Raw genomic sequence first — 57,671 nt, 5'->3', positions numbered from 1 at the left:
GAAAATAAAACGCTTCCCATATTCAAGAGAACAAGGGAAGCGTTTTGAAGTTTAGCATTTTGTAATCGTAGGCACATATTTCTGATTAGTGATTTATTTGATGATGGTCTGACCCATCATGACGCCCATGGCACTTGCCATCATCAGCCCCCTAGTCCAGCCACTTGAGTCACCAAGCGCATGTAAGCCTTTGATACTGGTTTCGAAGTTCTCGTCGATGGTCACGAGGTTTGAGTAGAACTTGATCTCTGGTCCATAAAGGAGTGTCTCACTTGATGCAAACCCTGGGACAACTTTATCTAGTGCTGCGATAAAGTTGAGGATGTTGGTCATGGTGCGATAAGGGAGCGCAGAGGTTAAATCGCCGGCAACCGCATCCTTAAGTGTTGGAACGACGTTCGAACGGTTGAGTTCATGTTCCCATGTACGCTTGCCATCTAAGATATCGCCGTAACGCTGTACGAGGATAGAACCATTACCGAGCATGTTTACAAGTTGAGCAGTCATCTTGCCATAGCGCGTCGGTTCGTTAAAAGGTTCGGAAAAATGATGTGAACTAAGGATCGCAAGGTTGGTGTTATCTGATTTTTTGTCTTTGTATGAGTGTCCGTTTACGATGGCGATGTTTTCATCGTAATTCTCTTGAGACACAAAACCACCTGGATTTTGACAAAATGTTCGGACTTTGTTGCCAAACGGCGCTGGATATCCGATAAGTTTTGACTCATAGAGGACGTTGTTAACGGACTCCATGACTTCGTTGCGCACTTCCACACGCACACCGATGTCGATGGTGCCTGACTTTTGTGCGATACCGTGTTTTTGGCACATGTTGAAGAGCCAGTCAGAGCCTTTTCTGCCTGCTGCGACGACGACGAGGTCACTGTACAAAGTTTCAAGTTGGTCCTTTGTTTTTGAATTTGCGATGGTGACGCCTTTGATATGACCCTCTTCTATGATAAAGTCCTCTGCAACGGTAGAAAATCTTACCTCTATACCGTTTGCCATGAGGTGTTCTTGCAGCTTAAGATAGATTTCTTGTGCCTTCTCAGTGCCGAGATGGCGAATCGGACAGTCTACCAGTTTGAGATTTGCAGAGATGGCTTTTCTTCTGATCTCTTTGATCTGCTCGTTGTTTTCCACACCCTCGATCTTAGAGTCTGCGCCAAACTTAAGGTAGATTTTGTCAGTGTAGTCGATAAACGATTGCACTTTTTTAGCGCCTGAGAGTTCAGGTAGATCACCACCGACATCCGTACAAAGTGACAGCTTGCCATCTGAAAAGGCGCCAGCACCAGAGAAGCCTGTGGTGATATGGCAGTAGGGCTTACAGTTTACACAGACATCAGTCTTGTCTTTTGGACAGTGTCTTTTGTCGATAGAGACCCCTTTTTCAAGTAACACTACGCGTCCCTCATACCCTTTTTCAAGGAGCTCATATGCCGTGAAGATCCCAGCAGGACCTGCACCGATGATGATTAAATCGTAAGTATTTTTTTTCATTTATAGCCTCCGCATAAATTTAGTCATGTTAAATGTTCACTTTCCAAATGAAGCGCTTCATCATTACCTAGAAAATGACAATAAAAAAGTTGCACCTATTGTGCAACATCTATAGTCTAACATTTACGGCGTTAGGTAGAAACTTTTGACCCATATCGTCAAATTATATAAATGAAAATCGTGTTAAATATGTTTTCGAATTTTTAGCAGTGCAAGTTGACAATTGAACAAAATATGAACGATTAAATATCAAAAACAAATATCGTTCGTTATTTCGTTTTTATTTTACCGTACTTTGTGGTGAGAATCAAGTAAAAAATATATATTTTACCGAAGCTGTGGTAAACTATTTATATTGAGATATATTACATATAAGAGGAACTTCAAATTAAAGAGAATTTGTTTAATGGAGGTTAGCATGAACCAAGCGAGATTGATTAGAGTGAGAGGCATTTTTCCGTACATATTGTTCATTTTACTTGCGATGTTGGTGACAACACTAACCGGATTAACAAGCGACGTATCCTTTGCCAACTCAGCAGAGCCCCCCGCGCTGATCATCGTAGTGCCCGGTGCAACTGATGACCTAACGGTATATATCGAAGGAACCTCAGGACTTTTAGAGGGGAGAAAAGTTCATTACTTTACAGAAACACAGTTTATGTTCTATAAAAATGAAATTCCAAGTACTGACACTCATAAAATCACATTTAAATCAAAGGATCAACAATTTGAACTCTCTATCGAAGAAGGTATGAACCGATACAGATCCGTCTATACCATAGATACTTATAGGCAAACCATTATCAAGGGCACAACTACAGGTCGTGAAGCGATACTTGTAGGCGCAAGAGTAGGACTTACTTTGATCATCGAGGGTGCAATCTTTTGGCTATTTTGGTTTAGAAAAAGGCGTTCTTGGCTGATGTTTTTACTGATCAACCTTTTCACGCAAGGTATCCTCAACTTATGGCTTGGTCTTCAACCCATGGCACAAACTTACTTGATACTAGGACTGGTGTTTGCAGAAGTATTCGTCTTGATCAGTGAACTTATCCTTTTCAACCTATTGATAAAAGAGCATACAGTTGCAAGGCGGAATATATATGTCGCCTTGGCCAATTTTGCAAGCCTTGTACTTGGGGGGTATCTGATTGCTTGGTTGCCAATCTAGTAAAATACTTATAATTATATCGTGGTTTTAAAAGGGTTTTAAGACTAAGGTGTCGAATGAAGCATAAGCGAAGTAAGTCTAAATCGTAATCTATATAATAATTAAAATACAGCAAAAAGAGGTGTACGATGATCAATTCAAAGGAGATAATCATCATTATCTATGTCGAGGATCAAAAGCGTTCTAGGGAATTTTATACAGCACTTTTAGATAACGCACCATCGCTTGATGTAGACGGCATGACAGAGATTCCATTTAACGAAACCACTAGGCTTGGTCTATTACCAGGAGACGGCATCGTCAAAATATTAGATGGCAATGTGGATAACCCAAACCAAAACACAGCTTATCCACGATGTGAACTTTATTTATATGTAGATTCACCAGAGCTTTATTATGAGCGTGCCTTATCACTTGGTGCGAGAGGGATCAGTGAAGTGAAACCAAGAAACTGGGGCGATAACACAGCTTATTGTTCTGATTTTGATGGCAATATCATCGCATTTGCAAAGCGAAAAAGTGAAAAATAAAAGAACTGAGCATTCATTTTAAGTTTAAAAATGGATGCCAGTTCTTTTTTACTTTCATAAGTTAATCAAAATCCCGTACAAATACGGGGTAAATGCCACTATTAAAAATGGTAAAATATACTGATATGTGCCTAGATTTAGTTACATAGGTTTTGAAAAGAGAAATCCCTGAACAAAATCAACCGGTAGAGACTTAATATAGTCATAATCGGCTTGATGTTCAACCCCTTCGGCAATTATTTGGACACCAGTTTTGGCTTTTAAGTCAAGTAGATAATCGAGATAGAGTTGTTTATCTTTGGAAGCATGTATATCACTAACCATGGTCATATCAAGCTTGATATAGTTGGTTCTTAATCTATCATATTGTGTCAAAGTAGAGTAGCCAGAACCGATATCATCTAGTGCTGTTTGATACCCTTTTTCCCTGTAGTGATCAAGTATGGTGACAAGGTGCTTATAATCAGCGACGAAATCACTTTCAACTACTTCGAAAACGATATTTTCAGGTTTGAGTTTGGTATCTTTAACGATCTGATGCGTCGTCTGTAGGCAGACGTTTGGATCATAGATCGCAGTAGGGAGAAAGTTTATAAAGAGCATCCCGCTGAGGTTACGATCACTTGCAGTTTGTATCGCAGAGTGACGGCAGAGTTTATCAAGGTTAAAAAGTAAGTCTAGACGGTTAGCAACATCGAAGAGTTTACCTGCTGAGATGAGTTTTCCCTCTTCGTCAACTGCCCTAGAGAGTGCTTCGTGTCCGTAGACTTCAAGTGTTTGTGTATGATAGATAGGATGAAACAACGTCTTGATGCGTTTACCAGCGATAGCTTTAACCACATCAGCGTGTTCTCTTAAAGTGATCCAGTAAGAAAGCGGCCTCGTTTCTTTAAAGTTTTGAAACCCAACGCGTTTGTCACTTGGCATAGGTAAAAGAAAAAGTTCGTGTTTTTCCATGTCAGTGAAAACAGCAGAAGCTTCCAGCTGATCGATCACGGTTTCAAAATCGCAATTTTCAAGGATGTAATAAAAAACATCAGTATCCTGATGATGCACTTTATAACTGTAACCCAGATTCATTAACAAGGTGGAAAGTTTCCCCTTTAAATGGTCCGCGTATGTATCTACATAGAGTGTGATTTTTCCATAATGCGTATTTGGCGTAGCAGTACATTTATTGCAGTTCATAGACAGGCCCCCTAAAAAATCGTATTTTGCGTATCTTTACCCTCTTTAAAGTAATATTATCATATTATTTTGATAGTGTCAGATGTTTTTCTAAATGAGAGAGGCTCACAATCCGCCTATAGACTTATTTAGTTGTAATTTAAACATTAATATATATATTAATTTACCCCTTACCTTATGGAGGCTATATGCGTATAGAACACATCGCACTTTGGACCGCACAGCTCGAAGTCATGAAAGACTTTTACGAAACATACTTTGGCGCAACCTCAAATGCCAAATACACCAACGACAAAAAACAGTTTGCCTCATACTTTCTAACCTTTGAAAGCGGCGCAAGACTTGAACTCATGGAGAGCGCCACTACCACACCAAAATCAGATGATGCCAATATCAAACGCATAGGCTTTATCCATATCGCCATTTCCACTGGGAGTGAAGAAGCCGTCACAGCGCTAACCGCAACCCTAAGAGCGCATGGCTTCACCATCCACAGTGAGCCCCGACGAACAGGAGACGGCTACTACGAGAGCAGCGTCCTCGACCCCGATGGCAATATCGTGGAGATAACGGTTTAGAGGATAGGGGCAGTGAAGGGCGAAGAGTCAAAGGACGTGAAGCAAAAGGCGATAAATTGAGACTGGAAATATAAAGTAAGAAAAAGTAAGAAAAGTATATGAGTGAAAGAAGAGGTAAATGTAAGCTTATGGCGAATAGTGAAGTATTAACACTTGAAACTACTGATCGTGAAGAAGATATAGAGTTCATAGAGAAATCACTAAGACAACAAAATAGACTTGAAGCACCAAGTAAACAGTCCAAAGAACCTGTGAAGTATAACCTTGTACTTAAGGATAGCAGTGGTGATGTAGTTGGAGGCGTGATTACTACCATCTACCGCTACTCAATGTATGTGGAAACCCTCTGGATTGATGAAAAGTATCGCAAAGGTGGCTATGGCACTCAGCTTATGAAGCAAGCTGAAAAAACTGCGAGAGCGCATGGATGCACTATGATGCAACTCGATACTTTTAACTATCAAGCACCAGAGTTTTATAAGAAACTTGGGTTTGTGCAGTTCGGGGAGCTTGGGTATAAGGAAGGATTTGTTAGGTATTATTTTAGTAAGGTGTTGTGAGGATAAAGCGAAATACGTCGTGGATAAGAGTGTTAGGTGAAATTATTAAAATAAAAGAAATAAGAAAGGTACAAATTTATGACATTAACTTCTGAGATAGTAGGACTTATTGCAATAGTGGGATCATTTATCATTATGATAATAAGCATAATGTATAATTATCAGATACTAAATAGAGATAAAAAATTATCCTCAAGAGTAATTCTTGATTATGAAATGATTTATTCTTGTGGTTTGAGATTAGAGTCGATGAAGTTTAAAGAAGGAATTAGAATCCTTGAAACAGAAAACTATTTTAATGTTAAAAAAGCCAATGATAAAATAATTAACAATGCAAAAAACTGTTTTGAGAAATATAGAAAAGTTGAAGATTATATTAATTCAGGACAGTTTATAAAAATTATGAACAAGGGTCCATGCATAGTTCATAATTTAAGTTTGAATATTACTATTGATACATCGTTTGGCGATATTCAACATAATGGTAATGAAGAAATAACTGCAACAATTCCTGTTTTAGGTGTAGATGAAAATGCTTATGTTTTAATTAACAAATTACCAAGCAAATTACCAAGCTTATTATCAAACGTTAAAACTTTTTCAAGTATTCCAGTAATGTATAGCCAAAATTTATCGAGAATTAATATAACTTATCTAACTCAATATAATGAAAAAATAATGATTGAGGGAAAGTATTCCGACAATATCTTAAATTATGAAGTTAATGTGATTAAAAATTATACTAATGAAAGAAAAATTAGTAAAATTAAAGTTAAAGAAAATCTAATGAAATATAAAATGAGCAGCACTGGAACCTGGTTATATCCTTACACTCGAATAAAGAATGAAGAAGTATATAAAAATAACTTCACCTAACACCGTAGTTGCGCCACTTGAGGCGGCGCAACTACGAAGAACGTTATAAGAAATTCAAAATACGTGCACAATAACTTAAGGAGGACGACAATGTTTAATAAGGCATTATACTATCCTTGGATTGAAATAAATGATAAGGGATGGTTGAAAACATCAGCACTATATTGGAATGAGATATCTACAATTGTACCTAAATCATATGGAAACTTATATTATGATTATGAGTCTTCTCTACTTAAAGATGAAGGTCTACTTAAAGCTTGCGTTGTTGATAGTAGAACAACTTCTAGTCCATTCTTTAGGGATAAAATTATAGAATATTTTGATAAGTACGAGAATCATTATCAAAGTTTACTTAAGAATCAGTCCAAAGAAAGATATCAAAATAGAATATACTGGGAAAAAGTTGATCCCAAAATGCACTCTTTTATACAAGCAAGGTTAAGAAATTACAATGATGAGTATTTCATGGCAGACAATCATTTTGCTGACTTTTATATGACGTTGTTAGCAAGTGATATAGCTAAACGTAGAGGATTGAATCTAATAACTGACACACCGATTTTGAATCAAATTGGTTCTGAAATTCATTTTGATTCTAATGTAAATAGGACTCGTCATAACTATTATCCCCGTAGGACAGCATATTTGAGCGATGATATTAGTCGCCTTAGCGAATCTTTATTAGCAAAAATTTCATTTCAGCATGTTGGTATTACGCCAGATACAGACATGAAAAAAATCATTAAGTTTAGAAGAAAGTATAGTGATTATCTAAGTAAATACAGAATGGAAATGAAATCATTGGTTCAAATGTTGAATGTTGAAGATTTCGAAACCATTGAAGCTCTTAATTCAGCAATTGAAATGATAGTAAAAGATCGAATCAAAGTGTCGTTATCAGATATAGAAAAATCTTTGAAAAGCGAAAATATCAAATTGCTGATAGCACCAATTTCGATCTCTGGCATAATTGGTGCGTCGACTGCTTTTAGTCTTAATCCTTTTGGTGCAGCTGGTGCTGCAGGAGTAGCGATTGCAGCTCAAGCCTATGTTAGAAGGACTAAGCGAAATGAGATATTGAGAGATAATAGTTATGCATATCTTCAATTAATAGAAGAGAAGTTATAATATGAGAGTTGTTCTTTGATTAAGAAGGTACGTAATAGTAAATTCAGGAATAAAGGAGTAGATACATGGCATCTAAATATGAAATTTTGACACATTATTCATTAGAACTAAAAAAAATAATAGATGAAATCTCAAATATTGAAAAAAGCACCGAGTATATTTATAAAAATATACTAGAAAAATATGCGCATAGATATAATGCCATTTTAAAAAAATATCATAAAAGTACTGGAATTCCATTGGAATTGTTCGAAATTTTTGATTATGAATTATCATCAACTCAAAAAACCGTCAAAAATATTGCTGTAGATAGATTTAAACTTAATGCTGAAAACACTAAACTATTGGTTGATAAAAATTGTGAAATTGAACGAAGCAATCAAGCAACAAAAGATATACCACTTCATCAAATGAGACGTTGCTTAAAAATTGGAGTGAACAGGTGTCCTAAAAATCCACCTTTAGATAGTAATAAAGTGTTTATAGGTATGCCCTTTGATGATAAATATCTAGACAGTTATAAATATGGAATAGAAGTTGCTTTAACTGCGACAGGAAAAGAATGGTATAGAGCGGATGAAAACATCTCTAATATTGACCTAATGTGCAAAATCTGTGAACAAATGCAAATAAGTAAGTATCTAATTTTTAATATTTCTGGCCATAATCCGAATGTTATGTTAGAACTCGGTTTGTCATACGGACTTGGAAAAGAAACTTTAATTATTAAAGATAAAGAAACTAAAAACATTTCAGATATAGCAAATGCAGAATACATCGAGTATTCGCATGCTGGAGAGCTACAAACAAAAATTATAAAATATTTTGAAGATAATTAGAGTAGAACTTCTTATAACACACAGTCCTCGCAACTAAGGCTGCGAGGACTGTAAGAACGTTAATGTGAAATTACGCTTCGCTTCATTTCACATTAGCGGCGGGCACCTACGGCGTTGTAAAGCAATGTGACTAAGCGCCACATCACTTAACATGCCGTTCCCATCACTGAGGTGACGGGAACGGCTGAACGCGATATAAAAAATAAATTGGGGTGAATAGAATGTACAGTATAAAAGAAAAATTCGTCAATGAATGCACAGCACAAGGATATATAAAAAGCAGAAAAGGTAGTAGCACGATGTATAAGCGTTGGATTGGTTCATATATTTTATTTGTTTTCATCCAGTTATTTATATTAGTCAAATATAATCTTTTAAGTAAATACGGTGTACTTTTAGCTTATGCAGACATCGCACTTTTCTTACCAACATACGTTTTTGCTATAAATAGCATTTTTGATAATTTAAAAATAAAGGGATTTAAAAAATACAACTTAAAAAATACTTGTGTAAGAGAATATTTTAAAAAGCAGAAAGAGGATTTTCTTAACAATATATTTATAAAAAAGGATAAGAGTTTAAATTTTGATAAGTTAAGTTTTTATATAAGCTGGTGTGAAGAAATGGAGAGTAGTAGGAGGTTTGAAGGCTTATTTGAAAAAGCAATAATTGCCGGGCTCACTCTTCCCATTTGGAATAAATTTGTTGAAATGTATTTAGAAGAAACTAGTTCATATTCTTCTAGTGAGTTTTTAAAGTTTGTTCTAATACTATTTATTATTACCGGTTTTGTCTTTATAGTTTCTTTGTTCTTGAAAAATACAATTGCGTTGATGTATTTAGATTATCATAACACTGAAAGTGAAGAATTTAAGGGATTAAAAAGATCTTTGAAAGAATATTTTGGAAAACATAAATTTGAGTAATTTCTCATAATACACAGTCCTTGTAACTAAGGCTGCGAGTATTGTAAGAACGATAGAAGAAAGTAAAGCAAAAATACGAAAGAATCAAATTTAATAATTTAGGAGATATTAATGAATAAAGATATTAGAGATGCAATAATTTTTATATGGATTTCTGCAATAGTTTTTTTTATTATACTTTTCATAAGTTTTTACAGCTTATTTTCAAATAATATTCTTAATAGTACTGTTGAATTTAATAAAACAATGGATTTTATTCAATGGACTGGTTTGATAATATTTTTTGTTCCTGCATTTGATTTATTATCAGATATGCTTAAAATTGCACATCATAAAAAAAACAATAATAATCTTAAGAAGAATAGTCTGGTTATGAAAACTGTAAAAGTTGCATTTAATTATCTGTTTCTAATTTTTCTCTTTACATCAATAACATTTTTACTGGAACTATCACATGATTTTAATGACAAATCAAATGAGTTAGCACATTATTTTGATGAATATAGAATGAAACAAAACAATAATGATTATCAAGTGAAATTATATGATAACAAATTCTATTTTAATGACACATATTACAAAATGTGGTTTAATGACACAATGTATGTAAATAGTAAATTTACAGATACATTCATTGAACTTCTTAATCATCCAAAAGATGTTCAGGCTTTGAATAAAGTATTAGCGTTGGATACTCAAAACATATTTAACAAACTAATAGAAGACTTATATTTTATTGTTCAAACAGCTTCTACACTAGGATATGGAAATATAGTACCACAATATCCAGTAGGTATGTTTTCGGTTATTTTGATATCAATAGGTAGCCAGTTCATCACAATAATTGGTGTTACATTAATTATTCGAGAATAACTAGTGCTAAAATATCTGTCAACTTGATATTTATTTTTTCTTTACACTGTCAGTAATCTTGTGATTCAAGAAGTACGTTACTATTACTTCGAAGTTATTAAAAGAATGGAATATCATAATATGAGAAACAAAAGACGTATAATATAACTTTTTGGATTTGAATACCGATTTATGTCTGACTATCAACTATTGATCATAAATTGAAGTTATAATCAATAGTTGATTACAGTAAAAAGAAAATTATAGATCGAGAGTGTGATCAAGAAAATTAGATAATTTGAAATAAGATAATTTCTTCTAACACGCAGGACTTACAGTTAAGTCGGAAAGTACAGTAAGAATGTTGTGGAAAAAAATGGAAAGGAGAAAATAATGTCAGATAGAAATGCATCTGCTTCACTACTAGGATATGATTATCAACTTATCCATACTTTTATTGATATCTTAAATGCGAATAAAGATGATGCAATAATAACAATTGAAGGAATAGAAGATTTAGATATTGAAGATGAAGATTCATCATATCTCATTCAGTACAAATATCATGAATTAGAAAATTATCAAGATAGTAAAGTTGCCAAACCTATTGGATTGATGTTTAATCATTATATTAATAATGTTGAAAATTATATCAAATATAATTTGTACATTTATTTAAATGATGATTTACCTTCACTTGATAAAGATAGAATAAGCAAAATCCTTAAGTTGAAATCAGCAACTGATTTTTACACAATTGAAGATAGTAAAAAAAATCAATTGGAACTTTTAATTGAGGGCTTTTTTAATAATTTCTCATGGAAAAAAACAGAAAAATATGAAGTGCTGCTTAAAAGCTTAGAACAAAAAGTTTGCGATCTCTTTAATATTGATATAGAAGAGGCAGAATTTGTTGTAATTCCAAACGGATTAAGAATTTTAATGGCTAAAGCTATTTCCAAAACTATTGGAGCAAGAAAGATAACAAAAACAAACTTTACTTCGCAGTTAAAAAATTCAAGGAATATAGTTAGTTCATCTTATCTAGCTCAACATTTAGGCAAAGATAAATATGTAAAATTCTTAAAGGCAAAACTGCGAAATCAATCAGTTACTAAGAATGGTTCAGACTTTATTGTTTATTTCAATAATGTCAAAAGACATGAAATAGAACATCTTATAGTATCATTATCTAAGCAATTCTTTTTTAAAGGAAATAAGATAGACTATAGACCAATTACATTTATACTAAACTGTACAACCTCAGAATTAGAGTTATTAAAAAGAAAAATAATAGAATTAAGCATTTCAGAAGGAAGTAATATAAAATTTAATGACGGCTACGAACGATATTTCTTCAGTATTCAGATCTTTAATGAAAAAGCTGTCACCACAACGATACCAAATCGAACAAAAGTAAATGAAGTTAATTATAATTTTAGGATTATTAGTTTCGATACATTTTGTCAACATAAAAAAAACGTAAGATTTATAAATCCAACGTGTTTTATTATAGATAATCATATAATGACTATACCTTTAGAGTTTTCTAGAATAATCCCTTTAGATAGAGTTGATAACGAAGAAATTATTATACTAATAGGAGGATGTTAAAATGAGTGAAATTATGCAATGTGATTTGGACAAAGATGAACAATTGAGAGTTGTAACTTTTGAGCCATCTGGAATTCAAATAGAAATTATTGACTTTGAAAAATGGAAATCTGAAAACTCGGATTCTCAAATCAAAATCGGTTCATTTTTAAAAGTACTTGATGGAAGTGGAAATTGCATTGTAACTGTTGTGAGAAGTTTTAAGATGATTGAACGTAAAGTGCCAGAAGCTATGGAGCAGAATGGATACTTCGGTAGTTTTATCATTGATACTCAACCAATTGGCCAATTAGTACTTGGAGCTGAAAAAAAATTCCTTAAAGGTATTAAAAACATAAGCATTCCACCAAATGGAGTTTCAATCGCTACAAAAGATGATTTGAATGTAATATTTTCCAACGAAGGGAATACTAATATTGTATTTTCGGATTTACTTTTAAATGAAGAAATTACAATTGGTGTTAATGGCAACAAGTTTTTTTCAAAACATATTGCAGTTGTTGGGTCAACAGGTTCTGGAAAATCATGTACAGTAGCTAAAATTATTCAAGAAGCAAAACTAAGTACAGATGCAACTATTAATAATACTCATATAATATTATTTGATATTCATGGTGAGTATCCTAAAGCATTCCCAAATGAAAATATGCTTTCAATAATAGATGGAAGTTTAAGATTACCATATTGGTTAATGAATTCGGAAGAACTTGAGGATATGTTTATAGAAAATAGTGAAAGTAACGTTCGCAATCAAATTTCTCAGTTTAAGTATGCTGTAATTGAAAATAAAAAGAAACATAATCCACAAATTAATATAACCTATGACTCTCCTGTTTATTTTAGTTTACAAGAAGTGAAGAACTATATTATCAATAAAAATAATGAGACTCAATATACAAAAGACGGAACTACTTATTATGCAATTTCTGATGAAAAAATCGAATCAAATAAAATACCAAATCTATGGGAAATAAAAAAATTTGAAATCTCTACTGGAAACTCAAAACATGATAAATTGAACGAGAAAGTATCCAAAAGCGGTGGATTTACTGGAGAATTCAATAGATTTATTTCACGCCTTGAAACAAAAATGAATGATGATAGACTTTCTTTTATACTTTCAGAAACAAATTCAAGAGGAACATCTTTTTCTACGGATGATCTAATAGAGGTAATGAGAAGCATTACAGGATATAATACAAAATCAAATATATCTATAATTGATTTGAGTTCCTTACCTTTTGAAGTTGTATCAATTGTTGTATCAATTGTTTCAAGATTAATATTTGATTATTCCTATCATAAGACTAAGATTAGAGAAAGTAATCCAACACCATTTATGCTTGTTTATGAAGAAGCTCATAAATATATACCAAAAAATTCAGAATCAAAATATAAGAATACCAGAATCGCTGTAGAACGTATTTCAAAAGAAGGGAGAAAATATGGAATTTCTTCAATGGTTGTTAGTCAGAGACCATCAGAATTATCGGCAACTGTATTTTCACAATGTAACAATTTCGTAGTCATGAGACTAAATAATCCTGAAGACCAACAATATGTTAAACGATTACTTCCTGAAGCGGTTATCAGCTATGGAGATGCATTGTCCTCTTTGGAGCAAAGGGAAGCATTGCTTGTTGGAGATTCACTTAATACACCATGCATCGTAAGAATTAGAGATGCAAATCCAACACCTCATTCTGATGATGTACAATTTTATACTGAATGGCAGAAACATTGGCATAAAGTTAGTTTCGAAGATATTATTAACAGAATTAATTTAAAAAAATGTTGCGAAGAATAACATAGAACTCACACAAACGACTTGGTTGATATATTTTTCCAGTGGACTTACATTGTTCAGTAGCATGAAGGTTAATGTTATGAATTCTCCACTAGTTATGCATGTAAGGGATAATCATGAGTTTATTAATTATTAGTATGCAAACTATATATTTGAAATATAATTATTATTTTTTAAATACACTATTCAGGGGGAATAGATGGAACATTTAACTAAAATGAAAGTTTTCAAAGACAATGAAAGTAGTAAAGTTTTAAAAGTCACTATTACAAATGGTGAAAAAATATTTGTATTAAATGAAATTGAGAATATTACTTCTCTATTATAGAAACTAAGTTTGGTAAATTAAATAATAAGTTAATAATAAAATAACCACAGGAGAGTAAATGAATAAGTTTGTTGAAACTATTAGACTTCATAGAAATGATGAAATAGAGGCATATAAAGATAGAGGTTATTTATTCGGAAAAAATAGAAATAGATATGAGTTTGTAAGAAAAATTAGAATTGATAATGAAGAGGAATATTTTAATTTTCAAGTAAGGGTTGATTTTAAAGAAGTTAGATTCTACTTATTAGGAAATGAGGATAGTACTGTTGAGATAATGGGGTACTTGTATTTTTCTATTTATGAAATCTATAGAATGTTAAAGATAATCTCCTTAGTTGAAGGTGTAGATTTTGTCGTAGATATATTGAATTCGTATTTAAAATCAACAACTTATTTAGAGTTTCAATATGATGATGAGAGATATAAATTTAAAATGCCTAATATTACTGATGTAAATGGTGAGATTGAACTAAGTGATGCTACATTAAGTATCACATATAAAGAGTTATATTTATTAATCTCTTTGATTCAAGAGAAAAGCAATTACTTATTTTCAAAAAGTGAAGATGGGGAGTTGTATCAAGATGGCATCGTGAGATTAATGATTGCACTTTTAAAACAAAACGAGGATAATGATATACTTAAAAATATTGGTTGGAATTATAATTTGTCAGAAGACAAATTTATATTAAATAAAGAATATGTTAGTTCAAAAAATGAACGGGAAAGCAAAAGGTATTATTTGACAAAATTAGAACTTAGTAATATACTACAAATAGAATCCTAGCTTTCGTCTATGACGGAATATATTTGAAATGGTTTTTTGAGCAAGAAGAAATCTCTCCAAGAGAACTTCTTACTCATTCCGCGAGCCTTCGCTCCATGAGCGCAAAGTTCTCTTGAAAACCTTTCTTCCTGCTGTAGGATTCTTTTTTTTTGGAGGAATTAAATTGAAATTTTCATTGAATGATAAAATAATTGTTGATAGGGTTGTTATCTTCTTATGCGGACCATATTTTAGTGGAAAATCAGATGATCGACGAAAGATTATACAAATGCATCTCCATAAAGAGTATCAAGAAAATGTATTGCCATTGATCATTGATGATTTCCTTTCTGAGGAAAACCTAAGTTTATCTACAAATGTACAGCTGTTAGAAGAAATTTTTGCTGCGTTTTCACATCGAACGTATATTTTCTTAGATACTATATCATCTTCATCTGAACTTGGCTTATTTGGGAATAATTCGTTTAACCATGGGATCAAAGTTTTTTTGCCAAAAGTATCAGATATTCATGATAAAGAAAATGTAGGCTATTTTGTTCGTAATGTAATTTTAGGGCATGATAGAGAACGAATACAAAAAATATATTATCGACCTAAAATCACTAGGCATCCAATTTCAAGTGATTTTGTTAAAGAAAGATACGGATTTATTAATAATAAAGTTCCTGAGGTTATTATCCAATCAATAAAAGAAGACAATATTCTAGAAGCTATTAAAGAAAGCGACTTAGTAATTTATAATTCCAATGAAATTCCAGATGATATATATAAAATTAACTATCAAATAATTGATAATAAGCTTAACATTCAAGTATCTGTAAAGTTGTTATTTTATATAACTGTTGCTTTGGTATATTCTGAATTTAAAACTGAACTAGCAAATAAATCGAAGAGCATGTTTACAGAGAAAGATACAATTGATTTTTTAGAGACAATAAAGTTTACCCTTTCTACTTATATTAAAGACAAAGTTCATCAAAATTTTGGAAAAATTAATTCTTACAATATTCAAACAAAAATAAATCGCCCAATTAATCAAATTATTCATCATATTCTTGAATTTATATATGTATATCATACAAAATCAAGTAGATATCATGGATATAATTTAATTAAGAGTGAGAAATCTATTCTTAAGAACATAGATAGTCTCAATATGCTTCCAAGCTTCATAGAAATGTTTGACATAAATGAGCATGACTACCAACTAGTTGAATCGGTCTATAATAATCCGGATAAATATTGCGTAACATCAACAATCAGAAAAGAAAATAAGAAAAGAGAAATTGTGAAATATGTTGAATCAGAAGATGGTGAAGAACTGAGAACATTACACAAAAAAATGGTAAATAAACTTATAGAAAATTATGAATTTTCAAGTGCTTCATTTGCATATAAAAAGGGAACTTCAACTTTTGACTGTGTAAAAAAACATAAAGATAATATATCGTTTGTAAAATTGGATATAACAAAATATTTTAATTCTATAAGACTTGATAATTTGATAAACAGATTGAAAAAAGAGTTTAATATTCTTGGTGAGGTAAAAGATTCTGATAGAATGCTTTTTGAAACTTTTTTCTACAAAGGTAAACTTCCTTTAGGTTTAGTTTCGTCTCCAATTTTATCTGATATATATTTACGTGATTTTGATGACACAATTATAAAAAAACTAGACGATTTAGATTCAGGTCTTGTATTTACTAGATATGCGGATGATATGTTAATTTCTAAAAAAGATATAATATCCGAGGAGCTTAGACAACAAATCGTTGAATTAATTATTAATGAGTTAATTCAATATCAACTTGAATTAAACAAAAGTAAGACAAAGTCATTCACACTTAGTAAACAAGGAGATCATTTCAGATTTCTTGGTATTAACATAGTGAAAACTACAGATTTAAACAAGCTCACGGTTGGAAAGAAATTCATCTATGAGACTGCTAAATTATTCCTTGATTATTTAAGTAAAAAAGATGCAGGTGTTAATCAAGAATCCAAGTATTATACTGAGAAAATTATATCGGGAAGAATTAGTTACATTATTCAGATTGAAGGAACGAGCGGTTTTAATTTGTTAATTAACAGAATAAGAAAATCTACTGATATGAAATTTAAGTATTTAGACAATAAAATTATTTTTGATTAGGCTAGAAATGTGGGTAATTTAGAATATGTAAATGTAAACTGTCAACATTAAGCCAGACAATTTTTTTAAGGGTATTTTCTTTAAATTTAACTGGTGTCAAATAGTCTAATGATGAGTGAATTCTACAATTATTAACCAATTCACATAATCTTCTAATTTGAGATTTAATTCTTCAATACTATCAAATAGATCTTTTTCATTAGGTACACTCCCAGGCAACTTTTCGGAAGTACAGATTGTTTTTTTATTAAACACCAGTCATAAGAAAACTTCTGTACTTCATATTCCTTGAACTTCCAAATTGTTGCCTGTAACTATTAAATGAAGTTGGAAGTTCGTTATCTTTTTAAATGGTATTGTCAATCGAAAATTGATACAATCAATCCGTTGAAAAACGGACCAAATATTCCGGTATTTTTAACCACGCAATAGTGTCTTTGTAATGTGAGATTTTCTCTAATGATACATCAAGAATGTGTGCTTGATGGGCCAATCGTTCAACCAGTGCGCCAGTCAGCATGGTATCATTGAAGACTTCATTTTAACGATCAAATGTTAGGGTGGATATTATGAAAATAAAAGGATTTATAAAGTATAGTACTCCTACAACGAAGGTTGATTTTATAATCATTATTACAAGTTTCGTTCTAAGTGTGATGATTTTTACTAAGTTCGATGTGAATAATGGACCTGCTTATTCTACAGGAATAGGATTTTTCATGATGTTATTAATCAAGTACATAAAATTTAATAAGGAATAATAGTTAGTAAAATCATTAAGGAAAAGTTCAGTATTATATAAGATAAAACAAACTTTGTCATTAGACTAACACATACTCATAGCATCTATTTATCAATTTGAGGTATGAACAATGAATAAATCAAATAGAATTATCTCTATTTTATTACTAATAATAGTGACAATATTATATATAATGGCAGATACACTTAATTCAAGTTGGCCAAGAGTAATTATTTCAGTCATGGCATATACGATGTTTGTTTGGATTCGAATTACAAGATGGTGGAATATTGTTTTTGATGTACTGATTGTTGGATTGATTCTCGTATATATTTTATTATTTGATAGTATTTCTAACGATATGAGATTTACTCTTTTTATTCTGTTTGCGATAGTTAGTGGGTTATATTTATTAGTTATTGCAATTGCAAAAAGTAAGGGCTATCCATTAACTAAAGAAGACAATCAAAATGGCTATAAAAGAGATTATACTCAGAAGAGCACAATTGATGAAAAAGATCGAACAAAACGCGTTGAAAACTTGAAAAATAAAAATTACATAATTAGCGCAAGTGATCCCGAATATCAAGATATGAAAAATAATAGAGAAAAATCGGACAGATAAAAAGAAATGATCAAACAAGATGAATATTATTTTTTTCTCGGATAGCAATTCTAATTGGAACACGTATAATCTCAATTTCTCAAATATAAATTTGCTTCAACATGTTTGTTTTTTTGTTTGAAAGGAGAGCAGTTTATGGCAAGGATTACAGGTTTAGGTGGAGTATTTTTAAAATCAACCGGAGAGCATAAAAAATTGTTGGATTGGTATAGAGATACGCTTGGTCTTGATGTGTCTGAATATGGTATAAATTTCTTGTATCCAAACCAATTTACCCTCATCACGTATGATGACAGAGAAAATGCAAAAACAACACTCAATTTTACAGTAGACAATCTTGAAGAATTTATGGAAACTTTGGTAAATAAAAGTGTCAAAGTAATCCAGGAAATTAAGACTTATGAGTATGGTAGATTTGCTCAAATTGAAGATGTATTAGGTAATGTAGTTGAGCTATGGGAACCTTATGAGGAAGCATATAAAGAAATGGTAAATAAGGAATTAGAAGCATCCAGTACTGAAATCCCGTGATTGATGCGTTTTCAGCAGATATACTATTTTTGCTACTGAATTTTGTCTGACAGTTTTCTCTTGTAATAAATTGAATTTGTGGGGTAATAAGATATGAATGGTGGAATTGCTATTTTCGGTTTGAATGGAGGTGGGAAGTCGACTCTAAGTCATGCGTTAGCTAAACAAATAGATTATTTTGTGATGGATGTGGAAGATTATTATTTTCCTGATCAAAGAGAATCAAGGATCTGGGCTCTAGAAAATACTAGGCTAAATGATACAGAGCATATAGCCAAACTACCTTTTTCTAATCCCAGAACAAAGAGTGAAGTAGAATATGCAATTATGGAAGATATAAGGATTCATCCTAAGTTTGTTGTTTCAGGGGTTACGATGAATTGGAGTGATGAAATTCTCTCTCATATTGATATTGCATTTTGGGTTCAGACGCCACTTGAAGAAAGATTGAAAAGAATTCAAGCTAGGGAAGAAAAAAGGTTTGGAGCAAGAGTTCTTGATGGTGGCGATATGTTTGAACAGCAAATGGAATTCCGCAAAGTAGTAAAAGCTCGCGATTTAAAAGTAGTTGAAGAAAGTGTAATGAAACTTGTTTGTCCGGTTATAGTTATAGATGGAACATTACCAGTGAAACACAATCTGGAGAAAATTATAGAAGCTATAAAAATGCGTAGATAACGAAGCAGATAGTTAGATATTCTGAAGCCAATTAATTTTTTAGTTGGGATAATATGAATTCATTAAAAAAATAATTCTAGGAGGCTCCATGGAAAAAGTAAATGCAAGAGCACTTTCACTACAAAGCTACATGAGATTATTTCCATACCTTGGTATTTTCGGTTGCATCTTCAACTGGATATTACTACTATTTTCATTTACCCCATTTTTTAACTTAAATCTTTTCCTAGGCAGAGGATATTTACCAAGAGGCTGGATCATACTATTTTATGGTTTGATTATGCCTGTGTTTACGATCATTAGCTCACAAGTATCTTCATTTATCAGCTATTGGCCTTATCGACTAATCTCTAAGATTTTCAAACATAGCACTATAACTTACATACCACTTGAAGCAAATGAAGGTTATAATAGCTTTAGTGTAGCCAATCAAAATGAAGTTAAGAGAGAAAACCAACAGAAGAACGCTTTTGAAGAACGAGAAAGAACGAAACAAATTGACAATTTGAAGAGCAAGAATTATCTAATCAGCGCAAATGACCCTAAATATCAAGAAATGAAAAATAATAGAGATTAGCTAGAGTTATTAAATAGAGTAATTAACCATGAGAGGAGTATCAATATGGATCAACTATCAATCACGGATAAAAAAATCATCAGAAAAGCCACTTTATCCCTCAGTGTTGATGAAGTTTGGAAACTTTGGTCAACAAACGAAGGCACTCAGAAATTGTTTGGAACAGAAACACTTATTGAGATGACGCCATTTGGTAAATATGAAATCTATTTTGATTCCACTGCACCAGAGGGACTGAGAGGCAGTGAGACTTGCCAAGTGTTATCGTTTATTCCTCATGAGATGCTCTCATTTACTTGGAACGCACCGCCTATTCATGAAGAGATTCGTAATCATGCGTATAAAACATGGGTCGTAATCAATATGAAACCACTTAAGGAGCAATCAACAGAAGTGGAGCTAATTCATCTCGGTTGGCCTGAAGGTGAAAAATGGGATGCTGTATATTCCTATTTTGAGCGTGCTTGGTCAAGTGTATTTGAGTGGATGAAGAAAATCTAAGCTAGATTTTAACCATTTGCAACCAAAAGTTGCGAAAGTTCAACCTATGATTGGTGGATGTATTTGCCAAGCGGCATATGATGGTTATATACTAAGTTGGAGGTGCCATTATGACATTTGGTGAAAAGTTACAGTTGTTGAGAAAAGAGAAATCTATATCACAAGAACAATTTGCAGAGGTTATGAACGTATCCAGACAGGCCGTCTCAAAGTGGGAGCTCAATCAATCCTATCCTGAGATGGATAAACTCATCGAAGTCTCTAAGTACTTTGAGGTTTCTCTAGATTATCTGATGAAAGATGAGAGGGTTGATTCCAACATCGTGAAGCATAATCCAGATGAGGAGACCCATAATAAAAGCGCAAGCAATAACAATAGTAATAGCTTCACTGAAATTTACAAAGTGATCCTTTTAACGGCACTTGCTATTGGATTAACGTCCATCCGTTTTTTTATCTTGGGGGATTTCAAAGTAGGTTTGATAATGATAACAATATCGTGTATTTTTATAGTCGGATTCTACATGACTAAAGGTAATAAAAGAACCCAGTAATTATATTGGGTACTTAATTTAATAAGAGTTTTAAGTATTAAGTACAAAAAGAAATAAATTTAAAGAGGGCGCATATGACTAATCACTCATTACAAAATATAATCATCTTACCCATGAAAGCAGATACGACAAGCCACATCAACAGTTTTGACAGTGAATTCACGGTATATGGCTATCTTGATTTGCAAATTAATGAAGGCACGATCTCATATAAGCTCATCAAATCCGAGCCATGGCAGAAAAAATATGAAGAGCAAGAAATTGATGTTTCAAAGTATGTTGATTCTGAAAAGCGCATCGTATTTTTCGCATATAAGGATGGTGAAGTTGTAGGTCAAATCATACTCAAGGAAAACTGGAACAAGTATGGTTTTATAGAAGATATTCGCATCAAAATACAGTACAAAGGATGTGGCATCGGAAAAGCATTGATGGACAAAGCGAAAGAGTGGGCGACTGAAAAAGGTTTAGGTGGATTAACACTGGAAACTCAAAACATCAACGTTGATGCTTGCCTGTTTTATGAAAAGTGCGGTTTCATCATCGGCGGAATGGACCATTGTTTTTACAAACAATTTCCTACCGTACAAAACGAGGTCGCACTTTATTGGTATTGGCTAAGTGATGTAGTTTAATTGTAATTACTTCACTACAGCGCCTTCAAAATCCCAATAAGCCCATGCTTCGACGCATCATAAGGCGTATCCACATGGACACTAAAGAGTGTTTTAAAACCGACACTGTGCCAAAACTTAAGCCCAGTCCAGTTCTTAAGACTTACGCCGATGCCCATAAATTTTAGGTGATAATCAGATGCAAGTAGCGTAAGCGCCTCGATAGCAGTCTTACCAAACCCATGCCGTCTATCATCTGCATCTATGACAAACATCCCGATCCACAAAGTATCTTCATCAGGATAACCATGATAGAGCTCGGTATACCCTATTGGGCGATCTAGCATAACGGATTCGATAATAAGGGTAACTTGCTGATCCACAGTAGCAGTGGGGATGGGCGGTAGGTCTGTCCCTTCTATACTCGCGAGATAACCTTCTTCAGTAAAGGGTTCACCTTCGGTGAGCTCTTTTTGCGTCCAGCTTTTTGAGATGTGCCTTAGTGTGTCGATATCATCATGCGTCGCCCTGCGAAAGCGAAGCGTCTCAGTGATAGTTGGCTTCTGCTTTAAATGCGGGATGAAATCTTCTAACCTTTCCATAAGTCCTCCAATTATATGATCCAGTATGACATGCCATCTTTGGACCTAGCCATAAACCTATATTCGATAAGGTAGCGTCTGATGGTGGCGAAATCGGTGTAGATTTCCTTTAGATGTTCATTGACTTCCATCTCTGTATAAGTCCGCCCAGGGGTGAAGCTTTCGGCGATTTTCTTTAAGATGACGAGCTTTTTCTTCTCTTTTGATGAGAACACCTTTAGCTTAAGCGGCTCTAGTGATACAAACAGGTTTTTAAGGATCTTTTCCTGTTCATCCTCAGTAGTCACATAGCGATCATCCACCATGGTGGCGTGCGCGTGCACCGGCACAAATGACTGTGGCTCTAGAAAAGTCAGATCATACAGAGCGATAAACACCTTGGCTTGGCGCGCCTTTTCCTTCATGGTAAACCTAAAATGCCTAACGGTACTTGGCGATATGCTAAGCTGTTCAGCCACTTCTTTATCAGCCATACCAGATTGGATGCTCATGAGCATCTTCTTCTGATGATCTGTCAGACCAGTGACTTTCTTATCAAGCCCCAGTAGATAGTGATGTACACTTACATGTTTTTCTCTGATGTGATGCTGCATCATGCCCTCGGCATCAAAGAATCGTTCGTCCAGTTTGAAAATCTCATGCTTTTCATAAGTCTGATCACAGATCAGGCAGTGAAACGTCTCGGTCTCAGCGTCATAAGTATAGCCTTTTTTTAACTGTTCTATATCATAAGTTATAAAATCCATCATTTCCTCCTTATAAAACAAAGTCACTCCTTCTAAACCCAACTCATCGATTTGATACGTTCATGTGGTGACACCTTCATTATATAAAAAACAAAACCTAGCGTCAATGAAAAAACGAGCAAATATGATTAAAATAATAAACGATATAATTATTTGTTTGCTAATTATATAAACTATAGTTGTATATGTTTGATTTTATATTTGAGCAGTACACCGCAAAAATCGCTCCCCCATAGGCTAATCCATCAAAGTATGATATAATTCTTGCTTAAAGACACAAATTAACTGTGGTAAAACTGTGCACATATGGTGCGTAGATTATTGATGAAAGTCCATGAAGAAAAGAGAAGATATGAATAAGATGAAGTTTGCAGAATTGGGACTAGAAGAGACGCTTCTAAAGTCCATAGAATTACTTGGGTATCAGTATCCGACGATGGTACAAGCAAGGGTGATTCCTAAGTTACTTAAAAACCAAGATTTAGTCATCAAATCACAAACGGGAAGTGGCAAGACGGCTGCGTTTGGGATTCCTATATTGCATCAAGTGAACTGGGAGGACAACGCGCCTCAAGTGCTTGTACTTACACCGACACGTGAGCTTGCGGAGCAAGTAAAAGAAGAACTGTTTAACATCGGTAGATTTAAACGCATGAAGGTCGTAGCTGTCTACGGTAAGACACCGATTAGATCACAGATCAAGACATTAAAAGAAAAGGTACATGTTGTGGTAGGAACACCTGGACGTGTACAAGATCATATTGATAGAGGGACGCTTAACCTTTCTAACATCAAGTACTTTGTACTGGATGAAGCAGATGAGATGCTGAACATGGGCTTTGTTGAGCAGATCGAAGACATCATCAGAGAACTGCCAAAAGATCACGTGACCACACTTTTATCAGCAACCATGCCTGAGAAAATCGCTGGTATCTGTGAGCGCTACATGAAAGATCCCGTGTTTATCGAGATGGAACAAGACGTGAAAAAACCTATGATTGATCAGTCGATCTACGAGGTGACAAAAGGTCAGAAGTTAAGCTTACTCTTTGACATCACTACGATCGTGAACCCAGACACTTGCATCATTTTCTGTAACACGAGAAACGAAGTGGATACAGTAAGTGATGCGCTAAGAGCGAAAGGGTATCCAAGTGATAAACTACATGGTGGTATGGAGCAAGATGACCGTACCAAAGTGATGAACCGCTTTAGAAAAGGCCAGTTTAGATACCTTGTCGCAACAGATGTCGCTGCAAGAGGCATCGATATCGACAACATCTCACTGGTGGTGAATTACGAGTTACCTGAAGAACCTGAGATCTATGTCCACCGTATTGGAAGAACTGGTCGTAAGGGCGATGAAGGCTTGGCGATAGCGTTTGTATCACCTAGCGAAACTGGACTTTTAAAGTCCATAGAATCCTTAATAGAGGAAAAAATCACTTTAAAAACGCCTCCGACAAGTGCTCAGGTGTTGGCACAAAAGCCACATTTAGAGGAAAAACTTGACCGTGAGCACGTGGTGAAAGAAGACAAAAGCGCTGCGCTAGATGCGGGGATCCTCAAGCTACACATCAACGCAGGGAAGAAAACCAAGATGCGTGCAGGTGATGTGGTAGGGGCGATCTGTAGCATAGAGGGCATGACGGCTGACGATATCGGGATCATCAATATTGTAGATGTATCGACGTTTGTAGAGATACTCAACCACAAAGGTGAAGGTGTGTACAAGACGCTACAAAATACCATGATCAAAGGGCGCCTGAGAAAAGTGAGCAAGGCAAACGAATAGGCAAGCAAAAACATATTATAGATAAGAAGGTATATTCATGAGTTCAGGAAAAAACAGAAGCGATGTCAAACCCGGTTTAAGGGTCAAAATCATCCTAAAAAAAGATCAAAGAACAGGCACTTTAACAGAAGGTGTGGTCAAAGATCTGCTCACCAATTCGTCTACTCACCCACATGGCATCAAAGTTAGACTTGAAGATGGTCAAGTAGGCAGGGTGCAGCAAATTTTATAAAATGTGAGGCGCTGTAGGGTTACGATAGAGTATGTTGACCCTACAGCGTTTTTTATCTAAGATAATTTTTAAGTTGACAAAAGTATAGTGAGAAAATAAGATATTGTGTAATACTTAAAATCACTTAACGATATCAAAAGAGATAACCTAAAAAAAATAACTATTTAAACGCATATAAAAGATTCGACCTATAAATATAAGGTATATATACCTATAGACCACTACCTTAAGTAACACATACATACCGTAAGAGGTAAAGAAAGGTGGTTTATATATGAAGTTAAAAGGAAAAATTGTTTTAATTACGGGGTTAATTATCGTCTTGGCGATTGTATTTCAAGGTGGATTCAATATCTTAAAAACCAGCACTTCCATAGAATCAGTTGTGTCCCTGCAATTGATTGATCAATTATCAAACATAGAAGGTCAGATTTTATCTGCAAGTGAAACAATCCAGATTACTAAAGATGCTATCAACGAGAAAAACATCGCTCTTGCAAGATCAATTGCTAAAATGATCCAGATTGATCCTACTATGCTCGAGACGAACAAGATGGTTGCACTTGCTGACCAACTTGGTGTTTCTGAGATCCATGTAACAGATGGAAAAGGCGTGCTACTCTATGGTAACATCACTGGATTTTATGGGTTTGACTTTAACACCTCAGAACAAACATTACCTTTTGTTGATTTGATTGGTAAAAGAGATGCTGCACTTGCGCAAGAGCCATCACCGAGGGGTACTGATAATGTTTTGTTCCAGTATATTGGCGTAGCTAGGATAGACGAACCTGGAGTGGTCCAGATTGGTATAGAACCAACTGCCATCACTGAACTTTTAAACAAGTTAGACATTCAGCATGCACTTGAAAAATTGATTATCGGTGAAGGCGGTTATGGCCTGATCGTGGATTCTTCTGGGGTGATTATCAATCATGCTAACGCTGAGTTTGTGGGGAAACCTAGCTCTGATATCCCTTGGTTAGATAAAACCATGGCAAATGGTGAGAAAATCGAGACAATTACCGATAGCGGTGATTCAGCTTATGCGATATCGAAGAAATATGGTGATTTAACACTAGTTGTGACTTATCCAAGAAGTCAAATTCAAAGTATTGTTAGATCGATCATCATCAACAATGTCGTGATTATTTTTGTAGCGATTGTTTTACTCATCATTATCATACAAACAATTATTGGTAAATGGGTTTCTAAACCACTTGAGAAAATTCAACATAGTATGTCACAAGTGGGTGATGGAAATTTCACTGTAGCGATAGATTATCACTCTAAAGATGAAATCGGTGCATTATCTGCTGACTTTGAGAAGATGACAGCAAATGTGAAGCGGTTAATCATGGAAACTGCAAATGGTATTCAGTCAGTTGCAAATTCATCAGAGAGAATTAACGAAAACGTCGATGGTCTGATGAACTCAAGTAACGAAGTAACAAAGGCGATTGAAGAAATCGCACATGGTTCTACTGAGATGGCTTCTAATGTCAACGATAGGTTGATAACGGGCCAATCACTTGGCACTAGTATAAACCAGATTTTTGAAAAGCTAAATGAAGTTAAAACCGTTTCTGATGAGATGGTAACTAATAATCAGAACGGTAGAGATAAAATTATGAATTTGAAAGATGTTTTCCAAGAGACCGTTAAAAACACTGGTGAAGTTGCTGATAACGTAGGCACGTTAACCACGAGCTCTAAGGAAATTGAAAACATCGTAGATACCATTAGAGGCATCTCTGAACAGACGAACCTCCTAGCACTTAATGCTTCAATCGAAGCCGCACGTGCAGGTGAAGCTGGAAGAGGCTTTGCAGTTGTTGCAGATGAGATTAGAAAATTAGCAGAACAGTCATCTAAGTCTGCTCAAGAGATCAATAGTATCATCGCGAAGATCGTATCTGTAGTAGACAATACGAGCAAAACAGTTGATATGACGCAAAGTTCAGTTAGAACTGCGCAACTAAACTTAGATGAAACTGTGGTAGTATTTGATAACATTGACGGAAGCGTTAACAATGTCGGCAGTATCATCCGTGTGTTTATAGAAGAAACTAGGCAAATTGAGACACTTAAAAACGATTTGATTGCTTCTCTAGAATCCATGGCGGCTATTAGTGAGCAGTCAGCTGCTTCAACTGAAGAGATCAACGCTTCAACTGAAGAACAGTATTCTCGTGTAACAGAGATTGGACAAGCGATTGAAACCTTAAACGAAGAAATCAGTAAACTATCTGATGAGATGGGACGTTTTAAAGTTTAAATGTTTTACCTATAGTATTTATAGCCAAACCCCAGGTCTTTTTCCTGGGGTTTTGTTATTATGCTATTTGTAGTATAATCTGATAAAACAGATTAGCAATTTATGATGAAACTAAATATGGACTAGGAGGCTTTATATGACAAGAAACGAAGCATGGGAACTTTTAACCGAATTCAACGATGACCCGTTTCACCTTGAACATGCTCAGATTGTTGAAGAGACGATGAAGTATTTCGCTAGAAAATTGGGTTATGGAGAAGATGAGGATTTTTGGGGAACAGTAGGCTTATTGCATGATCTTGATTTTGGTAAGTTTCCCGATCAACACTGTATCAAGTCACAAGAGATTATGAGAGAAAGAGGACTTGATGAACGCCTCATCCGTGCCACTGCCAGTCATGGTTATGGCATCTGTGTAGACATCAAACCAGAACATCAGATGGAGAAAGTACTCTATGCAGTAGATGAACTTACTGGACTGATTGGCGCTGCAGTGATTATGAGACCCTCAAAGAGTGTTCAAGATTTAGAGCTTAAATCAGTGATGAAAAAATTTAAAAGTAAATCCTTTGCAGCAGGTTGTTCAAGGGATGTTATCGAAAATGGTGCAAACATGTTAGGCTGGGAACTTAACGACTTAGTTCAGCAGACCTTAGATGCGCTTAAGACATTTAGACCATAATTTGTATTGTTAACCCTAAGTGAAAACTTAGGGTTTTTTAATTCAAAGTTTTGAACAATTGTTCACTATGAAAGTACTAAATAAATTTGTATAATTGGAGTTGTTGAAAAGATGGAAAATAGTATGAAAGAAAGTTATTAATTATGAGAAATTTAGGCACGTTAATTAAAAAAATTCGTACAGACAAACAGATGTCGGTTAAAGCATTAGCTGAGAATATATGTTCTGAGAAGTTTATTTACCTTATAGAAAAAGGTGAGAGAAACCCTTCAGTCTCGGTATTGTCTAAAATTGGTTATAAATTGGATTTGGATTTATATGAGTATTTGCCGTATATATCTTGCGAAAACCCTGATTTTGCAAAAAAAGTGATTGATCAATTCGAAGTATTTCGGTTTAATAAAGAGCTTGAAAAATTATATCAACTAACTAACTTTGTAAAAGATGATCCAAATTTTCAAACGAAGACATGGTCTGGAGAAATAGATTTCAATTTTGCAATATATGAACTCTTCAAAACCCATGACTATGACAGCACATTTTTTTTCATAAAAAGGGGGATTGAAAAGCTAGATGGAAAATTGGATCAATTTGACAAAATTGAGCTGTTTTCATTACCATTGACTAAACTTTATAATTTATTGATGCTTTATTATTATAATACTCAAAAAAACGAAAAAGGTGATCAATTACTAGCCGCATTATATAATGAAGTACATAAAAAAAGAAAAATAAATGCTTTTAAAGAAATCTATATTTCAATCGCCATAAATTATTTTTATAGTTTTATAGAACAAAAGGAACTTATTGAATTAGAGAAAGCCTTACTTGAATTTAAAGCTTTTCAGCTAAAATGTAATAAACTTAGTAGAATATATATAACCTATTTTTTATTAGCAAAGTTTTACTTTATTAAAGGGGACAACGTAGCAAAAAATCATTTTATTGATTTATTTCTCGTTTTTGGAAAAATTATTGATTCTCAAAAAGATTATCAAGATTTAAAAAAAATTGATTTTATACAAGATTATATTAATAGTAAATATGCATGAGATGAAACAAAGAGCTAGATTAGTGAATGTAGTTTGGATAACACATTAGAATGGGTGATAAAATGGAATTCTCAGATGAGGAAAAGCACGAGATGCTAAGGGCTTTTACAAATCTCTTGAAAGATGCTAATGGTAAAGGTCCCAAAAATATTTATATTAAGTATTTGAAGCATGAAGTCCATATAGTAATGCAAGGCGTTGTATCAGATTTTGAAAAGCATCTCATTAAAAATTTTGGTAATGAAGCGATTAAAGTGTTCACTGACTTTTATGAAAGAGATTCTTTTCATTCGGAAATAAGGTTCTTAGAAATTCTAAATCATAAGTATAAGTTTAAATTTTACAAATTAGATTCAGATTTTGAGAATGATCTATTCGTATATAAGATGAAAATAATATAAGTAAAAGTTAATATCAATTTAATAATCCGATGGTTGGTTGGACAAAAAAAGAGAAGTTAAGCTTGGCTTTTATGTAGAACTGGTCTTAAAAACAATACGTTTTTAGGGGCGGTTTTTCTTTTTTTGGATTTCAACTAAAGGATTAAAAATATATAAGAGATGAAGGGGAGGAAAGGATGCGTTTTTTTTTGAATTTGAAGACGGGGACAAAGATTTTAACAGGTTTTATAATTGTTGCTGTGGTTACAGGAATTGTAGGGGGAGTGGGAATGTTTCTAACCAGCTCGATTGATAATTATCTTAAATTAATTTACAACGAGAGGATGCTACCTAATGCCATTCTTGGAAAAATACAAGTGCACCAAGCAGAAGCGAAATTTGAAATGAATGACCTTTTATATAAATCTCAACTTGGAAATGTGGGCGATATAGTAGAAGGTATAAAGGCAAATTTAAGCCTTATTTCTAAAGATAACGATGCACTTTTAACTGAACTTGAGAAACGGGAAATAGTGGCTGAAGAAAGAACATTGATTGATGCGTTTAAAGCTTCTAACACGGAGTATCGGAAGTTGAGAGATGAAATTATAAAATTAGTTGAAGAAGGTCAATATTCAGAAGCTTTAAAACGTAACGAAGTTGCAGCATCGCTTCGTATGGAAACTGAAGTGACTTTGGCTTCAATTAAAGACTTAAATAATAATTTAGCAGATCAACTTATGAAAAATAGTGATTCATATATGAACGCAGGAAGAATAATTACCATTATTTTAACTTCATTTAGTATTTTGCTGGCTCTCTTGATTGGTGTACTTATTACCCAAAGCATCGTAAATGGTTTAGAGGCAAGTGTTAAGCAAGCTGAGTACTTAGCTGGAGGTGATTTTTCCAATGCACTAGATGCAAAATTTGTAACTAGAAAAGATGAAATCGGAAAACTTAGTCAAGCCTTTGAAGGTATGGTTGATAAACTAAAAGGGCTACTCATCGTTATCGGTAGTAACAGTGGTGAAGTAAGTTCTTCAAGTGAAGAGTTAAGTGCAACAGTAGAAGAGATTAACGCACAAGTTCAAAATGTTAACACTGGAACGCAAGAAATTGCCGCTGGTATGGAAGAGACATCTGCAGCGATTGAGCAAATTAGTTCATCTGGCTATTTGATACTTAATATTGCAAATGCATTGTTAAGTGAAGCAAATCTAGGTAACGATAATGCAAAAGAGATTGCAAAGCGTGCTGAGAATATGAAGCAAGGTGCGGTTCAATCTAAAAAGGAAGCAAATGATATATACCTTAAGCGACAAGCTCAGATTAAGCAGTCCATTGAAAAAGGAAAAGTGGTTGGTGAGATCAAGGTCATGTCAGATTCTATTCAAAAGATATCAGAACAAATTAACCTTCTAGCATTAAACGCAGCGATTGAAGCGGCAAGAGCAGGGGAACATGGTAGAGGATTTGCCGTTGTTGCAGATGAAGTTAGGAAACTGGCTGAAGCGTCGACACAGACCGTTGAACAAATCAATGGTATGGTTGGAGAAGTAAATATTGCTTTTGATGAGCTTTCTTTGAATTCACAGGGCTTACTAGAATTTATAGATAACAAAGTAATTGCTGACTATGACACTTTGGTAAAAACAGGTGAACAGTACCTTGAAGATTCGGAATATGTCAAAAATGCGATGTCAAAGTTTAATGGTCGTGCTACAGAAATCAATGATTCAATTACGCAAGTCAATGAAGCAATAGAAAATGTGGCGAGCGCTATACAAGAAGCAACTGCTAGCAGTTTAGAGATCTCAAATAACATCGAAGAAGTAACCAAAGCTATAGATGAAGTGTCAAAAGTTGCTGTATCACAAGCAGAACTTTCAGAAGATCTCAATCTAAATATCAGTAAATTTAAAATGTAGTCGTAGTAAAGACTAATTTATTATATAATCATAGCAATAAGATCATGAAAGGTGACAGCATGAAAGAGATTAACCTATTTGAAAATTTGAAAGATGATGCTTTTAAGATATTTAACGAGTTTATTGAAATCAATCCTATTGGATCAATCGTTTTAAATGAACATTATGAAATTGTTTACATTAACGAGAAGATGAGAAGGTATTTTGATGGAAACTTAAATCTTGCAAAGGACCTCTTTGGTAACATCTTTAGATGTAGTCAAGTTGAAGGGACTAACTCAAACTGCGGCACGATTAGACAGTGCAAAAACTGCAATTTAAGAAATAACGTAATGGAGAGTATGGAAAAGAAGACCGTTATCCGCAATATACTTTGGAGTAATAATTTTACAGTGGATAATGAAATTGTACTTAAGTGGTTTGATATCACTTTAGTACCTATGAAAATTGGAGAAAAACAGTTCTTATGGGCATCTATGATAGACCTCACTGAACTGATGAATTACAAAATAGAATATGAGATGACTCATATACTGACTGATGAAGAGAGAACGCAGGAAAAAAACAAGTTCCATGATGCGGTGATGAACTGTATAAAAACCAATTGTCATAGTGGCGGCACAGCATATTTAGTACTGATTGATTTAAAGATAGTAAGTTCAATTCAAGAAAAGTTTGGTTCGCTATGGAAAAATGATTATGTGGCTTCTGTGTATCAGTACATCAAGGAATTATTGAGTTCGGAAGAACTGATTTGTCATTATTCAGGAGATCAATTTTTATTGTTTTTACCTTGCAAAGGGTATGATACTTTAAGAAAAATTGTAACAGCAGTCAATGACTATAAAAGTAAGATTTTCAATGAAGAGGACCGGATTGTAACGCGTACCATCAAAGCAGAGGTTGTTACTGATTATGTAACAAATGTCGTGAATGAAGATAAGCTACATCTTGAATATTTCAAAGCAATCTCTAAACTTGAACAACTTGAAGAAAACAGTGTATATGAAGTGACAGTGTAAAAGAAGTCTTAAAATTTGTGATGTGATTGAATCCTTTATCTTTCCCAGATCAATAAAAAATAGAGTGAATACAGCTGAATACTAAGTTCAGTTTGTAATCACTCTTTTTTTATAATGGTCGTTATTTAGGAAGAAAAAAACATCATTTAGGAAGATTCAGTCAAGTTCTTGATCAACTAGCTTATAATATGACTACTAGTTATCTTCCCACGTATACAGGGATGTCTTCTTGTCCAGCGACATAAAATGTATTGGCAGCTGTAGATTGAGTAATCGTGCCAAGTGTGATAGCTGCAAGTGCTACTAATGTTAGTACCCCTACTAATTTCGACTTCATGATAACCTCCTTGGAATTTACTTTCAAATAGGTTACAATGATAACGAAGTCAAAAACTGCTAATGCATTAGGAGTGTTATGAACCTTATAGAATTCGGTAAAAAAGCATACGAAATCAGAGAAATTTGTGGGTTTACTAGAGAAGAAGTGAAAACACACACTGGGATATCTGTTGAGACGCTAAGACGCCTTGAAAGAGGTATACCAGAGCCAAAGCTTTCTACTCTTGAAAAACTTTCAAATCTGTATCGTTTTGATTTGCTGGAGCTTTTTTCTAGCAATAGGAACCCGTTGTCATTGTTCTCAGAGTCACTAATTGGGCAGGTCAACGAAAAACTAAATACTTTGGATTATGAGGGCCTGATAAACGTCATCAACCATGCATTTGATGAAGTGGCTAATTTGGACCCTGATGAACAGGCGAACCATGATTACTATTCGCAGTTTCTCTTGGCTTTTAAAGGACTTCGGTTAAAAGAAACCAGAGATTTGCCGGCGAATGTGATGAATGTGGAGAACATCTTGCTCGCACTAGCGCAAGGCCAAGCACAGATGCTAAGCACGCCATATCTTTATCCTTTTGAAGTCTCTGTGGCGATTTATTTAGCATCAATCTATAGACGTAAAAAAGAGCCAGAAAAGTCGATTCGATTTTGTGATGATTTGTTGAAGAAACTAGATGCATATCCAACACATAGCGATAGAACGACGGATCAAATCGGCGCTTTGTATCAAGCTATAGCTTACGCTTACCATATTTTAGATGCGCACGAAAAGGTGGTTGAAACCATTGACAAAGCACTCATGGACCGTCGACTAGCGTTTACGAACACGCTTTTTACGGATATGTTGATGAGAAAGGCTATCGCTTTTCACAACATGGGAAAAAGAGAAAGCTACGATCTCTTCACAGTAGCGATTCTCAATTCGCAAGGAGAGCGGCGTAAAGCCATCATTGATGTCGTGAAGCACCAGTATAAAATCGACCATCATATTGACGAGTAAATGCTAGTGAATTAGGAAAAACTAATTCATTAGCATTTTTTAATTTGATAGATAAGTTATGATGTGTTTATCAAATTGAGAGGAGGCGTTTTTATGGTGTTTGGAGTTGAACAAAGCGACCTTGAAAGATTGATAGAAATAGCAAGAAAGCATGATATAGCAAATACAAAGACCAATACAAGTCCAGCGCTGCACATATATGATGAGTATAAACTTTTGACAGGACGTGAAGTGGAATTACCACATGGGAAACTACTATTTGACTGTATGAGACGTTTTAACTACGAACAGATTCAGACGATTCAAACCATCGTTCATCTGGGAAAAGAAAAGGATCATAGCTTTACAGATCCAGAAGATTTATTTGATGACAAGCTAGTTTCTATCAGATGGTCAGGTGACATTGGCACTGAAATCTTGAGATTAATGGCAACTGCTGATATATCTAAAAGTTTAGAAAAGGGACTTAAGCTCTTAAACATAGGGGATAAACAAGACGCATATGAATCATAAAAACGACTACATATTTTAGCGAAAGTTTGGTGAATGAGATGAATGATATATATGAATTTGTAAGTGATAACAAAATTAATGAAAGCAAACTCTTAGAGGAGTTGTCTATTATAGCTGCTAACATTGATATCAAATGCTTTAGATGTAAAGCTGTGAAATCCTTTAAGATAAGTGAGTTACTTAGTTTTGAGGCTATGTATCAATTCGCATTTCCAGAAGCAACCAAAGACAAAAACAACCACATCGATCTAGCGCTGTATATATAGCGATGAAATTCTTGGATTATTAAAGATACATTAGAAATTTGGAGAAATAGAGGATAAATAGACCTTATTGTAGAATAGAATATACAATAAGGTCTATTTACATAGGCACAAGTATATCTATTCTTTAAAGGTATAAAGTGAGGCAACACATGAATTATTATTTATCAAAATTTGAGAGAGATAAGATCTTTGCTACCATGACCCCAGTACAGCAAGCTTACTTGATGGATGAACTCAAACGTGGGAAACGTACAACTTTTGCAAATATTTTGGCAAGGGACAAAGGTGATGTAATCACACCTAAGATGACTTTAGAAGAAGTAGAGGCTTCACTAGGAGAATGGCGTTTGCTGGATTTTATAGATGCTGGTCCAGGCTATAAGCAGATTAAACCTCCTTTTAAGTGTCAGTGCGGCAAAGTTTTAAGGTATCAGTACGTCATTGAACATCAGTCCACAAAGGAAGTACGAAAATTTGGTATCGTGCACTTTGAAGAACATACTGGCTTTCCCCCGCGTACGATCAAAGAAATAACACAAGGATTTGAAAAAATCGATTATGAATTAGATGAAAGCTTAACTAAGTATGCGCAGAATTGGACCCTTCCGTTGGACTTGCCAGATGGCTTTATGCTACCAGATAACATTATCAAACTGATCGGTCTAAGACTACCATTACTGGATCGTCAAGTGGCAAAATTAAGTGTGAAGATTAGAGAATACAAGCTATCGCTTCGTTCCATTAGAAAATCAACGTCATGTTTACCTAAGAATAAAATCACGAAAGAAAAAGTTACAGAAACTTCTCCAAGACTCAAAATCGACGAAACCTTTGTCATGATGATTGAACCTTACTTAAAATCAAAAATAATTAGCGCAAAAGATATCAGTCTAAAAATGTTAGCAGACCTTGGTTACAATGAATCTATGGGTAAAGTTCACCATGATTTATATGTGAACATCATCATCTATATGGATGGACTTTGTGCAAAAGGTGACTATATATGTTTGAGCAAAAATAATGTCAATGCGCGTTATAAAAAAAATAAAATCAGCATATAAAATACGGAGGATACTATGAATCTCGACACAAGTAAAAACGAGAAAAATGAGCCAACGGTTTCTTTTAGATCAGATAACGTGATTATGAATTTTGATGAAAAGGATTGGAATGAAAAGAAGGCAAAAGGATTTATCAGATATGTGTTTTTATTTCCTTTCGTCCTTTTAATCGTTTGGGTGGGATTGAATTTAGTATTTAAAAGAAATGTACTGTTTCTTTCGAATAAAATGATAGTACTGATTACTTTAGTGACGTTACTTTCAAATTTAAGAATGTGGCTTTGGCGAGAATATCAATACAGCCAAAAGTTGAAAAACAAGGCGATCTCTACGCTTAAAGTAGTCGTCTGGGGTTATATTGTTCCTATGATTGTTTTTTTGGCTGTGATTGTTACCTTTGAAGAATTATTTAATGTTTTTTAATGATTTTTAATGATGAGGATCACAGACGACTACATATAATGTAGTTATTGGAGGTCATATGAGTAAGACGTTTTTAGACGAAGAAATTTCAGAGTTGAGTATTGAAGAACTATTAGACAATTCCAATTTACCGGGTCCACGTGCTAATTTAGAGTTACTTCATCAGTTTATGTATTTTGGGACACCTGAACAAGTGGAATCCATTCAAAATTCACATGAGGAGTTTGGTGTAATGTGTGGCGTGGCGAGAACTTGCATGTTGAAAAGGGATCGGCTTCAGGAACTTGTAATCGAGCTAAAAAACTATGCCAATCATTCAAGCTGGAGAGTTAGGGAAGCAGTATGTATCGGTCTTCAAGAAGTTGCTAAAGGTATAGGAACACCACCTGTTCTCGATGCCATCAAACGTTGGTCAAATGGAAACGACTTTGAGAAACGCGCATTTGTTGCGACGCTATGTGAACCAGCGCTTTTAAAAGACAGTCAAACTAATATGAAAATATTAGACGCACTGGGTGAGATCACTAGTGGATTTGAAAGTGTAACTTCTAAACTGGATGTGGGGCAAACTTCACTTCGCAAAGCGTTAGGTTACTGCTGGAGTGTGGCAATAGTATATGAACCAGAATATGGTAAGGAACTTTTCGAAAAAATGATAAAAAACATGCTTTATAAAAGTGATAACAAGCATGTACTTTGGATCATCAAAGAAAATCTGAAGAAGAAAAGATTGATAAAATTAGATGCGCAGTGGGTAGAAAACATGAGTCAGTTATTATAACAAATCAAAAGGAGCAGGGATTTTATAATCCCTGCTCCTTTTGATTTGTTTCTATGGTGATTTTCACAGTAGGATCATCATGAATAATAGATTTTACATAACAATCTTTTAAATCGAGCAATTTATTGGTAGAATTAGAATGCACTTATATAACATTTCCCTTCTTACATATCCCACCCAACATAGACCTTGTCCCATTCCACCCCCTCATGATATAATTATGAAGTTTATAAGATGTCTGTGGTAGGGGTATGGCTGGGATCATCCTCTATGCTTTTCAGATCTATTTTGACTTTTCGGGCTACTCCGATATGGCCATAGGATTGGGAAAGATGTTCGGTTCGATTTTAAAGAGAACTTCAACTACCCCTATATCTCTAAAAGCGCATCTGAGTTCTGGAGAAGGTGGCATATTTCACGGGGTTCCTTCTTTAGAGACTATGTCTATATCCCCTTAGGTGGGAAATTATAGCGAGATTTACGCGATAGATTCCAGACACTATGTAGGTGACCTCTCAGATTTGCTCGTCGAGAAGACATCGACGATGTGTTGTTTGTCAACAATGCCAACACAACGCGTACAAGTAGGTATGCAGAGTTGATTTTAAGCGCTTTTGAATAGGTTTTATTGCACTGAAAAATATTTAAAAAAGTAAATGAAAGCAAGACTAGCAGCAAGATTAGAATCAATGATGAAATCAATATTTGTACAAGGGAGAATTATTATGGAAGGTGTAAAAAGGAGTATAAAAGCAGATACTTTTAATTTCAATGTGAATTTGACGCGGCATAACTTAATTGTATCGACGCTTTTATGGTTGTATTTTTTAACCATCAACAGTTCAAAGGGAAGTTTTTTCTCTGACGAAGGTGGTGTTGGCGTCTTAGGTAGTTTTGTGGAGATCGTTATCAGGTTGGTTGCAGGTTTACCTCTTGTAATTATAGACATGATACCTTTGATTGCAGTTATTATACTTATCGTATTGCATTTTATGGATAAACCAATCAAGAAGGTTTTCTTATCTTTATTGCCACTGATCCTTATCAGTCATTTCCTATATGTAGCGATGTCTATAGTAGGGTTTGTTTACAGTAGTAGTTTTTATTTTGCAGGTTTTTTTCTGTTTATTTTGACGCTTTATATGCTATTGATTAAGGAGAACAAGGCCAGAGCCATGAAGTCCTTTTATAGCAAGTCCTTTGAGATCAAGTTGGTAAAGTACAACTTGAGCATCTTGATTTTTTTAGCCATCATCACTTTGATAGCAGTTTTTACTCCTTTTTTAGGCTATTCAAATGAAGTAGGTGCCTTTTTGGATATGGTAGAGGCTACAGGTAGTCTAAGTGGTGATGTTTCAAAAGTGACGAATTCTTTTAGCTCTGCGGCTTATGAAACGATAGAAAACATCAATAGTAGCCTGGTGATGATGAAGCTTCCTTTTTTGATCCTGTCGTTTTTAGCCATATACCGGGCCTTAAAGAACAAAAACCAGGTGTTTATGTTGCCACTTTCTTTGCTGGTCATGGGCATGATTACTTTTATAGGATTGCCTTTGGGTTTAGAAAAGTTAAAGATAGATGAAGTTTTCACGGTAAGTTCAGTTATCAAGTGGATCGGTTACTTGATGTTCATGTGGATGTTGTTTGAGATGGTCTTTGTCAGAGAAGTACAAAAATACGTAAAAGCGTATGGAAAAAAAGGTGTGGAGAGGCTCGGTAATTTTGCTGTCTTGAGTGAAAAATCGAGGTTCACAAGTCAAGCGATCATGAGACAATTTTCAAAGATTCCTTTCTTCGGTAAAAAGATTGGTATGAAATATACTTCGACCAATAATGTCAAAGCACAAGAACTAGCGGACAAAATCGAGGGGGATGATGCTCATAAGGTCACTGGAAAAACACTAGTAAGCATCGGTGAAAGTCGTTTTGCACAGACAAGTGACTATGGACTTGGCGGCATTAAGTTGGTGCTTGATAATCAAAGTCTTGTCGCATATGTTAAGGTCTTTAATTTTACCAAGCTAGACCTATCGGCTTTGGTTTTCGATATAAAATTATCGGATATCTTAAACCAAGAGTTGGGCCAGATAAAGGGCGTGCAGTTACTCGACATAGACCTACTTTCGGATGGGGAAAGTGGTTGGCTAAGGCTACCTTTTGACTCTGAGCATGTGAATGCGAGACGAATCGAACTCATATTGACCAATTCAGTAAGTGGTGACGGTGAGATTAGGACCTATGCACAAAGCAACGTTGCTGAACCTCTAACAGTAAAAACAGCTAAAAGTGAAGAGCTTAGCGTCGAAAGTGAATCGGTGATCGACGGAAGTGAATCGGTGATCGTCAAAAGTGAAAATGAAACTGCTGATGGCAAAAATATACGCGATTTTAAAGCGGAATTTGTGACGGCTTTCTCAAAGGGGAAAGACAATTTAAAAGCCTTTTTTATCAAGATATCTCAACTGATCAAAAAGAAGGCGAGCGCGATTATCAAGTGGGCAAAATCAAACAGACGACTCACCTTGATCGCCAGCTTACTTGTTTTGAGTTTGATCGTTGTCTTTTCTGTGTTTTCTTTTGCCACGCATAGGCCTTTAACGGAAGAAAAGGCTTTAAAGGCTTTTTATGACCACTTAGATGTCGAGGATCAAGCTAGTCTACAGGTCACTAACTTTGAAGAGGATAAAAACTCAAGATATGAAATAAACTATGTTCAAGCACTAGGTGAATATGAGCTTTACCAAAATAGTGTTTTACGTTATGAACGTTCTTTTTTCGGTAGATGGTACGTATCAGATGTATCTGTAAAGAGGTCATTGGCGACGCCTTTGCTAGGTGCTGATTCTAGCTTGTATAAGGAAGATTATATCACTGACTTAGAAGATGAAAGATTTACAGCTTTAGGTGGCAACTTCAATTTTGAATTTCCAGACCAAGTCAATTATAAAAGTACTTTACAATCTATCCCTGTGGCATATGTTTTTGAAAGTGAGATAGGTACTTATGCGGGCTTCTTAAACGTTCAGTTTTCTTTTGATGACCTTGAGTGGGGGTTAACGAGTATTGAAAACGATGAGGGTCTGATGGTCTTTACTCCCCTCGATCTTGTAGCTGAGTCTATAGTGTCACTAGATTTTGCTAAAAACTTAAGAGTAGATGAACTCACTATCAACGGGAAAGAAATGTCAGATACCATCGTCCAGGTGGCGCAAATAGGTAATGCTGAGCCATCTGATGACTATATGGACCTAGCTGTGCCAGTGAAGATCACCTATAACGATGGCAGTTTTATAGGGGTGTCAGACCGCTATTTTAACTATACCTATACCAAAGGAGAAGGCTATGTCTTAAATCCTAAGTCAAAAGATTTCTTGATATATGTAGAGGCTGCTGACCTAGAAGGCAATACAAATTTAACGAGTTTTAAAGGCACTTACGATTTTGTGATATCAGATACTTTTGAAACAGATAGCAAAGAGCAAGTCGTGCTTGCAATTCGGGGGATCCATGAACCACCTTTGTTTGATAACAATGGCGAACTCACCGCACAAGACCGCAAGATGGGTGATGTGATGATTTTTAACGATCAAGGTGAAGTGATGACAGAGGCTGTGGCCTTCAATCGTATGGAAGGGAGCGGCCTTGAAACGTCAACTGACATCATGTACAACAACTACGAATATGGAATTAGCCTATACAGAGAAACAGAACTTTTTAGCTTTCTTGAAGAGGACGAAAAGCTAATTGTTCTCAAGGAACATACGGTCTATGGTAATGAGGAAAAGTATCTGGTCAGTTTAAATAAGATCAATGACACATATGAGTTGGTTGAAGTGCATCGTTATGAAGCTGAAGTGATAGAAGAAGGGGGATTTGTCACAAGTCAGGAAGCCTATGCAGATGGCTTACCTATAGATTTTGAAGTCTTTCATACCTATTACTCAGATGCCTTTTCTAAAGACGATGGAATGTATATGGCCATATACGATGTCGATTACTATCAAGGAGACAGAAGTGTAACTTGGATATCTACCAATTAGTTAAAAGGGTTAAGTGAGTCAATTCAACTAAAACTAAACAAAGATCAGTTAAATCAAGCGTATGTCATTTGTTTTTTTGGCTCTAAGTCAATAGTTGGAGCAGGGATTTTATAATCCCTGCTCCTTTGGTTTTGTTTCTAGAGTAATTTATTGGTAGAATTAGAATGCACTTATATAACATCTCCCTTCTTTGTTTGTCTAGACAACAACATTTTAATGGAGAATTGATTATAAGTGCATTCTTTTTTTGAATCTATTTGATACTTGTATTTTCAAAGTCTAGGGCATCGATTTTCTCAGCCGCATCATCTTTAAGATAAGAAATTTTCACGATGTCTCCTTCGTTACTTAGAGAGATCATAGGAAACTGTTCTGAGTTGACCACATATAAAGTGTCATCACCAACAAGCTTGACGATAAAATAACCGTCTGTGAGAATCCCTATTCTGGAGATTGCGCCTTGTGCTTTGTTTAAATCTGAAGATTGTGCCGTAAGCGCATTGTTTCCACCTTCTCTTAGCAGTACGCGGCTGTATTCAGTTTGTGCTTCACGAAGTGATTTTCCCCATGCAACTGCTTTATAGTTTTGAACAGAAGCAAAGGCGTAACCAACGACGTTGCCACTATTACCTTTTAGAGTCGAGAAGTAAGTAGCTTCACCATTGATGTTGATGAGATAAGGGAAACTAGCTTTATAACCTGCATTTTGAACAAGTTCTTCCATAAGTCCTACTGCTTTTGTCTCAATAGAACCTGAAATTCGGTTATATTTTGCTTCTCCGTTTTTGGGATTATAGATGACGAAGCCAGTGGTTGCACTGTCTTTACCAACACTGGTCATACCAGTATAGAAGTAAAGTGTATCGTCTTTAAATACATAGCCTTTACCTTGGGTATCCACTAGTTTTCCTTCGTCTGATGGGTTCCACCAACCGTTGATATAGCGGCCATACCAGCTTAGTTGCTTATCAAAGGTGTCCATTGAGAAGACGCGGTCAACCCATATCGGTTGCTCACCTACGTTATAAAACTGTATCTCTTTACTCACTGGATCGACGATAACTGTACCGACAACTTTCATCGTAGATGTCCATGTTTCGTTGGTATATGCTGTCACTACCCAGTAACCTTTACCTTCGTCATCAACTTCAAAAGAGTAGTCGGTTAAACCATAGTTCGGGTAACTTAGGTAGATGGTTCTTTTTAAGTCATCAGATAGGTAACCGCTTGGTGATACACCAAATTTATAGTCGATAAATTGTGAATCGTTAAAATCAGTAGCGCTAACTTGTAAGTAGCCAGGTATTTCACCACTGTTTGAGAGCCATTTAAAGATGCCTCTATACTCAAGTGGGAAAATCCAGTAAGGTTTATCCTTTACAACGCTCAGTGTTCCTTCGCCAATCTGGAACAAACTGCCAAGGCTTGGATCTTTTTCGGTGATAAGTTTTTCAGAAGTTCTTCTTGCATCATCCTCATCTAAGATGACGAGATTTGCCATGTCTACATTGGGAACCGATTCGTCAAATGTAGCGACTTCTACAAGATCAAGCTGAACTTGCTTTGTTTTCCAAGTAAATATTGATGAGGAAGCAACGATACTTACGATGAAATAAAGCACTAAAACACCTAAGATGCCACCTGTTATCTTCTGAAGTATGCCGATATCAGCTTTGCTTTTTACATTTGCAATGGTAGAGACGAAAATTACCGTTGCAATTGCGATAAGTAAGAGTGGTAGTTGTAAAAAGTTAAAAGACAATATTGGTAGTGTTACATAAAATATTGCCGCTAATATAATAATGCCAAGTATGATCCCAATAGGGATTAGTTTTTTCATATTAAATCCTCCTTCTATCTGTTAACAACATACCACTTAGACATTAAAAAAATATTAAGTCGGGATTAAAGTAAAAAAAATCTAGTATTGACTTCGTTAGACATCAACGAGTAAATACTAGATTGCATTTATGTTTAGCAATTAGTGCGCATGTGTATGTGTATGATGAAGATCAGGTGTATGTGCATGACGATGTATATCTGGTTCATGAACGTGAAGGTGAGAGTGTTCGCCCTTTACAAGATAGTCGTGACTGTGTGTATGATGTGCATCATCATGGCTATGTTTATGGTCATGTGCAAGTTCGGGGTGATGGTGTGTGTGTTTGTGCTTTTCAGTAACTGCAAAATAATTACCGATTATCATGATTCCTAGCGCAATGAGAAACATCGTTCCTAAGTTTTCTTTGAGTACCAGCCAAGAAACGAGGACACCGATAAAGGGTGCTGCGGCATAATAAGTACTTGTACGGGCAGCTCCGAGAGTCCGCTGCGCTCTGATGTAAAAGTAGATACTGAGTCCATATGCGACAAAACCTAGACAAAGTGCAAGGATGACGAAAGTGGTTTGATAACTCATCCCCCTTGTAAAATAAGCAATGATGAGTGCACCAAAACCAGAACCAAAGCCTTTGATTACAACTATTTGAAGAGGATCTTTTAAGGAAAGCATGCGTGTACAGTTGTTTTCAAATCCCCATGAGATACAAGCGAGTATAACAAATATTGAACCCATTGAGAATGATAGACTTCCAGATTCGCCTATTGAAAGAAGAAGACTGGAAAGTGTAATTAGTCCGATGGCAAGCCACATACGTTTGCCAACAGACTCTCTGAAGAGGAGCATGGCAATTATTGCAGTGGCCACAATCTCAAAATTGTTTAGAAGAGATGCATTAGCTGAATGTGTGGTTTTAAGTCCCATCATCAGTAAAATGGGTGCTGCTATATCGAGTAAAATCATCCCAATTATAAATGGTAATTCTTTTTTTGTCATCCTTGCTTCACTTTTTTCTACGCCACCAATGGTGAGAAAGATATTTATAAAAAGCATCCCAAGTCCAGCACCGAGATATAGTAGTGCGGCCATCATAGTAGGCGATAGTTCTTTAAGTAAAAGCTTAGAAGCTGGTGCACTAATCCCATATAGTAATGCTGCAAGGATTGCAAAACCTACTGCTGACATAGACTTGTTTTTATGTTTGTTTGAGGTCATGGAATTGCTCACTTTCTAGTTTTTTTGTTTACCCTAATCTATTTTATCTTATAAAAATTGATTTGTCATGGTGACATTTATTACACATCTTATATTGTCTACTATGATAATCAAATTTTAATACTTATTTTATCTTAAATTCTCATTTTTCAGATAAACTGATAAAAAGTTAAGAAAGGTGGTAAAGATGAAGGCATTTATAAAAGATTTAGCGGTTTATTTAGGTAAGCTGGTCATCAAAATAGGAGCTGTAGTGTTGATCGGTGTGGCAATTAGTTATGCAATTTATTACATAAAAGGTTTTGAATTTGGGACTACGATGCGTATCGTGGGTGTAATCATCGCTGTTATTGGTCTTGGTTCGCAGCTTGGGCAAAGCAATATTCGCATGGATTATAACTACAATATGGCTAAGATGAGAGACTCAAGCATGCAAGCGAGAGAGCATGATGGTTTTATGACTGCAGGGAGTTTATCTTTTCTCATATGGATGGGAACGTCAGGTATTGTGTTGTTCTTAATCGGCGATGCGATTATTAGAAACGCATAAAAAAAAGCGGCAATAAAACCGCTTTCAGGTAGTGGGGAATCACTAAAGTTCAACAAGAAAAGTGGTCCCCACTTTTTCTATGCTATTAACTTGGATGATGCCTTTGTGTTGGTCGATGATTTCTTTAGCGATAGCAAGTCCAAGGCCGTATCCGCCAGTCTCTTTAGAACGTGAAGATTCTAAGCGATAGAATCTTTCAAAGATGTGCTTTAGTTCATCTTCTGGCATACCAATACCGGTATCTTTTACTGTTATGCGCACGCCTTGTCGCTTTAAGTCGTTATTTTTTTCAAGTGAGACATAGACTTGTCCGCTATCTTTAGAATACTTGATTGCATTATCAATTAAGATGGAGAACACAGACAGAAGTTGCTTACGATCGCCATTTATTTTCAATCCAGGTGTAATGGTCTGAGAGAGCTGTATCCCTTTTGCTTGTGCGATTTTTTCATAAGCGTTAAGTTCTTTTGAAAGTGCTTCTGAAAGATTGAAATGCTCATATTTTGCGGTTGCTGTACTGCTATCGGTCCTAGATAAAAAGAGCAGTTGTGAGACGAGATGATTCATCTTCTGAGCTTCGTCTTCAATCCCGGAGACGACTTGTCGTTGAAAAGCAAGTTCGGGGTCTATTTCGCCTTCGAGTGTTTCAGTGGATAAAAGGATGACGCTTAAAGGTGTTTTAAGTTCATGTGAAGCATTGGCTAAGAACTCTTGTTTTGATGTATATGCTTCTTTAATAGGACGCAAGCTTCTACCGGCTATAAGATAGCCAAGACCAGCTGACACAAAAACCCCAGCAATTAAACTGAAAACCAGTATTTTTGATAAGTTTTCAAGCGTTTGATATGCGATGGTAACATCCCTAGCCACGACGTAATAGCCTAATGTTTGTGTGTTAATTTCAATGGGCATTTTTGCCATGAGATAATATGATTTTTTCTGATCTTCTAACGTGATGATACTAGGATCATCAGAAATCCTGAGGGTCTTGCTTTTGGTAAGTAATTTATCAAATAATATATCATCACTGGACTTCCAAGTAATGAGCTGATCTGATTGATCAAAAATCATGTATATAGAAAACGTATCCAATGTTTTAGGGATAATCAAATCTTTTACTTCAGGTAGTATGATTGGTAACTCTTCATTTGGTGTTTCAGAATTTGGTGTTTCAGAATTTGAAGTTTCAGGATGATCATCATCAATTTCGTCATGGCTTTCAATTTCAATTTCATCGTCATCATCAGATTTTGAGGCATCATTTGAACTTGATATAAGTATTTTAGGTAGACCGATTATTTGATTGGTAATACGAGATTCTTCAGTGGCCATGTATAGCCATTCAGATCCCTTGATGCTATCAAGCATACGACTGATTTCAGAAGACATCTGATAGTTATTATAATTGACCATTACATAGTATATGCTCAAATTTGTAGCTGTAAGTATGGCGATAAGAATCAAGGAATAGTATAGCGTCATTTTTAATTGTAAGCGTTTGAACATCTATACCTCCAATTTATATCCAATACCTCTGACATTGAGGATGATATTACCTTTAGTCGATTTTTCAATTTTTTTCCTAAGCAGCTTGATAAATGCATCTAAGTTATTTTGCGTGATTTCAAGGTCAAGTCCCCAGACACGATCGATAATAATATCACGTGGTACGACTTGGCGGTTGTTTTCAAGTAGCAAACTCAGCAGCTGATATTCTCGGTTTGAAAGGCCTAAGTCATCTGACTGATAGAGGACACTTTTATGCGTTCGATCAAGCGTAAAGTCACCAATTACGAGTAAATCTTCATTGAGTTTGTGAACACTCCTTCGTGAGAGTGCTTTAACTCTTGCAAGGAGTTCTTTGTACTCAAAAGGTTTAACGAGATAATCATCAGCACCATTTTCAAGTCCGAGGATCTTGTCATCAAGGGTATCTTTAGCGGTTAACATCAGAATACCGCCATTAAAATGGCGGTTTCTGAGTACTTCACAAACTTCTAAACCTGATTTTTCGGGCATCATCCAATCCAAAAGTACGATGTCATATTGATTGCTTTCAGTGTAGAGAAGCGCCTCTACACCATCTTTAGCGTGATCTATCTGATAGCCATCTTTTCTAAAAAGATGAATCAACAATTTTGCAATTTTCGGATCGTCTTCAGCGAGTAAAATCAGCATAATTATCTCCTAGTATTTATTACTTAGTGATGAGAATCAATCATCACCATCTTCGTGATCGTCGTCATGTTCGTCATGGTCGTCGTACTTATCATCGTCTTTATGATTATCGTATTTATCATGATCTTCATCAGAAGCTTCATGATCATCATCTTCAGAATCATAGTCGTGACCTTCATTGCTACTTGAGCCAGTTACGGTGGTAGCACTTGTAGTAGCATCATTAGCTGGTGATTGTGAACCTGCATTATTAGCTATAGGATCGCCTATCTTGCCTATTACTGGTACCTGATTAAGTAAGGACGCACTGTGAGGTGATGAGGCAAAGAAGGTTGTTACGTCTTGTCCTGCGCGAATACCGTGATGTACACCACCAGACCATGACCCTATACTAGTTACATTGTAAATTGTACCATTAACAGCGATATAGGCAGGGTTACCATTCATACCATTATACTTCGAAAGCGCTTCAAGTGTCCATGTTTGTGGAACAGTTGAAGTTTGAGCAAGTGTAATTAAACCTGTATTAGATGAAGCTTGACTTGGTGGCGTACTTGAAGCCTGTGAACCCTCGTTGGGAACGGTAGCTGTGGTAACACTATCTACGTTATTTGTAGCTACTTTTTCTGCGACTAATTTACCAACGACAGGTGATTGATCTGACTGGAATAACGTGCCGCCTCCAAAAGTTGATGCAAATGTAAATTGATAAATAGCAAGAAACAAAATTGCTAAACTCGCTATGCTTATTCCGATTTTTAAACCGTGTTTGTTTTTCATAAACTTTCCTCCTCATCGTTGAGTACTGATTAACAGTACTAATATAATGAACACGCACTCAAAAGTGATGTGTTCTGCTTTACTTCATGAGTTAAGTTTATACGGCTTATCTGAAAATAAAATGAAAGCACGAAATAATGTGAATTTATTTTATTTATACCGTAAATTGCTCATAATGAATCTGGTTTTTTGAAATTCCAAGTTGCTTTAGACTACTTACAGTCATTTTCATCAAGTTCTCTGGACCACAGACAAAATAACCTGTACTTTGATCTGCAAATTGCGGGGGTGCTGTCCAAGTTTTCATCCTGTGATAGTCGAGTCTACCTCGCTCGCCGGTCCAAGTATCGTCACTTGAAACAACGGGGATAAAGATGAAGTTTGGCATCCGCTTCTTAAGTGCTTCTAAATCAGTTAATTGAATCAGATCCTCTTTTTTCTTAACTGACCAGATCAGTAGAACGTGTCTTTGTGTATCTTTGTAAAGCATGTGATTTACCATGCTCAAAACAGGCGTAATACCCACACCGCCTGCTACAAATACTGTAGCTTTTTCTTTCTCAAATTCGAGATAGCTAAATTTTCCATAAGGACCTTCAACGGTGACTGAATCACCAATTTTTAGGTGTTTGATTTTTTGTGTAAAATCACCAAGTGCTTTTACTGTGATAGTGATGTGTGTGCGAGTCGTTGGTGAAGATGAAATTGTAAAAGGGTGTTCTTCAGCTTTAATCCCTTCAGATGTGATTCTAAAAAAACCAAACTGCCCAGGTTGGTATTGAAAAACTTCTCCAGTTTTGGATGTTAAAGCGATTGTCCATGTATCGGTTGTTTCTTTTTGAATGGATGCTACCTCATACTTATGATCTTCAAGTAGCCACGGTTTAAAGATTTTATGGTAGAGGTAAAATGCGGTTGCTATGAAAAAATACACCATATAGGTAGTGAAAATTATCGGATTATTTTGAGCAGAACTAGTAAAGAGGACATGCACTTGCATGAAGAGAAGTGCAATAAATGTCATATTATGAACGAGTTTTAACCGTTCGTATGAAAATACTTTGATTGTGTTCAGTAATTTTACGATTCCACTTAAGTAAGGAATCTTTTTTAAGAGTCTTGTGGACATAAAAAGTAATGAAAGTACACTTATACTTATAAATAGAAAAAGTGCGATACTACCAAGTTGGGTAGTTATGGTTTCGGAAAAAATCATCTCAAATAGACTTTTATGAATGATGATCATCCCAATAGTAACTAAAGCTATGATTCCGTGAAAACGATAAATTTTATCGAGACCAAATTGTCTTTCTATAAACTTAGGTCTAGCACTTAATATAAATTGCCATAATAGCCATGTATAACTAAACACACCAAAAATCATCGGTAGCAAATATGTCAATTTTGTATACTTTACTGTGTTGTTCATCACAATCATGCTTACTAAGATGAGAGGGCTTAAAAAATATGTTGCCTTGATCATAAATTTCATGTAAATACCTCCGTTCTCAAATTGATTATTTTCAATTTGATTTCTAATTTATAATCACACTATATCAAGTGATACTGAAAAGAATCTGAAAGTAAAGAAATTAAGATGAGTTTACTAAACTTACGATTAATGTGGTATACAACTGATATTTAGGGTAAAAGAAGTGTATGCAAAATAATAAGAATCTGTGGTTCAGATCTTAAATTAATGGAGGTATTTAATGCAAAAAGGATTTAGTTTAATTTTATTACTGATAATGGTTATATCTACGATACCAATTGGCTATGGAGATGTAGCAACCTATACATTAACCTATGATGGCAATACGAACACATCTGGAACAGCCCCTATAAGTGTAGATGTTGATGAGGGGACAAGTACAACCTTAGCAGGAGCTGGCGATCTAGATAAAATAGGCTATCAGTTCATAGGCTGGAATACTTTGCCTGATGGTACTGGTACATCTTATGAAGCGGGTGCGAGTTTGACTATGCCAGGAGAGAATATTACATTATATGCAAGATGGAGCGAGACATATACCGTTACATATGATGGTAATGGTCAAACAGGTGGGGCAATACCCACAGATGCAAATAATTATATAGAAGGCGCAACTGTAACAACTAAGTATGCAGATTCATTAGTTAAAACGGGGAAGACACTTATTGGCTGGAATACAGCGACAGACGGTTCTGGGACGAATTATCCTAGGGGCTCAGCTCTGATGATGCCGGGAGCGAATCTAACGCTATATGCACAGTGGCGTGATCCTTTTGTACTTGCCAATAGTGCGATTAGATTTGGAACGGGTACAGAGACATCTGTTAATGCAAATGGTAGCTTACTCCAACCTTTTTATTATGATTCCGTACTCGGTGGTGGTAATTGGTATCCATTGACTTTCGGCAATTATCCGTTAAATTATGCTATTGGTATTAGTGGAGATGGTGCAAATGTTTGGAATGCATTGGGCACAATTGCTGTAGATCAAGCATTAACAAATTATGCACTTGATTTATCGGGCTATACCCCAACTGCTAGCGATAAAGGATATGGTACTATCGTTGTAAAAGGTCGCCTTACTATCGATAGTAAAGATTTAGATATAGAGAGGGCTTATACTTTAGAAGAGAATAGCAGATTCATCTCTATGAAGACAAAAGTCACCAATGTATCTGGAAGTGATATTGAAAATGTTAGAATTTGGTTTGGCACACAAGATGATTTTGTAGGCAATGAAGATAGACCAACCAAAAAAAGAGGAAATCTCGTTTCAGGTGTATTTGAGGTTTTGCTAGATAAAAATAATCAAGCGTCAGCCCTAGAAGTGAGTTCTGGAGCGACAGGTGTTTTATTTTACTCACCTCATGCAACTGCTGATACTATTATTGGATCTGGCTTATCCATGAATATAGTGACAAGTACAGATCCTCGAACAACAGGTCCGACTATAACTTCAGATAACAGTTATGGAATATTTGTTAGAGTCAGTGATCTGGCAAATGGAGAAAGTGATGAAGCAAGTGTTTACTATGCTGCTGGGGAGTTAGCTTCTCTAGGTGATCTTGCTTCAGATTTATCAGATACAGCTTCTCCAGTTCCTGGTAAGCCGACTAGCGTCACTGCAACAGCAGGCAATACACAGGCAAGCGTTTCATTTACAGCACCTACTAGTATTGGTGACTCAGCTATTACAGGGTATACAGTGACATCAACTCCGGGAAATGTTGTGGCTACTGGAACTTCAAGCCCAATAGCGATAACAGGATTGACCAATGGAACTGCATATACATTTACAGTTTTCGCGACAAATGGTCAGGGCGATGGTAGTCTATCCGATGCTTCGAATGAGGTCACACCAATTGCACCAACGCCAACTCCTTCTCCAGAACCCGACCCTGAGCCTACAACGACACCACCTCCTAAGCCTGTGGGTGTAACAATTATCGTAAATGGGAAAGAACAAAGTTCTGGAACTGTGGAAATTAAAGAAAACAATGATGGCACAAAAGACGCTGCTATCGATATTGATGAAGAAACAGTAAATAATCGAATTGATGCTATTGTAGCTGAAGCAACTTCAAATAATCGAAATCTGCTAGAAGTCCCAGTGACTATAAAAGATGCAGATAAGTTAAGCGTTTCGCTAGATGGAAACATAGTGGATAAATTAGCAAACAATAAGTTTGATATGTCAATTAAATCCAGTGGAATTGAATATAAGATTCCTTCTGAACAGCTTCAAATTGAAAAAATTATGAAGGAGTTTGACGTTAATGGTGAAACTTCAGATATAGTGATCACGTTTAAAATCAATCAAGTCTTAACTGAAAAAGTAAATATTATCAAGACAAGTGCAACAGAAAAAGGGTTTGCATTAGTGGTACCACCTGTTGAATTTAGTATTGAAGTAACTTCAAAATCTAATCCAGATCAGAAAGTTTTTATAAATACTTTTAGTCAATTTGTTACTAGGACGATTCAAATCCCAGAAGGGGTAGATCCAACCCAAATTACAACGGGCATTGTGTATAATGAAGACGGAACGTTTTCTCATATTCCGACTGTGCTTTTTGAAGTGGATGGTGTGTATTATGCAAAATTAAATTCACTTACGAATTCTGAGTATTCAGTTATATGGAATCCTATACAAGTGAATGCAGTTAAAGGTCAGTGGTCTGAAAAGTATGTTAATAATATGGCATCGAGACTTGTTATTCAAGACCCTGGAAATTTTGATCCTAAAGCTAATATTACAAGGGGTGATTATGTTGAGTACCTCATTAAAGGTGCTGGCTTGTTTAGGACTGGTGTAGCAAAAGATGGCATATTCACAGATGTAATTGGAAGTGGTGATCAACAAGATGCTATAGCCGTTGCCGTTGAAAGAGGAATCATAAGCGGTTATGAGGATGGTACATTTAAATCAAGTGATTTAATTACAAGAGAAGAAGCGATGACGATGTCCTCAAGCTTACTTCAATATATCATTATCAATCATGAAGAACTTGGTAAAATAAACACTTATGAAGATTCTGAATTGGTATCAGATTGGGCATATGATGCTGTATCAAATGTTTTAAACAGAAATGTTTTTAACGGAAGAAGTGCATCAGAAATAGCACCACAAAGTTATTTGACCTATGCTGAGGCTGCAACTTCTATATACAATATGTTAATTCAAGCAGAAATGATTAGTGAATAGGTGGCTAGTAAGGATGCTCATATGGATATAAAAATTCGTAAAATTGATTTAGAGGACATAGACGTGTTTGAGTTCTTGGCCAAGTGGTCAAATGATGCTGAGATTAGACCTTATGCGACGCCAAGGTTCTCTGAAGAAGGGTATAAAGACATACTAATGGTAGAAATCATGGCTTCATTGATGGAGAATCCAAGTAAAAGTGTATATTTGGTTTGTGATGGAGAAAAACCAATAGGTGAGCTAAGTATTGATATGAATTTTTCTCATAGAGTCTACAAAGAAGATATGACTGCTTGGATCAGTCTATTGATTGGAGAAGCTGAGTATAGAGGTAGAGGAATCAGTAAAATCATGATGGATTTTATTGAAGCTGAATGTAGAAGGCTAGGAGCAAGGGCAATTGAACTTGGTGTGTTTGAATATAATCATAGGGCTCAAAGCTTATACCTTGCTTCTGGCTATCACAAGATAGATGAAATAAAAGCTTTTGTGTTTAATTTTGGCTCTTGGCACAGTGATATTCGGATGCTAAAAAAGTTGTATTAGGATGATATCATATAGTGATTGTATGAAGGGCAAAACTTTATAACCGTTAAGTATATTAATACAATAAACATTGTTGAAATAAATTTATGAAATCAGCTGAAATGGCGATTCTCATACTTTTTCGCAATGTTTATTTTTATGTACAAAAATAAAGATATATAAAGAAATTTATGTGGCTCAAATCGTTTGACAAAGATATTACGCAAATGATACAATTCTTTTAAAGATTACAAAAAAATTGGAGGGACTATTTGGTATGGAGAGTTTATTGAACTTATCTGCAACGCTTGACGGCTTCTTCTGGGGACAGATTATGATTTATCTTTGTCTAGCAGCAGGTGTCTATTTTTCAATTTTGATGCGTTTTCCACAGCTTAGACTTGTTAAAGACATGGTTAAGCAATTAATTGGTGGAAAGGCATCAGCAAGTGGTGTGTCATCATTTCAAGGATTTGCAATGGCTTTGGGTGGCCGTGTAGGTACTGGGAATATCACTGGTGTCGCATCAGCAATTTTCTTTGGGGGGCCAGGAGCAGTATTTTGGATGTGGTTGATTGCTTTCTTGGGCGCAGGTTCAGCGTACATCGAATCAGCACTTGCACAAGTATGGAAAGAAGAAATCCATGGTGAATACCGTGGTGGTCCAGCATATTATATTGAAAAAGGATTAAAATCGAGAGGTCTAGGAATTGCATTTGCGATCTTGACGATTATCTCTTGTGGGATTATGTTACCAGGTATTCAAGCCAATGCATTTGCACAAGCTGGGAACTTATCTTTTGGGATCCCAATGTGGGCGATTGGTTTGGTTTATACTGTTATTACTGCTTTTGTTATATTTGGTGGCGGCAAGAGGATTGCTAAAGCTGCAGAGACAATTGTGCCATTTATGGCAATTGCTTATATCATATTGGCATTGGTTATTTTGGCAGTTAATTTTGGAAAGATTGGAGAAGTCTTTGGACTGATCTTCTCTTCAGCATTTAACATGAATGCAGTGTATGGCGCGGTCTTTGGCCAAGCAGTAGCTTGGGGCGTTAAAAGAGGGATTTTCTCAAATGAAGCAGGCCAGGGAACTGGTGCTCAAGCAGCAGGCGCAGCTGAAGTATCACATCCAGCTAAACAAGGTTTAGTACAAGCATTTTCAGTTTATGTAGATACTCTTTTTGTATGTACTGCAACAGCGGTTATGATTCTTGCAACTGGCGCTTACAATGTTGTAAATGCAGATGGTGGTTTTGTAACTCAGCTCATGCCAGGACTTGAAAAAAGTAATTTTACACAAGAAGCAGTTAATACCTTTATACCGGGTATCGGTGGGGGATTTGTGGCGGTAGCATTGTTTTTCTTTACTTTGACTACTGTTTTTGCATATGCTTTCTATACTGACTCAAGCATCGGTTATATCTTCAAGAAAAATTTTAACGGCAATGGTTATAAGTACACAATTTTGGGATCAAGAATAGTATTGTCTGCGATGGTATTTATTGGTGCTATTTCATCAGTAGATGTTGTCTGGAACTTAGGTTCTGCGGCTGTCGGCGCAATGGCGTGGTTTAATGTTATCGTTATATTGCTACTTACAAAACCTGGACTTGCAACACTTAAAGATTATGAGCAACAAAAGAAAGCGGGGTTAGATCCAGTATTTGTTCCAGCTCGCTTAGGCATAAATGGAGCGGATTTATGGGGTAAGATAGCTAAAACCAATTATGCAGATCAGTTAGATGCATATAATAAAGCAATTAAAGATGGAACTCTAAACAAAAATATGTAACCAGGGATGCTTTATTAGCACTAACCCAATTTTAACTTTACCAATAGACCCATTTAACATATAATTTTTTTATAGAAGTAGATGGCGAAAGGGGTAGACCATGAAAACTTTAATTTTGTATGGTAGTAAAACAGGTACAACAGAACTTTGTGCTAATAAAATAAGGGCTAATTTAGGCTTGCACGAAGTTGATATCATGGATGTTAAAAAAAGTAAGAAACAAGATCTTAGCCAATATGAAACAGTGATTATCGGTACACCTCTATATATGGGGCAAATTACTGGGCCTATAAAAAAGTATTTAGAACTTCATCATAACGAGTTAATGGAGAAAAAACTTTATTTCTTTATATGTGGGCTTGCTCTTGGTCAAGAAGGTGTAGATTTATTTCAGAAACAAATATCTAGTAGTTTGTTTGCTCACGCGAGTCAAATAAAACAATTAGGTGGAGATATTCACTTGGATAGATTGAATCCACTTTATAAATGGATGATGAAAAAAATTCTTGCTAAAGATCAACCAAAATTAGGTCTTTTAGAGGGTGAAATCGCTGAATTTTCAAGCTCAATATCATAAAAAGCTGAGTAAGTGCTTATATAAGCACTTACTCAGCTTTCTTTTTTTATGATAGAAATTTCTATAGATCGTAGAGTGCTAAAAAAGCATCTACTATAACGGGATCAAAATGTTTTCCTCTGCCTTCTTTGATAATTTTTAACGTCTCTGCCATTGTAAAAGGCTCTTTATAAGGGCGCTTCGAGAGTAACGCATCAAATACATCTGCCACTGCAACAATTCGAGCACTTAAAGGTATTTCTTCACCTTTTATACCATTTGGATATCCTGAGCCATCAAATTTCTCATGGTGATTAAGTGCGATTTCGATTCCTGTGGCGAATAAGCTTCTTCCTTTTTTGTTGATATTTTTCTCAGCTTCAACCAGTACATTAGCACCATAAATGGTGTGTGTTTTCATTATTTCAAATTCTGCTGCAGTTAGTTTGCCAGGTTTTAATAAGATACCATCAGGTATGCCTACTTTTCCAATGTCATGCATAGGACTGAACTTAACTAAACTTTCAACATATTCACGTGTGATAATATCCTTGTACTGTGGTTCCTTCTTTAATTCATTTGCAATAAGTTCTACGTAGTGACTCATACGTACTAGATGATCACCAGTATCTTCATCTCTCGCCTCACTTAGCTTCGCTAGCGCAAGAACACTAGAATAAACCAATTCATCCATAAAGATGTTCTTTTGAAATGAGAGCGCGATAGAGGTACTTAAGATCTTCAAATACTCAATGTGTTGATGTTCATAAACATTGGGCTGATCACTTGAAAAGAAGATAAAACCTAGTGGTACACCATTTGCCTCAAGCGGAAGTGTTACCGATGATTTGATGCCATAATCCATCACCATTTGACTATATGGATTAATTGGTCGGTGTACAAAATATGCGTTCATATCGTTAATAATTCTAGGTTCTTTAAGATGCATGATCTGTCCTAGACTTGTGTCAGAAACATTTACCTCATAACCAACTAATGATTCTGCTAGCCCTTTATGTTGGTCTTCTGTAATTCCATAGGTAGCAATAACTGTTTGTGGGTTTTGATCTGTTAGCAAGGCTATTCCGATGTAAGTGTAAGGTAAAATGGATTTAAAAGACTTAAAAATATAGTTTAGAGTTTCTATAAAAGATTGACTGGCATTGATTTTTTCAGTTAATTCAAGTGTATCTGTGAATCCATTAATCATCAATTTTACTTCGTCAGAAAAAGATACATTGATATTGTCAGAGTTGTTTTTATAATTTCGACTTAAACCTAACTTTTCAAAACCTGCATAGAATATGTTAAGCGCTTTGAACATGTCATCGTACATTTGATACATCAAAAGTGCTGCTACGGAGACGATCAAAAATATCAACATGAGAATGATAAATTGATAGACCTCATATTGCTTTTGCATGTTGGTTTCAAAAGATGACAAGATTGCCTCTGAAGCGTCAAGGAGCGACAAGTTATTCTCATTAATATAAATTAATGCTTCTTTAAAGGCAATCGAGTTTTCGTCTTCAGAAACAATAACGTTGATTGCATCAGAAAAAGGCATCCATTGTTTATTAAGGAAATTGATTTCTTGCTCTATTTGACTTAAAGCGTTTTTAGAAACGCGTATGGTTTCATCTGCAGGCGTTACAACAAATCCATTCGATAGATCTGTATACACAGATTGATATGTAGAAGCATCCGTAATCAATTGTTCTATAGTAACTCTTAATTTTGACTCTAAAATTTCATTAGATTGAATCGATTCTTGTGAGAGCAGTGCATCATTTAGTAGATGGATTCTGCTGGCGTTTTTAGAGAATGCTTGTGTGAGCATACGTTGTTTTGCTAAAACTGTAATCATTTGAGAGTTATTTTTTAGAGTATTTCCAGAAAAAAACGAAATACTAACTATAAAAAACAAACCAAGCCCAATGATCGTCATATAGATTAAAAATCTTAATTTAATTTTTGCAAAGATGGGTTTGCCGTTTGACATGTCAAATCGACCTCCTAAATAGGTTGTTGTTTTAAAATTATCTTATCACAATCTAAATTAATAATAAAATAAAAAATTTACAATAGAATTATGAGCAAAATGTTTATAAATCTATACATGCAAGTGAATGTAATAGATAGAGGCAACAATCATTCATTTACTGGTTATCAAATCTTAACACAATTCTTACCCTAAGTTGCTTCACAAAGTCTATATATTTGGTATAATAAGTGATAAGCAAGAAACGTGCCAAAAAACAGTTCGTATAATCTGTTTTGAACAACCACAGATTAATCTTGTATAGGCATAGCTAATAATATTATAAAGGAGGATTCAAATATGAAAAAAGCAATGAGTTTCTTATCATTTTTTGTTTTATCAGCTACAACATTATCTCATCCATCGATTATAACATCGCAAAAGGATGTAGAGGCAGTATGCAAAACCATCAGGTAATTAGTAATAGGTTGTTCATAAAGAAAAGGGCTTTTTCTCACATTAAATAGTGGAAATGGCCCTTTTAATTTTCTAGATACTGCTTTAGGTAATTTGCATCTTCTACTTCAAGTCCTTTTAAACCAGCCCTGCCTTCTAGATGGTGCACAAATTCATGAATTAAAGTCTTTTTTAACAAGGTGCGTAGTTTTTCTAAAGTAAGTCCATAGTGAACCTTCTTAAATGAGCCATAGTAAATCTTGATTTGACGACCTAATC

At 35.1% G+C, this 57,671-nt stretch carries 54 protein-coding genes, 1 pseudogene and 1 riboswitch (1 of these 56 cut by a window edge); of the genes and pseudogenes, 42 read left to right on the top strand and 13 right to left on the bottom strand.

Annotation, left to right across the window (positions count from 1 at the left end):
* Positions 1-93: 93 nt before the first annotated feature.
* Positions 94-1,503 carry an NAD(P)/FAD-dependent oxidoreductase gene (locus QE109_RS04685; RefSeq protein ID WP_281093246.1) on the bottom strand — a complete coding sequence of 470 codons (1,410 nt, stop codon included), beginning with the start codon at positions 1,501-1,503 and terminating at the stop codon, positions 94-96.
* 92 nt (positions 1,504-1,595) lie between these two features.
* Positions 1,596-1,694: riboswitch (purine riboswitch) on the bottom strand.
* Positions 1,695-1,921: 227 nt separating this feature from the next.
* Here QE109_RS04685 and QE109_RS04680 point away from each other — a divergent pair.
* Complete coding sequence (locus QE109_RS04680) at positions 1,922-2,677, top strand: hypothetical protein (RefSeq protein WP_281093244.1); 756 nt, start codon at positions 1,922-1,924, stop codon at positions 2,675-2,677.
* Positions 2,678-2,805: 128 nt separating this feature from the next.
* A complete protein-coding gene (locus QE109_RS04675) occupies positions 2,806-3,207 on the top strand; it encodes a VOC family protein (RefSeq protein WP_281093243.1) in 402 nt (133 codons plus the stop codon).
* 141 nt (positions 3,208-3,348) lie between these two features.
* Here QE109_RS04675 and QE109_RS04670 read toward each other — a convergent pair whose 3' ends face one another.
* Positions 3,349-4,395, bottom strand: a complete 1,047-nt coding sequence (locus QE109_RS04670) for an EAL domain-containing protein (protein ID WP_281093242.1) — start codon at positions 4,393-4,395, stop codon at positions 3,349-3,351.
* Positions 4,396-4,583: 188 nt separating this feature from the next.
* Here QE109_RS04670 and QE109_RS04665 point away from each other — a divergent pair, with 188 nt between their 5' ends.
* The 19 genes from QE109_RS04665 to QE109_RS04570 all read left to right on the top strand — a co-directional run bounded on the left by QE109_RS04665 (position 4,584) and on the right by QE109_RS04570 (position 21,691).
* Positions 4,584-4,973: a VOC family protein gene (locus QE109_RS04665; protein ID WP_281093241.1), complete on the top strand. Its 390-nt coding sequence runs from the start codon at positions 4,584-4,586 to the stop codon at positions 4,971-4,973.
* Between the two features lie 98 nt (positions 4,974-5,071).
* Entirely contained in the window at positions 5,072-5,533 is a 462-nt protein-coding gene (locus QE109_RS04660; RefSeq protein WP_281093240.1) for a GNAT family N-acetyltransferase, read from the top strand.
* A 78-nt stretch (positions 5,534-5,611) separates the two neighbouring features.
* Positions 5,612-6,409, top strand: a complete 798-nt coding sequence (locus tag QE109_RS04655) for a hypothetical protein (protein WP_281093239.1) — start codon at positions 5,612-5,614, stop codon at positions 6,407-6,409.
* 90 nt (positions 6,410-6,499) lie between these two features.
* The gene (locus QE109_RS04650) at positions 6,500-7,540 is read left to right on the top strand and encodes a hypothetical protein (RefSeq protein WP_281093238.1); all 1,041 of its coding nucleotides are present in this window, start codon (positions 6,500-6,502) and stop codon (positions 7,538-7,540) included.
* Positions 7,541-7,605: 65 nt separating this feature from the next.
* The gene (locus QE109_RS04645) at positions 7,606-8,379 is read left to right on the top strand and encodes a hypothetical protein (protein ID WP_281093237.1); all 774 of its coding nucleotides are present in this window, start codon (positions 7,606-7,608) and stop codon (positions 8,377-8,379) included.
* 221 nt (positions 8,380-8,600) lie between these two features.
* Positions 8,601-9,305, top strand: coding sequence for a hypothetical protein (locus tag QE109_RS04640; protein ID WP_281093236.1), 705 nt, complete (start codon positions 8,601-8,603; stop codon positions 9,303-9,305).
* A 111-nt stretch (positions 9,306-9,416) separates the two neighbouring features.
* The gene (locus QE109_RS04635) at positions 9,417-10,178 is read left to right on the top strand and encodes an ion channel (RefSeq protein ID WP_281093235.1); all 762 of its coding nucleotides are present in this window, start codon (positions 9,417-9,419) and stop codon (positions 10,176-10,178) included.
* A gap of 372 nt (positions 10,179-10,550) precedes the next feature.
* Positions 10,551-11,771, top strand: a complete 1,221-nt coding sequence (locus tag QE109_RS04630) for a hypothetical protein (RefSeq protein WP_281093234.1) — start codon at positions 10,551-10,553, stop codon at positions 11,769-11,771.
* Between the two features lies 1 nt (position 11,772).
* A complete protein-coding gene (locus QE109_RS04625; RefSeq protein WP_281093233.1) occupies positions 11,773-13,578 on the top strand; it encodes an ATP-binding protein in 1,806 nt (601 codons plus the stop codon).
* 199 nt (positions 13,579-13,777) lie between these two features.
* The gene (locus QE109_RS04620; protein WP_281093232.1) at positions 13,778-13,906 is read left to right on the top strand and encodes a hypothetical protein; all 129 of its coding nucleotides are present in this window, start codon (positions 13,778-13,780) and stop codon (positions 13,904-13,906) included.
* Positions 13,907-13,964: 58 nt separating this feature from the next.
* Entirely contained in the window at positions 13,965-14,696 is a 732-nt protein-coding gene (locus QE109_RS04615; protein WP_281093231.1) for a hypothetical protein, read from the top strand.
* A 163-nt stretch (positions 14,697-14,859) separates the two neighbouring features.
* Positions 14,860-16,848 carry a reverse transcriptase domain-containing protein gene (locus tag QE109_RS04610; RefSeq protein WP_281093230.1) on the top strand — a complete coding sequence of 663 codons (1,989 nt, stop codon included), beginning with the start codon at positions 14,860-14,862 and terminating at the stop codon, positions 16,846-16,848.
* A 935-nt stretch (positions 16,849-17,783) separates the two neighbouring features.
* Positions 17,784-18,215, top strand: coding sequence for a hypothetical protein (locus tag QE109_RS04600; protein ID WP_281093229.1), 432 nt, complete (start codon positions 17,784-17,786; stop codon positions 18,213-18,215).
* 135 nt (positions 18,216-18,350) lie between these two features.
* Positions 18,351-18,746: a VOC family protein gene (locus QE109_RS04595; RefSeq protein WP_281093228.1), complete on the top strand. Its 396-nt coding sequence runs from the start codon at positions 18,351-18,353 to the stop codon at positions 18,744-18,746.
* A 93-nt stretch (positions 18,747-18,839) separates the two neighbouring features.
* Positions 18,840-19,424, top strand: a complete 585-nt coding sequence (locus QE109_RS04590; RefSeq protein WP_281093227.1) for an AAA family ATPase — start codon at positions 18,840-18,842, stop codon at positions 19,422-19,424.
* A gap of 88 nt (positions 19,425-19,512) precedes the next feature.
* Positions 19,513-20,001, top strand: a complete 489-nt coding sequence (locus QE109_RS04585; RefSeq protein WP_281093225.1) for a hypothetical protein — start codon at positions 19,513-19,515, stop codon at positions 19,999-20,001.
* A 45-nt stretch (positions 20,002-20,046) separates the two neighbouring features.
* Positions 20,047-20,502, top strand: coding sequence for an SRPBCC family protein (locus tag QE109_RS04580; protein WP_281093224.1), 456 nt, complete (start codon positions 20,047-20,049; stop codon positions 20,500-20,502).
* Between the two features lie 110 nt (positions 20,503-20,612).
* Positions 20,613-21,056: a helix-turn-helix domain-containing protein gene (locus QE109_RS04575; protein WP_281093223.1), complete on the top strand. Its 444-nt coding sequence runs from the start codon at positions 20,613-20,615 to the stop codon at positions 21,054-21,056.
* 74 nt (positions 21,057-21,130) lie between these two features.
* Entirely contained in the window at positions 21,131-21,691 is a 561-nt protein-coding gene (locus QE109_RS04570) for a GNAT family N-acetyltransferase (RefSeq protein ID WP_281093222.1), read from the top strand.
* Positions 21,692-21,705: 14 nt separating this feature from the next.
* On the opposite strand, the gene QE109_RS04565 is transcribed toward QE109_RS04570, so the two are convergent.
* Positions 21,706-22,272 carry a GNAT family N-acetyltransferase gene (locus QE109_RS04565; RefSeq protein ID WP_281093221.1) on the bottom strand — a complete coding sequence of 189 codons (567 nt, stop codon included), beginning with the start codon at positions 22,270-22,272 and terminating at the stop codon, positions 21,706-21,708.
* A gap of 11 nt (positions 22,273-22,283) precedes the next feature.
* On the bottom strand, positions 22,284-23,018 hold the full coding sequence (locus QE109_RS04560; protein ID WP_281093220.1) for a DUF2087 domain-containing protein: 735 nt from the start codon (positions 23,016-23,018) through the stop codon (positions 22,284-22,286).
* A 334-nt stretch (positions 23,019-23,352) separates the two neighbouring features.
* On the opposite strand from QE109_RS04560, the gene QE109_RS04555 reads away from it, so the two are divergent.
* From QE109_RS04555 to QE109_RS04520, 8 genes are all read left to right on the top strand, one after another.
* On the top strand, positions 23,353-24,813 hold the full coding sequence (locus QE109_RS04555; RefSeq protein ID WP_281093219.1) for a DEAD/DEAH box helicase: 1,461 nt from the start codon (positions 23,353-23,355) through the stop codon (positions 24,811-24,813).
* Between the two features lie 37 nt (positions 24,814-24,850).
* Positions 24,851-25,045, top strand: coding sequence for a YwbE family protein (locus tag QE109_RS04550; protein WP_281093218.1), 195 nt, complete (start codon positions 24,851-24,853; stop codon positions 25,043-25,045).
* Between the two features lie 274 nt (positions 25,046-25,319).
* On the top strand, positions 25,320-27,323 hold the full coding sequence (locus QE109_RS04545) for a methyl-accepting chemotaxis protein (protein ID WP_281093217.1): 2,004 nt from the start codon (positions 25,320-25,322) through the stop codon (positions 27,321-27,323).
* A 136-nt stretch (positions 27,324-27,459) separates the two neighbouring features.
* On the top strand, positions 27,460-28,005 hold the full coding sequence (locus QE109_RS04540) for a hydrolase (RefSeq protein ID WP_281093216.1): 546 nt from the start codon (positions 27,460-27,462) through the stop codon (positions 28,003-28,005).
* A gap of 143 nt (positions 28,006-28,148) precedes the next feature.
* Entirely contained in the window at positions 28,149-29,057 is a 909-nt protein-coding gene (locus QE109_RS04535; RefSeq protein ID WP_281093215.1) for a helix-turn-helix domain-containing protein, read from the top strand.
* A 50-nt stretch (positions 29,058-29,107) separates the two neighbouring features.
* Complete coding sequence (locus tag QE109_RS04530; RefSeq protein WP_281093214.1) at positions 29,108-29,458, top strand: Na-translocating system protein MpsC family protein; 351 nt, start codon at positions 29,108-29,110, stop codon at positions 29,456-29,458.
* A gap of 176 nt (positions 29,459-29,634) precedes the next feature.
* Positions 29,635-31,368: a methyl-accepting chemotaxis protein gene (locus QE109_RS04525; RefSeq protein ID WP_281093213.1), complete on the top strand. Its 1,734-nt coding sequence runs from the start codon at positions 29,635-29,637 to the stop codon at positions 31,366-31,368.
* A gap of 59 nt (positions 31,369-31,427) precedes the next feature.
* On the top strand, positions 31,428-32,390 hold the full coding sequence (locus QE109_RS04520) for a diguanylate cyclase domain-containing protein (RefSeq protein ID WP_281093212.1): 963 nt from the start codon (positions 31,428-31,430) through the stop codon (positions 32,388-32,390).
* A 199-nt stretch (positions 32,391-32,589) separates the two neighbouring features.
* On the opposite strand, the gene QE109_RS04515 is transcribed toward QE109_RS04520, so the two are convergent.
* Positions 32,590-32,727, bottom strand: a complete 138-nt coding sequence (locus tag QE109_RS04515; RefSeq protein WP_281093211.1) for a hypothetical protein — start codon at positions 32,725-32,727, stop codon at positions 32,590-32,592.
* A 78-nt stretch (positions 32,728-32,805) separates the two neighbouring features.
* Here QE109_RS04515 and QE109_RS04510 point away from each other — a divergent pair, with 78 nt between their 5' ends.
* The 8 genes and pseudogenes from QE109_RS04510 (at position 32,806) to QE109_RS04475 (ending at position 40,816) form a co-directional block, all read left to right on the top strand.
* Complete coding sequence (locus tag QE109_RS04510) at positions 32,806-33,732, top strand: helix-turn-helix domain-containing protein (protein ID WP_281093210.1); 927 nt, start codon at positions 32,806-32,808, stop codon at positions 33,730-33,732.
* 93 nt (positions 33,733-33,825) lie between these two features.
* Complete coding sequence (locus QE109_RS04505) at positions 33,826-34,245, top strand: hypothetical protein (protein ID WP_281093208.1); 420 nt, start codon at positions 33,826-33,828, stop codon at positions 34,243-34,245.
* Positions 34,246-34,283: 38 nt separating this feature from the next.
* Entirely contained in the window at positions 34,284-34,511 is a 228-nt protein-coding gene (locus QE109_RS04500) for a hypothetical protein (RefSeq protein ID WP_281093207.1), read from the top strand.
* 149 nt (positions 34,512-34,660) lie between these two features.
* On the top strand, positions 34,661-35,572 hold the full coding sequence (locus QE109_RS04495) for a hypothetical protein (RefSeq protein WP_281093206.1): 912 nt from the start codon (positions 34,661-34,663) through the stop codon (positions 35,570-35,572).
* A 15-nt stretch (positions 35,573-35,587) separates the two neighbouring features.
* Positions 35,588-35,995: a hypothetical protein gene (locus QE109_RS04490; protein ID WP_281093205.1), complete on the top strand. Its 408-nt coding sequence runs from the start codon at positions 35,588-35,590 to the stop codon at positions 35,993-35,995.
* 58 nt (positions 35,996-36,053) lie between these two features.
* On the top strand, positions 36,054-36,776 hold the full coding sequence (locus QE109_RS04485) for a hypothetical protein (protein ID WP_281093204.1): 723 nt from the start codon (positions 36,054-36,056) through the stop codon (positions 36,774-36,776).
* 257 nt (positions 36,777-37,033) lie between these two features.
* Positions 37,034-37,239, top strand: a pseudogene (locus QE109_RS04480) (MBOAT family O-acyltransferase); the annotation flags it as partial.
* A gap of 193 nt (positions 37,240-37,432) precedes the next feature.
* Positions 37,433-40,816 (top strand): hypothetical protein, encoded by a 3,384-nt coding sequence (locus QE109_RS04475; protein WP_281093203.1) that lies wholly within the window; start codon positions 37,433-37,435, stop codon positions 40,814-40,816.
* Positions 40,817-41,069: 253 nt separating this feature from the next.
* Here the strand turns inward: QE109_RS04475 and QE109_RS04470 are convergent, their stop codons facing one another.
* Both QE109_RS04470 and QE109_RS04465 read right to left on the bottom strand, forming a co-directional pair.
* On the bottom strand, positions 41,070-42,656 hold the full coding sequence (locus QE109_RS04470; protein ID WP_281093202.1) for a hypothetical protein: 1,587 nt from the start codon (positions 42,654-42,656) through the stop codon (positions 41,070-41,072).
* A 141-nt stretch (positions 42,657-42,797) separates the two neighbouring features.
* A complete protein-coding gene (locus QE109_RS04465; RefSeq protein ID WP_342637112.1) occupies positions 42,798-43,841 on the bottom strand; it encodes a DMT family transporter in 1,044 nt (347 codons plus the stop codon).
* A 217-nt stretch (positions 43,842-44,058) separates the two neighbouring features.
* Here QE109_RS04465 and QE109_RS04460 point away from each other — a divergent pair, with 217 nt between their 5' ends.
* Positions 44,059-44,421, top strand: coding sequence for a hypothetical protein (locus QE109_RS04460; RefSeq protein WP_281093200.1), 363 nt, complete (start codon positions 44,059-44,061; stop codon positions 44,419-44,421).
* 42 nt (positions 44,422-44,463) lie between these two features.
* Here QE109_RS04460 and QE109_RS04455 read toward each other — a convergent pair whose 3' ends face one another.
* The 4 genes from QE109_RS04455 to QE109_RS04440 all read right to left on the bottom strand — a co-directional run bounded on the left by QE109_RS04455 (position 44,464) and on the right by QE109_RS04440 (position 48,871).
* Positions 44,464-45,927 (bottom strand): sensor histidine kinase, encoded by a 1,464-nt coding sequence (locus QE109_RS04455; RefSeq protein ID WP_281093199.1) that lies wholly within the window; start codon positions 45,925-45,927, stop codon positions 44,464-44,466.
* Positions 45,928-46,599, bottom strand: a complete 672-nt coding sequence (locus tag QE109_RS04450; RefSeq protein WP_281093198.1) for a response regulator transcription factor — start codon at positions 46,597-46,599, stop codon at positions 45,928-45,930.
* A gap of 36 nt (positions 46,600-46,635) precedes the next feature.
* Entirely contained in the window at positions 46,636-47,379 is a 744-nt protein-coding gene (locus QE109_RS04445) for a cytochrome b5 domain-containing protein (RefSeq protein WP_281093197.1), read from the bottom strand.
* A gap of 154 nt (positions 47,380-47,533) precedes the next feature.
* Complete coding sequence (locus tag QE109_RS04440; protein ID WP_281093196.1) at positions 47,534-48,871, bottom strand: ferredoxin reductase family protein; 1,338 nt, start codon at positions 48,869-48,871, stop codon at positions 47,534-47,536.
* 220 nt (positions 48,872-49,091) lie between these two features.
* Between QE109_RS04440 and QE109_RS04435 the strand changes: the two genes are divergently transcribed.
* The 4 genes from QE109_RS04435 (at position 49,092) to QE109_RS04420 (ending at position 54,976) form a co-directional block, all read left to right on the top strand.
* Positions 49,092-52,076: an S-layer homology domain-containing protein gene (locus QE109_RS04435; protein WP_281093195.1), complete on the top strand. Its 2,985-nt coding sequence runs from the start codon at positions 49,092-49,094 to the stop codon at positions 52,074-52,076.
* A gap of 21 nt (positions 52,077-52,097) precedes the next feature.
* On the top strand, positions 52,098-52,622 hold the full coding sequence (locus QE109_RS04430) for a GNAT family N-acetyltransferase (RefSeq protein ID WP_281093194.1): 525 nt from the start codon (positions 52,098-52,100) through the stop codon (positions 52,620-52,622).
* A gap of 256 nt (positions 52,623-52,878) precedes the next feature.
* Entirely contained in the window at positions 52,879-54,399 is a 1,521-nt protein-coding gene (locus tag QE109_RS04425; RefSeq protein WP_281093193.1) for an alanine/glycine:cation symporter family protein, read from the top strand.
* 100 nt (positions 54,400-54,499) lie between these two features.
* Positions 54,500-54,976 carry a flavodoxin domain-containing protein gene (locus tag QE109_RS04420; RefSeq protein WP_281093192.1) on the top strand — a complete coding sequence of 159 codons (477 nt, stop codon included), beginning with the start codon at positions 54,500-54,502 and terminating at the stop codon, positions 54,974-54,976.
* Positions 54,977-55,037: 61 nt separating this feature from the next.
* Here QE109_RS04420 and QE109_RS04415 read toward each other — a convergent pair whose 3' ends face one another.
* The gene (locus tag QE109_RS04415) at positions 55,038-56,957 is read right to left on the bottom strand and encodes an HD domain-containing phosphohydrolase (RefSeq protein ID WP_281093191.1); all 1,920 of its coding nucleotides are present in this window, start codon (positions 56,955-56,957) and stop codon (positions 55,038-55,040) included.
* A gap of 520 nt (positions 56,958-57,477) precedes the next feature.
* Positions 57,478-57,671, bottom strand: the 3' portion of a protein-coding gene (locus tag QE109_RS04410) for a metallopeptidase family protein (RefSeq protein ID WP_281093190.1). Its footprint extends 181 nt past the window's final position; the window shows 194 of its 375 coding nt (coding positions 182-375); the start codon falls outside the window, past its right edge — the gene reads right to left on this strand; its stop codon occupies positions 57,478-57,480.

The sequence above is a fragment of the Fusibacter bizertensis genome (genome assembly GCF_029914245.1).
In the GTDB taxonomy this organism is placed as follows: Bacteria; Bacillota; Clostridia; order Peptostreptococcales; family Acidaminobacteraceae; genus Fusibacter_C; species Fusibacter_C bizertensis.
Note: the sequence above shows the minus strand (reverse complement) of the source record. Positions and strands in the feature narration are given on the sequence as shown.

Coding starts and splice junctions, on each gene's coding strand:
- QE109_RS04685 (WP_281093246.1), bottom strand. CDS start 1,503: ATGAAAAAAAATACTTACGATTTAATCATCATCGGTGCAGGTCCTGCT.
- QE109_RS04680 (WP_281093244.1), top strand. CDS start 1,922: ATGAACCAAGCGAGATTGATTAGAGTGAGAGGCATTTTTCCGTACATA.
- QE109_RS04675 (WP_281093243.1), top strand. CDS start 2,806: ATGATCAATTCAAAGGAGATAATCATCATTATCTATGTCGAGGATCAA.
- QE109_RS04670 (WP_281093242.1), bottom strand. CDS start 4,395: ATGAACTGCAATAAATGTACTGCTACGCCAAATACGCATTATGGAAAA.
- QE109_RS04665 (WP_281093241.1), top strand. CDS start 4,584: ATGCGTATAGAACACATCGCACTTTGGACCGCACAGCTCGAAGTCATG.
- QE109_RS04660 (WP_281093240.1), top strand. CDS start 5,072: ATGAGTGAAAGAAGAGGTAAATGTAAGCTTATGGCGAATAGTGAAGTA.
- QE109_RS04655 (WP_281093239.1), top strand. CDS start 5,612: ATGACATTAACTTCTGAGATAGTAGGACTTATTGCAATAGTGGGATCA.
- QE109_RS04650 (WP_281093238.1), top strand. CDS start 6,500: ATGTTTAATAAGGCATTATACTATCCTTGGATTGAAATAAATGATAAG.
- QE109_RS04645 (WP_281093237.1), top strand. CDS start 7,606: ATGGCATCTAAATATGAAATTTTGACACATTATTCATTAGAACTAAAA.
- QE109_RS04640 (WP_281093236.1), top strand. CDS start 8,601: ATGTACAGTATAAAAGAAAAATTCGTCAATGAATGCACAGCACAAGGA.
- QE109_RS04635 (WP_281093235.1), top strand. CDS start 9,417: ATGAATAAAGATATTAGAGATGCAATAATTTTTATATGGATTTCTGCA.
- QE109_RS04630 (WP_281093234.1), top strand. CDS start 10,551: ATGTCAGATAGAAATGCATCTGCTTCACTACTAGGATATGATTATCAA.
- QE109_RS04625 (WP_281093233.1), top strand. CDS start 11,773: ATGAGTGAAATTATGCAATGTGATTTGGACAAAGATGAACAATTGAGA.
- QE109_RS04620 (WP_281093232.1), top strand. CDS start 13,778: ATGGAACATTTAACTAAAATGAAAGTTTTCAAAGACAATGAAAGTAGT.
- QE109_RS04615 (WP_281093231.1), top strand. CDS start 13,965: ATGAATAAGTTTGTTGAAACTATTAGACTTCATAGAAATGATGAAATA.
- QE109_RS04600 (WP_281093229.1), top strand. CDS start 17,784: ATGGCAGATACACTTAATTCAAGTTGGCCAAGAGTAATTATTTCAGTC.
- QE109_RS04595 (WP_281093228.1), top strand. CDS start 18,351: ATGGCAAGGATTACAGGTTTAGGTGGAGTATTTTTAAAATCAACCGGA.
- QE109_RS04590 (WP_281093227.1), top strand. CDS start 18,840: ATGAATGGTGGAATTGCTATTTTCGGTTTGAATGGAGGTGGGAAGTCG.
- QE109_RS04585 (WP_281093225.1), top strand. CDS start 19,513: ATGGAAAAAGTAAATGCAAGAGCACTTTCACTACAAAGCTACATGAGA.
- QE109_RS04580 (WP_281093224.1), top strand. CDS start 20,047: ATGGATCAACTATCAATCACGGATAAAAAAATCATCAGAAAAGCCACT.
- QE109_RS04575 (WP_281093223.1), top strand. CDS start 20,613: ATGACATTTGGTGAAAAGTTACAGTTGTTGAGAAAAGAGAAATCTATA.
- QE109_RS04570 (WP_281093222.1), top strand. CDS start 21,131: ATGACTAATCACTCATTACAAAATATAATCATCTTACCCATGAAAGCA.
- QE109_RS04565 (WP_281093221.1), bottom strand. CDS start 22,272: ATGGAAAGGTTAGAAGATTTCATCCCGCATTTAAAGCAGAAGCCAACT.
- QE109_RS04560 (WP_281093220.1), bottom strand. CDS start 23,018: ATGGATTTTATAACTTATGATATAGAACAGTTAAAAAAAGGCTATACT.
- QE109_RS04555 (WP_281093219.1), top strand. CDS start 23,353: ATGAAGAAAAGAGAAGATATGAATAAGATGAAGTTTGCAGAATTGGGA.
- QE109_RS04550 (WP_281093218.1), top strand. CDS start 24,851: ATGAGTTCAGGAAAAAACAGAAGCGATGTCAAACCCGGTTTAAGGGTC.
- QE109_RS04545 (WP_281093217.1), top strand. CDS start 25,320: ATGAAGTTAAAAGGAAAAATTGTTTTAATTACGGGGTTAATTATCGTC.
- QE109_RS04540 (WP_281093216.1), top strand. CDS start 27,460: ATGACAAGAAACGAAGCATGGGAACTTTTAACCGAATTCAACGATGAC.
- QE109_RS04535 (WP_281093215.1), top strand. CDS start 28,149: ATGAGAAATTTAGGCACGTTAATTAAAAAAATTCGTACAGACAAACAG.
- QE109_RS04530 (WP_281093214.1), top strand. CDS start 29,108: ATGGGTGATAAAATGGAATTCTCAGATGAGGAAAAGCACGAGATGCTA.
- QE109_RS04525 (WP_281093213.1), top strand. CDS start 29,635: ATGCGTTTTTTTTTGAATTTGAAGACGGGGACAAAGATTTTAACAGGT.
- QE109_RS04520 (WP_281093212.1), top strand. CDS start 31,428: ATGAAAGAGATTAACCTATTTGAAAATTTGAAAGATGATGCTTTTAAG.
- QE109_RS04515 (WP_281093211.1), bottom strand. CDS start 32,727: ATGAAGTCGAAATTAGTAGGGGTACTAACATTAGTAGCACTTGCAGCT.
- QE109_RS04510 (WP_281093210.1), top strand. CDS start 32,806: ATGAACCTTATAGAATTCGGTAAAAAAGCATACGAAATCAGAGAAATT.
- QE109_RS04505 (WP_281093208.1), top strand. CDS start 33,826: ATGGTGTTTGGAGTTGAACAAAGCGACCTTGAAAGATTGATAGAAATA.
- QE109_RS04500 (WP_281093207.1), top strand. CDS start 34,284: ATGAATGATATATATGAATTTGTAAGTGATAACAAAATTAATGAAAGC.
- QE109_RS04495 (WP_281093206.1), top strand. CDS start 34,661: ATGAATTATTATTTATCAAAATTTGAGAGAGATAAGATCTTTGCTACC.
- QE109_RS04490 (WP_281093205.1), top strand. CDS start 35,588: ATGAATCTCGACACAAGTAAAAACGAGAAAAATGAGCCAACGGTTTCT.
- QE109_RS04485 (WP_281093204.1), top strand. CDS start 36,054: ATGAGTAAGACGTTTTTAGACGAAGAAATTTCAGAGTTGAGTATTGAA.
- QE109_RS04475 (WP_281093203.1), top strand. CDS start 37,433: ATGAAAGCAAGACTAGCAGCAAGATTAGAATCAATGATGAAATCAATA.
- QE109_RS04470 (WP_281093202.1), bottom strand. CDS start 42,656: ATGAAAAAACTAATCCCTATTGGGATCATACTTGGCATTATTATATTA.
- QE109_RS04465 (WP_342637112.1), bottom strand. CDS start 43,841: ATGTCAGCAGTAGGTTTTGCAATCCTTGCAGCATTACTATATGGGATT.
- QE109_RS04460 (WP_281093200.1), top strand. CDS start 44,059: ATGAAGGCATTTATAAAAGATTTAGCGGTTTATTTAGGTAAGCTGGTC.
- QE109_RS04455 (WP_281093199.1), bottom strand. CDS start 45,927: ATGTTCAAACGCTTACAATTAAAAATGACGCTATACTATTCCTTGATT.
- QE109_RS04450 (WP_281093198.1), bottom strand. CDS start 46,599: ATGCTGATTTTACTCGCTGAAGACGATCCGAAAATTGCAAAATTGTTG.
- QE109_RS04445 (WP_281093197.1), bottom strand. CDS start 47,379: ATGAAAAACAAACACGGTTTAAAAATCGGAATAAGCATAGCGAGTTTA.
- QE109_RS04440 (WP_281093196.1), bottom strand. CDS start 48,871: ATGAAATTTATGATCAAGGCAACATATTTTTTAAGCCCTCTCATCTTA.
- QE109_RS04435 (WP_281093195.1), top strand. CDS start 49,092: ATGCAAAAAGGATTTAGTTTAATTTTATTACTGATAATGGTTATATCT.
- QE109_RS04430 (WP_281093194.1), top strand. CDS start 52,098: ATGGATATAAAAATTCGTAAAATTGATTTAGAGGACATAGACGTGTTT.
- QE109_RS04425 (WP_281093193.1), top strand. CDS start 52,879: ATGGAGAGTTTATTGAACTTATCTGCAACGCTTGACGGCTTCTTCTGG.
- QE109_RS04420 (WP_281093192.1), top strand. CDS start 54,500: ATGAAAACTTTAATTTTGTATGGTAGTAAAACAGGTACAACAGAACTT.
- QE109_RS04415 (WP_281093191.1), bottom strand. CDS start 56,957: ATGTCAAACGGCAAACCCATCTTTGCAAAAATTAAATTAAGATTTTTA.